The 55,273-nt window shown below is 72.7% G+C and carries 57 protein-coding genes and 1 riboswitch (2 of these 58 cut by a window edge); of the genes, 16 read left to right on the top strand and 41 right to left on the bottom strand.

Annotated elements, in window-relative coordinates; translation table 11 throughout:
- From ACF068_RS28190 to ACF068_RS28155, 8 genes are all read right to left on the bottom strand, one after another.
- Positions 1-807, bottom strand: partial view of a chitinase gene (locus tag ACF068_RS28190; protein ID WP_392277098.1) — the 5' portion only. 1,035 nt of this gene lie to the left of the window's left edge; the window shows 807 of its 1,842 coding nt (coding positions 1-807); its start codon is at positions 805-807; the stop codon falls past the left edge of the window.
- Positions 808-905: 98 nt separating this feature from the next.
- Positions 906-1,364 carry a hypothetical protein gene (locus ACF068_RS28185; protein ID WP_392277097.1) on the bottom strand — a complete coding sequence of 153 codons (459 nt, stop codon included), beginning with the start codon at positions 1,362-1,364 and terminating at the stop codon, positions 906-908.
- 241 nt (positions 1,365-1,605) lie between these two features.
- Positions 1,606-3,024 carry an NAD(P)/FAD-dependent oxidoreductase gene (locus tag ACF068_RS28180; RefSeq protein WP_392277096.1) on the bottom strand — a complete coding sequence of 473 codons (1,419 nt, stop codon included), beginning with the start codon at positions 3,022-3,024 and terminating at the stop codon, positions 1,606-1,608.
- Positions 3,025-3,046: 22 nt separating this feature from the next.
- Entirely contained in the window at positions 3,047-3,841 is a 795-nt protein-coding gene (locus ACF068_RS28175) for an ABC transporter permease (RefSeq protein WP_392277095.1), read from the bottom strand.
- Positions 3,841-4,782, bottom strand: a complete 942-nt coding sequence (locus ACF068_RS28170) for an ABC transporter permease (protein WP_392277094.1) — start codon at positions 4,780-4,782, stop codon at positions 3,841-3,843. The genes ACF068_RS28175 and ACF068_RS28170 overlap by 1 nt, the downstream gene beginning before the upstream one ends.
- On the bottom strand, positions 4,779-5,948 hold the full coding sequence (locus ACF068_RS28165) for an ABC transporter ATP-binding protein (RefSeq protein WP_392277093.1): 1,170 nt from the start codon (positions 5,946-5,948) through the stop codon (positions 4,779-4,781). Before ACF068_RS28165 ends, ACF068_RS28170 begins: the two co-directional genes overlap by 4 nt.
- Before the next feature lie 47 nt (positions 5,949-5,995).
- Positions 5,996-7,243, bottom strand: a complete 1,248-nt coding sequence (locus ACF068_RS28160; RefSeq protein WP_392277092.1) for a spermidine/putrescine ABC transporter substrate-binding protein — start codon at positions 7,241-7,243, stop codon at positions 5,996-5,998.
- Positions 7,244-7,305: 62 nt separating this feature from the next.
- Positions 7,306-8,811: a gamma-aminobutyraldehyde dehydrogenase gene (locus tag ACF068_RS28155; protein ID WP_392277091.1), complete on the bottom strand. Its 1,506-nt coding sequence runs from the start codon at positions 8,809-8,811 to the stop codon at positions 7,306-7,308.
- Between the two features lie 175 nt (positions 8,812-8,986).
- Here ACF068_RS28155 and ACF068_RS28150 point away from each other — a divergent pair, with 175 nt between their 5' ends.
- On the top strand, positions 8,987-9,535 hold the full coding sequence (locus tag ACF068_RS28150; protein WP_392277090.1) for an NADAR family protein: 549 nt from the start codon (positions 8,987-8,989) through the stop codon (positions 9,533-9,535).
- Positions 9,536-9,643: 108 nt separating this feature from the next.
- Here the strand turns inward: ACF068_RS28150 and ACF068_RS28145 are convergent, their stop codons facing one another.
- A complete protein-coding gene (locus tag ACF068_RS28145) occupies positions 9,644-10,231 on the bottom strand; it encodes a DUF4190 domain-containing protein (RefSeq protein WP_392277089.1) in 588 nt (195 codons plus the stop codon).
- 91 nt (positions 10,232-10,322) lie between these two features.
- Here ACF068_RS28145 and ACF068_RS28140 point away from each other — a divergent pair, with 91 nt between their 5' ends.
- Genes ACF068_RS28140 through ACF068_RS28130 form a run of 3 tightly spaced genes read left to right on the top strand, consistent with a single transcriptional unit; the run spans position 10,323 to position 12,822 of the window.
- Positions 10,323-11,348, top strand: a complete 1,026-nt coding sequence (locus ACF068_RS28140) for an adenosine deaminase (protein WP_392277088.1) — start codon at positions 10,323-10,325, stop codon at positions 11,346-11,348.
- Positions 11,348-12,040 carry a glycerophosphodiester phosphodiesterase gene (locus tag ACF068_RS28135; protein WP_392277087.1) on the top strand — a complete coding sequence of 231 codons (693 nt, stop codon included), beginning with the start codon at positions 11,348-11,350 and terminating at the stop codon, positions 12,038-12,040. The genes ACF068_RS28140 and ACF068_RS28135 overlap by 1 nt, the downstream gene beginning before the upstream one ends.
- Positions 12,037-12,822: an SAM-dependent methyltransferase gene (locus tag ACF068_RS28130; RefSeq protein ID WP_392277086.1), complete on the top strand. Its 786-nt coding sequence runs from the start codon at positions 12,037-12,039 to the stop codon at positions 12,820-12,822. The genes ACF068_RS28135 and ACF068_RS28130 overlap by 4 nt, the downstream gene beginning before the upstream one ends.
- A 19-nt stretch (positions 12,823-12,841) precedes the next feature.
- Here ACF068_RS28130 and ACF068_RS28125 read toward each other — a convergent pair whose 3' ends face one another.
- The 3 genes from ACF068_RS28125 to ACF068_RS28115 all read right to left on the bottom strand — a co-directional run bounded on the left by ACF068_RS28125 (position 12,842) and on the right by ACF068_RS28115 (position 15,220).
- Positions 12,842-13,375: a hypothetical protein gene (locus ACF068_RS28125; RefSeq protein ID WP_392277085.1), complete on the bottom strand. Its 534-nt coding sequence runs from the start codon at positions 13,373-13,375 to the stop codon at positions 12,842-12,844.
- Between the two features lie 91 nt (positions 13,376-13,466).
- Positions 13,467-13,673: a hypothetical protein gene (locus ACF068_RS28120; RefSeq protein WP_392277084.1), complete on the bottom strand. Its 207-nt coding sequence runs from the start codon at positions 13,671-13,673 to the stop codon at positions 13,467-13,469.
- A 110-nt stretch (positions 13,674-13,783) separates the two neighbouring features.
- Positions 13,784-15,220 carry a gamma-aminobutyraldehyde dehydrogenase gene (locus ACF068_RS28115; protein WP_392277083.1) on the bottom strand — a complete coding sequence of 479 codons (1,437 nt, stop codon included), beginning with the start codon at positions 15,218-15,220 and terminating at the stop codon, positions 13,784-13,786.
- Positions 15,221-15,407: 187 nt separating this feature from the next.
- On the opposite strand from ACF068_RS28115, the gene ACF068_RS28110 reads away from it, so the two are divergent.
- From ACF068_RS28110 to ACF068_RS28085, 6 genes are all read left to right on the top strand, one after another.
- Entirely contained in the window at positions 15,408-15,914 is a 507-nt protein-coding gene (locus ACF068_RS28110; protein ID WP_392227249.1) for an Lrp/AsnC family transcriptional regulator, read from the top strand.
- Complete coding sequence (locus ACF068_RS28105; protein WP_392277082.1) at positions 15,899-17,278, top strand: aspartate aminotransferase family protein; 1,380 nt, start codon at positions 15,899-15,901, stop codon at positions 17,276-17,278. Before ACF068_RS28110 ends, ACF068_RS28105 begins: the two co-directional genes overlap by 16 nt.
- A 212-nt stretch (positions 17,279-17,490) precedes the next feature.
- The gene (locus ACF068_RS28100; protein ID WP_392277081.1) at positions 17,491-18,219 is read left to right on the top strand and encodes an ABC transporter ATP-binding protein; all 729 of its coding nucleotides are present in this window, start codon (positions 17,491-17,493) and stop codon (positions 18,217-18,219) included.
- Positions 18,201-19,376, top strand: coding sequence for a hypothetical protein (locus tag ACF068_RS28095; protein ID WP_392277080.1), 1,176 nt, complete (start codon positions 18,201-18,203; stop codon positions 19,374-19,376). The genes ACF068_RS28100 and ACF068_RS28095 overlap by 19 nt, the downstream gene beginning before the upstream one ends.
- A 117-nt stretch (positions 19,377-19,493) precedes the next feature.
- Complete coding sequence (locus ACF068_RS28090) at positions 19,494-20,609, top strand: LOG family protein (RefSeq protein WP_392277079.1); 1,116 nt, start codon at positions 19,494-19,496, stop codon at positions 20,607-20,609.
- 125 nt (positions 20,610-20,734) lie between these two features.
- Positions 20,735-21,928, top strand: a complete 1,194-nt coding sequence (locus tag ACF068_RS28085) for a serine hydrolase domain-containing protein (protein ID WP_392277078.1) — start codon at positions 20,735-20,737, stop codon at positions 21,926-21,928.
- Here ACF068_RS28085 and ACF068_RS28080 read toward each other — a convergent pair.
- Together ACF068_RS28080 and ACF068_RS28075 are read right to left on the bottom strand one after the other, a co-directional pair.
- Positions 21,922-23,043 carry a glycosyltransferase family 4 protein gene (locus ACF068_RS28080; RefSeq protein WP_392277077.1) on the bottom strand — a complete coding sequence of 374 codons (1,122 nt, stop codon included), beginning with the start codon at positions 23,041-23,043 and terminating at the stop codon, positions 21,922-21,924. The genes ACF068_RS28085 and ACF068_RS28080 overlap by 7 nt on opposite strands.
- Positions 22,977-24,221: a hypothetical protein gene (locus tag ACF068_RS28075; RefSeq protein WP_392277076.1), complete on the bottom strand. Its 1,245-nt coding sequence runs from the start codon at positions 24,219-24,221 to the stop codon at positions 22,977-22,979. Before ACF068_RS28075 ends, ACF068_RS28080 begins: the two co-directional genes overlap by 67 nt.
- Before the next feature lie 143 nt (positions 24,222-24,364).
- Here ACF068_RS28075 and ACF068_RS28070 point away from each other — a divergent pair, with 143 nt between their 5' ends.
- From ACF068_RS28070 to ACF068_RS28055, 4 genes are all read left to right on the top strand, one after another.
- Positions 24,365-25,549, top strand: a complete 1,185-nt coding sequence (locus tag ACF068_RS28070) for a sensor histidine kinase (RefSeq protein ID WP_392277075.1) — start codon at positions 24,365-24,367, stop codon at positions 25,547-25,549.
- Positions 25,543-26,220, top strand: a complete 678-nt coding sequence (locus tag ACF068_RS28065; RefSeq protein ID WP_392277074.1) for a response regulator — start codon at positions 25,543-25,545, stop codon at positions 26,218-26,220. The genes ACF068_RS28070 and ACF068_RS28065 overlap by 7 nt, the downstream gene beginning before the upstream one ends.
- A gap of 70 nt (positions 26,221-26,290) precedes the next feature.
- Positions 26,291-27,211 (top strand): hypothetical protein, encoded by a 921-nt coding sequence (locus ACF068_RS28060; RefSeq protein ID WP_392277073.1) that lies wholly within the window; start codon positions 26,291-26,293, stop codon positions 27,209-27,211.
- A 39-nt stretch (positions 27,212-27,250) separates the two neighbouring features.
- Entirely contained in the window at positions 27,251-28,507 is a 1,257-nt protein-coding gene (locus tag ACF068_RS28055) for a sensor histidine kinase (protein ID WP_392277072.1), read from the top strand.
- Between the two features lie 27 nt (positions 28,508-28,534).
- Here the strand turns inward: ACF068_RS28055 and ACF068_RS28050 are convergent, their stop codons facing one another.
- From ACF068_RS28050 to rpsB, 9 genes are all read right to left on the bottom strand, one after another.
- On the bottom strand, positions 28,535-29,551 hold the full coding sequence (locus ACF068_RS28050) for an ABC transporter ATP-binding protein (RefSeq protein WP_392277071.1): 1,017 nt from the start codon (positions 29,549-29,551) through the stop codon (positions 28,535-28,537).
- 2 nt (positions 29,552-29,553) lie between these two features.
- The gene (locus ACF068_RS28045) at positions 29,554-31,158 is read right to left on the bottom strand and encodes an ABC transporter permease (protein ID WP_392277114.1); all 1,605 of its coding nucleotides are present in this window, start codon (positions 31,156-31,158) and stop codon (positions 29,554-29,556) included.
- Between the two features lie 35 nt (positions 31,159-31,193).
- Positions 31,194-32,288: a thiamine ABC transporter substrate binding subunit gene (locus ACF068_RS28040; protein WP_392277070.1), complete on the bottom strand. Its 1,095-nt coding sequence runs from the start codon at positions 32,286-32,288 to the stop codon at positions 31,194-31,196.
- 76 nt (positions 32,289-32,364) lie between these two features.
- Positions 32,365-32,476, bottom strand: a riboswitch (TPP riboswitch).
- A 29-nt stretch (positions 32,477-32,505) separates the two neighbouring features.
- Positions 32,506-33,618: a 23S rRNA (adenine(2503)-C(2))-methyltransferase RlmN gene (rlmN, locus tag ACF068_RS28035; protein WP_392277069.1), complete on the bottom strand. Its 1,113-nt coding sequence runs from the start codon at positions 33,616-33,618 to the stop codon at positions 32,506-32,508.
- A 140-nt stretch (positions 33,619-33,758) separates the two neighbouring features.
- Positions 33,759-35,018: a phosphatidate cytidylyltransferase gene (locus ACF068_RS28030; RefSeq protein ID WP_392277068.1), complete on the bottom strand. Its 1,260-nt coding sequence runs from the start codon at positions 35,016-35,018 to the stop codon at positions 33,759-33,761.
- Positions 35,018-35,575, bottom strand: coding sequence for a ribosome recycling factor (gene frr / locus ACF068_RS28025; RefSeq protein ID WP_064070288.1), 558 nt, complete (start codon positions 35,573-35,575; stop codon positions 35,018-35,020). Before frr ends, ACF068_RS28030 begins: the two co-directional genes overlap by 1 nt.
- 146 nt (positions 35,576-35,721) lie before the next feature.
- Positions 35,722-36,486, bottom strand: coding sequence for a UMP kinase (pyrH, locus tag ACF068_RS28020; protein ID WP_392277067.1), 765 nt, complete (start codon positions 36,484-36,486; stop codon positions 35,722-35,724).
- 159 nt (positions 36,487-36,645) lie between these two features.
- Positions 36,646-37,482, bottom strand: coding sequence for a translation elongation factor Ts (gene tsf / locus ACF068_RS28015; protein ID WP_392277066.1), 837 nt, complete (start codon positions 37,480-37,482; stop codon positions 36,646-36,648).
- Positions 37,483-37,581: 99 nt separating this feature from the next.
- The gene (gene rpsB, locus ACF068_RS28010; RefSeq protein ID WP_392277065.1) at positions 37,582-38,505 is read right to left on the bottom strand and encodes a 30S ribosomal protein S2; all 924 of its coding nucleotides are present in this window, start codon (positions 38,503-38,505) and stop codon (positions 37,582-37,584) included.
- A gap of 640 nt (positions 38,506-39,145) precedes the next feature.
- On the opposite strand from rpsB, the gene ACF068_RS28005 reads away from it, so the two are divergent.
- A complete protein-coding gene (locus ACF068_RS28005; protein WP_392277064.1) occupies positions 39,146-39,496 on the top strand; it encodes a peptidoglycan DD-metalloendopeptidase family protein in 351 nt (116 codons plus the stop codon).
- Between the two features lie 78 nt (positions 39,497-39,574).
- Here the strand turns inward: ACF068_RS28005 and ACF068_RS28000 are convergent, their stop codons facing one another.
- From ACF068_RS28000 to ACF068_RS27920, 17 genes are all read right to left on the bottom strand, one after another.
- Positions 39,575-40,135, bottom strand: coding sequence for a TetR/AcrR family transcriptional regulator (locus ACF068_RS28000; RefSeq protein ID WP_392277113.1), 561 nt, complete (start codon positions 40,133-40,135; stop codon positions 39,575-39,577).
- A 53-nt stretch (positions 40,136-40,188) separates the two neighbouring features.
- Positions 40,189-41,025 (bottom strand): RNA polymerase sigma factor WhiG, encoded by an 837-nt coding sequence (whiG, locus tag ACF068_RS27995; RefSeq protein WP_392277063.1) that lies wholly within the window; start codon positions 41,023-41,025, stop codon positions 40,189-40,191.
- 263 nt (positions 41,026-41,288) lie between these two features.
- Positions 41,289-42,458, bottom strand: coding sequence for a DNA-processing protein DprA (gene dprA / locus ACF068_RS27990; protein WP_392277062.1), 1,170 nt, complete (start codon positions 42,456-42,458; stop codon positions 41,289-41,291).
- A 224-nt stretch (positions 42,459-42,682) separates the two neighbouring features.
- Positions 42,683-44,296, bottom strand: coding sequence for a YifB family Mg chelatase-like AAA ATPase (locus tag ACF068_RS27985; RefSeq protein WP_392277061.1), 1,614 nt, complete (start codon positions 44,294-44,296; stop codon positions 42,683-42,685).
- Positions 44,296-44,658: a YraN family protein gene (locus ACF068_RS27980; protein ID WP_392277060.1), complete on the bottom strand. Its 363-nt coding sequence runs from the start codon at positions 44,656-44,658 to the stop codon at positions 44,296-44,298. Before ACF068_RS27980 ends, ACF068_RS27985 begins: the two co-directional genes overlap by 1 nt.
- A 299-nt stretch (positions 44,659-44,957) precedes the next feature.
- Positions 44,958-45,266, bottom strand: coding sequence for a DUF2469 domain-containing protein (locus tag ACF068_RS27975; RefSeq protein ID WP_005311352.1), 309 nt, complete (start codon positions 45,264-45,266; stop codon positions 44,958-44,960).
- A gap of 55 nt (positions 45,267-45,321) precedes the next feature.
- The gene (locus ACF068_RS27970) at positions 45,322-45,837 is read right to left on the bottom strand and encodes an NUDIX hydrolase (RefSeq protein WP_392277059.1); all 516 of its coding nucleotides are present in this window, start codon (positions 45,835-45,837) and stop codon (positions 45,322-45,324) included.
- A complete protein-coding gene (gene lepB / locus ACF068_RS27965) occupies positions 45,830-46,576 on the bottom strand; it encodes a signal peptidase I (RefSeq protein ID WP_392277058.1) in 747 nt (248 codons plus the stop codon). Before lepB (ACF068_RS27965) ends, ACF068_RS27970 begins: the two co-directional genes overlap by 8 nt.
- 178 nt (positions 46,577-46,754) lie before the next feature.
- Positions 46,755-47,663, bottom strand: coding sequence for a signal peptidase I (lepB, locus tag ACF068_RS27960; protein ID WP_392277112.1), 909 nt, complete (start codon positions 47,661-47,663; stop codon positions 46,755-46,757).
- The gene (lepB, locus tag ACF068_RS27955; protein WP_392277057.1) at positions 47,548-48,639 is read right to left on the bottom strand and encodes a signal peptidase I; all 1,092 of its coding nucleotides are present in this window, start codon (positions 48,637-48,639) and stop codon (positions 47,548-47,550) included. The genes lepB (ACF068_RS27960) and lepB (ACF068_RS27955) overlap by 116 nt, the downstream gene beginning before the upstream one ends.
- Positions 48,632-49,369, bottom strand: a complete 738-nt coding sequence (lepB, locus tag ACF068_RS27950; RefSeq protein WP_392277056.1) for a signal peptidase I — start codon at positions 49,367-49,369, stop codon at positions 48,632-48,634. The genes lepB (ACF068_RS27955) and lepB (ACF068_RS27950) overlap by 8 nt, the downstream gene beginning before the upstream one ends.
- A 70-nt stretch (positions 49,370-49,439) precedes the next feature.
- Positions 49,440-49,790 carry a 50S ribosomal protein L19 gene (gene rplS / locus ACF068_RS27945; protein WP_064070301.1) on the bottom strand — a complete coding sequence of 117 codons (351 nt, stop codon included), beginning with the start codon at positions 49,788-49,790 and terminating at the stop codon, positions 49,440-49,442.
- 129 nt (positions 49,791-49,919) lie between these two features.
- Positions 49,920-50,741 carry a tRNA (guanosine(37)-N1)-methyltransferase TrmD gene (trmD, locus tag ACF068_RS27940; protein ID WP_392277055.1) on the bottom strand — a complete coding sequence of 274 codons (822 nt, stop codon included), beginning with the start codon at positions 50,739-50,741 and terminating at the stop codon, positions 49,920-49,922.
- Positions 50,741-51,292, bottom strand: a complete 552-nt coding sequence (rimM, locus tag ACF068_RS27935; protein WP_392277054.1) for a ribosome maturation factor RimM — start codon at positions 51,290-51,292, stop codon at positions 50,741-50,743. Before rimM ends, trmD begins: the two co-directional genes overlap by 1 nt.
- A 92-nt stretch (positions 51,293-51,384) precedes the next feature.
- Positions 51,385-51,624 (bottom strand): RNA-binding protein, encoded by a 240-nt coding sequence (locus ACF068_RS27930; protein WP_018850017.1) that lies wholly within the window; start codon positions 51,622-51,624, stop codon positions 51,385-51,387.
- A gap of 2 nt (positions 51,625-51,626) precedes the next feature.
- Positions 51,627-52,070: a 30S ribosomal protein S16 gene (rpsP, locus tag ACF068_RS27925; RefSeq protein ID WP_392277053.1), complete on the bottom strand. Its 444-nt coding sequence runs from the start codon at positions 52,068-52,070 to the stop codon at positions 51,627-51,629.
- 155 nt (positions 52,071-52,225) lie between these two features.
- On the bottom strand, positions 52,226-52,819 hold the full coding sequence (locus tag ACF068_RS27920; protein ID WP_392277052.1) for a hypothetical protein: 594 nt from the start codon (positions 52,817-52,819) through the stop codon (positions 52,226-52,228).
- Between the two features lie 577 nt (positions 52,820-53,396).
- Between ACF068_RS27920 and ACF068_RS27915 the strand changes: the two genes are divergently transcribed.
- Positions 53,397-54,257, top strand: a complete 861-nt coding sequence (locus ACF068_RS27915) for a methyltransferase domain-containing protein (protein WP_392277051.1) — start codon at positions 53,397-53,399, stop codon at positions 54,255-54,257.
- Positions 54,258-54,332: 75 nt separating this feature from the next.
- On the opposite strand, the gene ftsH is transcribed toward ACF068_RS27915, so the two are convergent.
- Positions 54,333-55,273, bottom strand: partial view of an ATP-dependent zinc metalloprotease FtsH gene (gene ftsH, locus ACF068_RS27910; RefSeq protein ID WP_392277050.1) — the end only. Its footprint extends 943 nt past the window's final position; the window shows 941 of its 1,884 coding nt (coding positions 944-1,884); its start codon lies beyond the right edge, outside the window; its stop codon occupies positions 54,333-54,335.

The raw sequence follows: 55,273 nt of genomic DNA, 5'->3' as shown, positions 1-55,273 counted from the left end.
GGTGCCGCCCGGCGCGGTCGTGGCGGTGACGGTGGCCGAGCGGGCGGACTCGCCCGCGGCGTTGGCGGCCGTCACCTGGAAGGCGTACGGGGTCGCGGGCGTGAGCCCGGTGACGGTGGCCGAGGTGCCGGTCACCGTGAGGGCCCTGACTCCGCCGCGGTAGACGTGGTAGGCGGTCGCGCCGCTGACGGGGGACCAGGTGAGCGGCACGGCGGTCGAGGCCGGGGTGCCGGCGGTCAGGCCCGTGGGCGCGGCCGGGACCTGGAGGGGATCGCCGCCCGGCCCCAGCAGGGAGACGTCGTCCGCGTGGTAGGCGCCGGTCCCGTACCAGCCGTGGGTGTGCACGGTGACCGAGCGGGTGCCCGGGCCGGTGCGGAAGGTGGTGGTCAGACGCTGCCAGTCGGGCGCGGACGCGGTCCAGGTGGAGACGTCGCTCGTGCCGGTGCCGGTGGCGCCCAGGTAGACGTGGCTCCCGCGCACCCAGCCGCTGAGCGTGTACGCGGAGTCCGGCTGGACGGCGATCGTCTGCGAGCACCGGGCGTTGTCGGCGCCGGACGGGGTGGCCCGGAGGGCCCCGGTGCCGCCGTGCACCGGTGAGGCGACGACGGCACCGCTGCCCGCCGTGCAGCTCCAGCCGTCGAGGCCCGCCTCGAAGCCGCCGTTGCGCGCCAGTTCGGTGTCGGCGGCGGCGGCGCGGGCGGGGGCGGGCGCGGCGGTGGCGGGGGGTGCGGTGGCGGTGAGCCCGCCGAGGGCCAGCAGGGCCGCCGCGGCGGACGCGGCGACGGGTCCGAGGGAGGTGCGGTCCACAACTGCCTCCGGGGGTGGGGAATCGGGTGGAGCGCCGCACAACTTGGTATGGACCAATCGGGTTGTCAAGGTCTCCGGCACCGCACCGCCCGTCGGGTTCAGCCTGCCTGACGCCGTACCAGGTGAGCGGCCGCCTCGTGCATCGCCCGCTCCAGCAGCGCGGGGTCGTTGAGGGTGCCGCTGCCGTCGGGCACCACCAGCCAGCGCGCCCCGCCCGTCACCCGGCCCGGGTGCGGGACGGCGATCCAGGTGCCGCGGCCGGCCGCCCGCGTCCCGGTGCCGACCCAGCGCGCGGCGGTGCCCACGGGTACGAAGAAGCCCAGGCGCGCGTCGCCCACGTCGGCCAGCACCGGGCCGGGCCGGCCGACGAGCCGGCTCATCACGTCGAGGGTGGCGAGGCCGAGCTCGGCCGGGGTGATCAGCACGTCCCAGTGCCTGCCGGCGGGCAGGAGCGCCACCCCGAGGATGCTGCGCTCCCAGGCCCACCGGCAGGCGTCGGGGTCCGGCGCCACCGCTGCCAGCCATTGCACCGCGGCCCTGGCCCCCGTACCTGTCATCGCCCGCCGCCTTTCGCGTCCGTTCCGTGCCTGCCCTTCGGACAGAGCGTTCACGTGGAGGGACGCGGGCGGATGCGGATCATTACGCGGGAACGGCCCGCACCAGGGTGGTGAAACCGGGAACGGGGGCGCACACCCGGCGCACAGGGCCGGACGGCGACCGCACGGCCGGCGGCCGGAGCGGTCGGAGCCGCCCGAGCCGTCGGAGCGGCCCGAGCCGTCGACTGTCAGCCGTCGACTGTCAGCTGTCGAAGCCGAGCCCCAGGCGGTCCATCGCCTTCAACCACAGGTTCCGGCGGCCGCCCCGGGCGTCGGCCCGGGCCAGCGACCACTTGGTGAGCCCGATGCCCGCCCAGGCGATCGGCTCCGGCGGGAACGGCAGCGGCTTGGTGCGCACCATCTCCAGCTCGGTGCGCTCGGTCCGCTCGCCCGCCAGCAGGTCGAGCATCACGTCCGCGCCGAACCGGGTCGCGCCCACGCCGAGGCCCGTGAAGCCCGCCGCGTACGCGACCCGCCCCGCGTGGGCGGTGCCGAAGAACGCCGAGAACCGGGAGCAGGTGTCGATGGCGCCGCCCCAGGCGTGGCTGAACCGGAGGCCCTCCAACTGCGGGAAGCAGGTGAAGAAGTGCTCGGCGAGCTTGAGGTACGTCTCGGGACGGTCGTCGCGCTCGGGGCTGACGCGCCCGCCGAACGAATAGATGGCGTCGTAACCGCCCCACAGGATGCGGTTGTCGGCGGAGAGCCGGAAGTAGTGGAACTGGTTGGCGCTGTCGCCGAGCCCCTGGCGGTTCTTCCAGCCGATGGCGTCGAGCTGTCCGTCCGTCAGCGGCTCGGTCATCAGCGCGTAGTCGTAGACCGGCACCGTATAGGCGCGGACCCGCTTGACCAGGGACGGGAAGACGTTGGTGCCGAGGGCGACCCTTCGGGCGAGGACCCGTCCGTAGGGCGTGCGCACCGCCATCCCGGCGCCCGCCCTGGCGAGTTCCAGGCCCCGGGTGTTCTCGTACACGCGCACGCCCAGGTCGACGCAGGCCCGCTTGAGGCCCCACGCCAGCTTGGCCGGGTGGAGCATGGCGACGCCACGCCGGTCCCACAGCCCGCCCAGGAAGGTGGGCGAGTCGACCTGGGCGCGCACGGCGTCCCGGTCGAGGAGCTCCAGGTGGCCGGCGAGACCGAGGCGGCCGGCCTGCTCGTACACCTCGCGCAGCTCCTCCACCTGGTGGGGTTCCGTGGCGACGTCGATCTCGCCGGTGCGCTCGAAGTCGCAGTCGATGCCGTGGGCTGCGATGGCCGCCTCGATGGCGTCGAGGTTCCGGATCCCCATGTCCTCCAGCGTGGCCAGCTCGTCCGGCCAGCGGGCGAGGCCGTTGCCGAAGCCGTGGGTGAGGGAGGCGGCGCAGAAGCCGCCGTTGCGGCCGGAGGCGGCCCAGCCCGCCTCCCGGCCCTCGATGAGCACGACGTCCCGTCCGGGGTCCCGCTCCTTGGCGAGAAGCGCGGTCCACAGTCCGCTGTAGCCGCCGCCGACGACGAGCAGGTCACAGTGCTCGGTGCCGGTGAGGGCGGGCAGCGCGCCGGGCTTGCCGGGGTCTTCCAGCCAGAAGGGGACGGGCTGGGCGTCCGAGAGTGATCGTGCGGCACTACGCATGGCACCTGGGGCCATGGCTTCCAACTCCCTCAATGACTCATGAGACGTGCGTACGCTTGCGCCGGCCGGCCGCGACCTGGCCGACGACGACCACCAGGACCGCGATGACGAACATCGCCGTACCGATGACGTTGATCTGGACGGGCGTGCCGCGCTGCGCCGAACCCCACACGAACATGGGGAAGGTGACGGTCGAGCCCGCGTTGAAGTTGGTGATGATGAAGTCGTCGAACGACAGCGCGAAGGCGAGGAGCGCGCCGGCCGCGATACCGGGGGCGGCGATGGGCAGGGTGACCCTGAGGAAGGTCTGCACGGGCCCCGCGTACAGGTCCCTGGCGGCCTCCTCCAGGCGGGGGTCCATGGACATGACCCGGGCCTTGACCGCCGTCACGACGAAGCTCAGACAGAACATGATGTGCGCGATGAGGACCGTCCAGAAGCCGAGCCGGGCGCCCATGTTCAGGAACAGCGTGAGCAGGGACGCGGCCATGACGACCTCGGGCATGGCCATCGGCAGGAAGATCAGCGAGTTGATCGCGCCGCGCGCCCGGAAGCGGTAGCGGACCAGCGCGAAGGCGATCATGGTGCCGAGGGCGGTGGCGCCGAGCGTCGCCCAGGCGGCGATCTGGAGCGACAGCGCGAGCGAGCCGCACAGGTCGGCCACTCCGCACGGGTCCTGCCAGGCGTCGGTGGAGAACTCCCGCCAGGAGTAGTTGAAGCGTCCCGCCGGCTTGTTGAACGAGAACACCATGACGACGACGTTCGGCAGGAGCATGTAGGCGAGGGTCAGCAGACCCGCGACGACGACGAGGTTCTTGCGGAGCCAGCGCATCAGACGAGGTCCTCCGTTCCGGCCCGGCGGATGTAGACGGTGACCATGATCAGCACGATGGCCATCAGGATGAAGGACAGCGCGGCCGCCGTCGGGTAGTCCAGCACCCGGAGGAACTGCGACTGGATGACGTTGCCGACCATCTTGGTGTCGGTCGAGCCGAGCAGTTCGGCGTTGACGTAGTCGCCGCTCGCCGGGATGAAGGTCAGCAGCGTGCCCGACACGACGCCCGGCATGGACAGCGGGAACGTCACCTTGCGGAAGGTGGTCGCCGGGGAGGCGTACAGGTCCTTGGCCGCCTCGTGCAGCCGTCCGTCGATCCGCTCCAGCGAGGTGTACAGCGGCAGGATCATGAACGGCAGGAAGTTGTACGTGAGGCCGCAGACGACCGCCATGGGCGTGGCCAGGACGCGGTCCCCCTGGGTCCAGCCCAGCCAGCCGGTGACGTCCAGGACGTGCAGGGCGTCCAGCGCGCCGACGACGGCGCCGCCGTCCGCGAGGATCGTCTTCCAGGCCAGCGTACGGATGAGGAAGCTGGTGAAGAACGGCGCGATGACGAGGACCAGCAGCAGGTTGCGCCAGCGGCCCGCCTTGAAGGCGATCAGGTACGCGAGCGGGTAGCCCAGCAGCAGGCACATGACCGTGGCGGTGCCGGCGTACAGCAGGGACCGGACGAACTGCGGCCAGTACTCGGTGAAGGCCTCCCAGTAGGTCTGGAAGTGCCAGGTCACCTGGAAGCCCTGCTCCAGGGAGCCGGTCTGCACCGAGGTGGAGGCCTGGTAGACCATCGGCAGCGCGAAGAAGACCAGCAGCCAGAGGATGCCGGGCAGCAGCAGCCAGTAGGGCACGATCCGCTTGCGCGTGGCCGGCTTGCGCACGGCCGGTGGTGCCTCGGGGGCCTCGGGGGCCTCGGGGGCCCGGGGGGTGTCGGTGATCGTCACGCGGCGTCCTCCACCTTGTCCGCGCCCGCGTCGTCCACGGTCCCCGCGAGCATGGACTGCGCCGCGTCCAGGCCGAAGGTGTGCGCCGGGTTCCAGTGCAGGACGACCTCGGCGCCGGGGGCGAGGCGGGAGTCGCGCTCGACGTTCTGCTCGTACACCTGGAGGGCCGCGCCGGCCGGGCTGTCCACCACGTACTGGGTGGAGACCCCGATGAAGGAGGCGTCGACGATCCGGCCGGTGACCCTGTTGCGCCCGTCGGCGATCGTGCCCGCGTCGTCGGCGTGCGCGAGCGCGATCTTCTCCGGGCGGATGCCCACCAGCAGCTTGCCGCCGCTCGTGGTCGGGGCCGCGCACCGGTCGGCGGGCAGCCGCAGCGTGCCGCCGCCGGCCGTGACGACGACGTCCGAGGCGGCCTCGACGACCTCGGCCTCGATCAGGTTGGACGTGCCGAGGAAGTTGGCGACGAAGGTGGTGCGCGGGTTGTCGTAGAGGTCGGCGGGCGCGCCGAGCTGCTCGACCCGGCCGCCGTTCATCACCGCGACCGTGTCGGCCATGGTCATGGCCTCCTCCTGGTCGTGGGTGACGTGGACGAAGGTGATGCCGACCTCGGTCTGGATGCGCTTGAGCTCGAGCTGCATCTGGCGGCGCAGCTTGAGGTCGAGGGCGCCGAGCGGCTCGTCGAGGAGGAGCACCTGGGGGTGGTTGATCAGCGCGCGGGCGACGGCGACGCGCTGCTGCTGGCCGCCGGAGAGCTGGTGCGGCTTGTGGCGCGCCTTGTCACCGAGCTGCACCAGGTCGAGCATCTCGCCGACCTGCTTCTTCACCGAGGTGACGCCGCGCCGGCGGAGGCCGAAGGCGATGTTCTCGTAGATGTCCAGGTGCGGGAAGAGGGCGTACGACTGGAAGACGGTGTTGACGGGCCTCTTGTACGGGGGCAGGTCCGTGACGTCCCTGTCGCCCAGGAAGACGGTGCCCGTGGAGGGCTCCTCCAGTCCGGCGATCATGCGCAGGGTGGTGGTCTTGCCGCAGCCGGAGGCGCCGAGGAGGGCGAAGAAGGAACCCTGCGGGACGGTCAGGTCGAGGGGGTGGACGGCGGTGAAGGAGCCGTAGGTCTTGCTGATGCCGGAGAGACGGACGTCGCCACCGGTGTTCGTGCTGTCAGTCATGGGTTCGCGATCCCAGGGGGTGTCGAGGGGTGGGCGAGGGCGGTGGCTCAGGCGCCGATGAGCTTGGCGAACTTCTCCTCGTACGCCGTCTCCTCCGCGCTGCTCAGGGAGCGGAAGGCGCGGGACTTCGCGGCCATCGCCTTGTCCGGGAGGATCAGCGTGTTCGACGCCAGGGCGGGGTCGATCGCGGCGAGTTCCTCGCGGACGCCCTCGACGGGGCAGACGTAGTTGATGTACGCGGCGAGCCGGGCGGCGACCGGCAGCTCGTAGTAGTAGTCGATGAGCTTCTCGGCGTTGGCCTTGTGCCGGGCCCTGGCGGGGACCAGGAGGTTGTCGCTGGAGGTGATGTAACCGGCGTTCGGGATCGCGAACTTGATGTCGGGGTTGTCCGCCTGGAGCTGGATGACGTCACCGGCCCAGGCGAGACAGGCGGCGATGTCGCCCTTGTTGAGGTCGCCGGTGTAGTCGTTGCCGGTGAACCGGCGGATCTGCTGGGTGTCGACGCCCTTCTGGAGGCGGCCCACGGCCGCGTCGAAGTCGGCGTCGGTGAACTTGCCCGGGTCCTTGCCCATGTCGATCAGGGTCATGCCGACCGAGTCGCGCATCTCGGACAGGAACGCGACCCGGCCCTTCAGTTTGGGGTCGTCCAGGAGCTGGCTGACGGAGTCGACCTTGCGGCCGCCGGTGGCCTTGCTGTTGTACGCGATGACCGTGGAGATGCCGGTCCAGGGGTACGAGTGGGCGCGGCCGGGGTCCCAGTCGGGGCGGCGGAACTGGGAGGACAGGTTGGCGTACGCGTTGGGGAGGTTCGACTGGTCGAGCTTCTGCGCCCAGCCCAGGCGGATGATCCGGGCGGCCAGCCAGTCCGTGACGCAGATCAGGTCGCGGCCGGTGTCCTGACCCGCGGCGAGCTGCGGCTTGATCTTGCCGAAGAACTCGACGTTGTCGTTGATGTCCTCGGTGTACGTGACCGTGATGCCGGTGCGCTTGGTGAACGCCTCCAGGGACGGACGCCGCTTCTCGTCGTCGCTGATGTCGATGTACTGCGTCCAGTTGGAGAAGCTGAGCCGCTTCTCCCGGGCCGAGAAATCGGTGGAGGCGGGGCCGTCGCCCTCCCGTGCGGCGGGCGGGATCCCACAGGCGCTCAGGCCGGCGAGACCGCCGAGCGTGAGCGCGCCGACGCCCGTGGCGCGCAGCATGGAACGGCGGGTGAGGGCACCCCTGCCGTTCGTGAGGCTGCGCCGCATCGCGGCGAGCTGTGCCGCGGAGAGGCTGTCGGGCTGGTACTGCTCCATGCGCTGTGCCTTTCGGGTGGTGTGGCGGTGGCCGCTGGTCGGGCGGCCCGGCGCTCTCGCTGCTATCGGTCCCCGAAGATCGTGCGGTGCCAGTCCTTCCGGGCGACCGCCGTGTTGTCGTACATCACGTGCTTGACCTGCGTGTACTCCTCGAAGGAGTAGGTTGACATGTCCTTTCCGAAGCCGGACGCCTTGTAGCCGCCGTGCGGCATCTCGCTGATGATCGGGATGTGGTCGTTGATCCACACGCAGCCCGCCTTGATCTCGCGGGTGGCGCGCCCGGCGCGGTACACGTCACGGGTCCAGGCCGAGGCGGCCAGGCCGTAGGGGGTGTCGTTGGCCAGGGCCAGGCCCTCCTCGTCGCTGTCGAACGGCAGCACCACCAGGACCGGTCCGAAGATCTCGGCCTGCACGATCTCGCTGTCCTGGGGGGCGCCGGTGATCAGCGTCGGCCGGTAGTGGGCGCCGGGGCCGCGCGGCGCGCTACCGCCGGTGACGACCGTGGCGTAGGCGCGGGCGCGGTCGACGAAGGCGGCGACCCGGTCGCGCTGGGCGTGGCTGATGAGCGGGCCGAGGTCGGTGCTCTCGTCGAAGGGGTCACCGAGGCGCACGCTCGCCATCAGGTCGGCGACCCGCTCGACGAACGCGTCGTACAGCGGGCGCTGGACGTACGCGCGGGTGGCGGCGGTGCAGTCCTGGCCGGTGTTGATCAGGGCGCCGGCGACCGCGCCGTGCGCGGCGGCCTCCGGGTCGGCGTCGTCGAAGACGACGAACGGGGCCTTGCCGCCGAGCTCCAGGTGCAGTCGCTTGACGGTGGCGGTGGCGATCTCGGCGACGCGCCTGCCGACGGCGGTGGACCCGGTGAACGACGTCATCGCCACGTCGGGGTGGCCGACGAGGTGCTCGCCGGCGTCCTTGCCGGCGCCGGTGACGATATTGACGACGCCGTCGGGGATGCCCGCGTCGGTGGCGGCCCGCGCGAACATCAGGGACGTCAGGGGAGTCAGCTCGGCGGGCTTGAGCACGATGGTGTTGCCCGCGGCGATGGCCGGGAGGACCTTCCAGGCGGCCATCTGGAGGGGGTAGTTCCAGGGGGCGATGGAGCCGATGACGCCGATCGGTTCGCGGCGGACGTACGAGGTGTGGTCACCGCTGTACTCGCCCGCCGACTGGCCCTGGAGGTGGCGGGCGGCCCCCGCGAAGAAGGCGGTGTTGTCGACCGTCCCGGGGACGTCGAACTCCCGCGTCAGCTTGATCGGCTTGCCGCACTGGAGGGACTCGGCGTGGGCGAAGTCCTCCGCCCGCTCGGCCAGCAGGGCGGCGAACCGGTGCATCGCGTCCGACCGCTCGCCCGGGGTCGCGCCCGCCCAGCCGGGCAGCGCCGCCCGGGCGGCTGCCACGGCGGCGTCCACGTCGGCGGCGGAGGCCAGTGCGTACGCCAGGACCTTCTCCCCCGTCGCCGGGTCGACGACCGTGTGCTCACGCCCCGAGGTGCCGGGCCGCGGCCGCCCGTCGATGTACTGCGCCCCGGCCGCGAAGCGGTCGAGTCCCTGGAAGGAGTTGCCCATGACGCTCTCCGTTGTCCCGGCTCGAATTGAGTGCCGATCCTGACAGAGGAGGTGCCGGGCAACAAGGGATTCCGTTGTTGCCTTTTGGTTACGCGACGGAATCGGTCGACCATGTGTCGGGTGGGCGCCGATATCTCCGTACGGAGTGTCCGTGGCGGCTGCCAGACTGGCGTGCATGGAGAAGGTGCACGAGCTGATCGAGCAGGTCAGCAGGGGTGAACGCGTGAAATTCCTGCACTTCTGGGGCCACACCCCGAAGCGGGACGGCACGCTCGGGGCGAGCTGCCTGAGCCAGTGGTGGCCCTCGCCGTTCACGGTCGACGGGGTCACCTACGCGACGGCGGAGCACTGGATGATGGCGTCCAAGGCCCGGCTCTTCGGCGACGCGGACGCCGAGCGTCAGGCCGTCGAGGCGCCGAACCCGGCGCTCGCCAAGAAGGCGGGCCGCCTGGTGCGCGGCTTCGACGAGACGGTGTGGAAGCGGGAGCGGTTCCGCGTGGTGGTCGAGGGCAGCGAGCACAAGTTCGGCGCCGACCCGGAGCTGCGGGCGTTCCTGCTGTCGACGGGCGACCGGGTGCTGGTGGAGGCGAGCCCGGTGGACCGGGTGTGGGGCATCGGCCTGGCCGCCGACGATCCCCGCGCGGAGTCCCCCGCGCACTGGCGGGGCCTGAACCTCCTCGGCTTCGCCCTCATGCGGGCCCGCACGACCCTCCGCCACCCCTGACGGGCCCTGCCCCCCGTTGTGGGCACAACGGAACCGGGGCGGCGCCCCTCCGGGCTCGCTCCTCGCGGCCGGCGGGGCACCCACCCGGCAAGGCGGAGGCGCGGTGGGTCAGGCGCGGGGAAGCACCAGGGACGTGTCGAACGGGTCGTGGCCGTACTCGTCCTCGTAGTTGTCCCGGCCCTGCTCCGTCACCACCGTCCAGATCAGGAACGCCAGGAACGCACCGCTCACCACGATTCCCACCGCGCCCAGGATGATCCCGGCCAGGGCCATGCCGTGGTTGTTCGCCTCGCCCCGCCGGACCTTCCCGCGGCCCACGATGCCGAAGATCAGCGCCAGGATGCCCAGGACGATCCCCAGGCCCCACGCGCAGAACAGGACCACCGAGATGATGCCGAGGACGAGCGCGGCCACGCCCATGCCGTTGGCGGGGGCCTGCTGCCAGCCGGCCTGGCCGTACGTGCCGTAGTAGCCGGGGTAGCCGTACGAGCCGGCGGGGTAGCCGTACGGGCCCGGAGGAGTCGGGGCGGGGCCGCCCGGGGCTATCGGGGGCGGCGGCAGCTCGGCGCCCGGCACGGACGTCATCGTCGGCTGGTCGTGCACCCCCGACGGCGGCCGGTAGGAGTCCACCGGGTCCTGAGGGGCCCTGCTCTCCGGCGGAGCCCACGGATCGTTGTGATCGCTCTTCTCTGACATGGGCCCTCCCCGATCGTGTCCGGTCATGCTAACGGCCGCCCTACGATGATCCCTGACCAGCCCGGCGAGCGAAGCGCACACGGAGGACCCGATGACCGACCTGCACCCCTTCATCGCGGGGCTGCCCAAGGCCGAACTGCATGTCCACCACGTCGGCTCGGCCTCGCCCCGGATCGTCGCCGAACTCGCGGCCCGCCACCCCGACTCGAAGGTCCCCACCGACCCCGAGGCCCTGGTCGACTACTTCACCTTCACCGACTTCGCGCACTTCATCGAGGTGTACCTGTCGGTGGTGGACCTGATCAGGACACCCGAGGACGTCCGGCTGCTGACGTACGAGGTGGCCCGCGACATGGCCCGGCAGAACATCCGGTACGCGGAACTCACCATCACGCCCTACAGCTCCACCCGGCGCGGCATCGACGAGAAGGCGTTCATGGCCGCGATCGAGGACGCCCGCGTGGCCGCCGAGACCGAGCTGGGCGTGATCCTGCGCTGGTGCTTCGACATCCCCGGTGAGGCGGGCCTGGAGGCGGCCGAGGAGACCGCGCGGCTCGCGGTGGACCTGCGGCCCGACGGCCTGGTCTCGTTCGGGCTGGGCGGGCCCGAGATCGGCGTACCGCGCCCGCAGTTCAAGCCGTACTTCGACCGGGCCATCGCCGCCGGGCTGCACTCCGTCCCGCACGCCGGGGAGACGACCGGCCCGCAGACCGTGTGGGACGCCCTGACCGAGCTGCGCGCCGAGCGCATCGGCCACGGCACCAGCGCCGCCGAGGACCCGGAGCTGCTGGCGTACCTCGCCGAGCACCGCATCCCGCTGGAGGTGTGCCCGACCTCCAACATCGCCACCCGCGCGGTCCTGGACCTCGACGAGCACCCGGTGAAGCGGATGGTCGCCGCCGGAGTGCTGGTCACCATCAACTCCGACGACCCGCCGATGTTCGGCACCGACCTGAACACCGAGTACGAGGTCGCCGCCCGGCTGCTGGAGCTGGACGAGCGGGGCGTGGCCCGGCTGGCCAGGAACGCGGTGGAGGCGTCGTTCCTCGACCCGGCCGGCAAGGCGCGGATCATCGCCGAGATCGACTCCTACACCACCGAGTGGCTCCGCCGCTGATGCGCCCCGTCACGGTCGTGGGACACCGGGGCGACCCGTACCGCGTGCGCGAGAACACGCTCGCCTCGCTCCGCTCGGCGCTGGCGCGCGGCGCGGACGCGGTGGAGGTGGACGTACGGCTCACCCGGGACGGCGTCCCGGTACTGCTCCACGACGAGTCGCTGAAGCGGCTGTGGGGCGTCGACCGCCCGCTGGAGCGGGTCACGCTGGCCGAACTGCGCGCGCTCACCGGCCCGGACGGGGTGCCGACGCTGCGCGAGGCGCTCGACGCGGTCGACGGCCACCGGGTGATGATCGACCTGCCGGGCGCGACCGAGCGGTCGGTGCGGGCCGTCGTCGGCGCCGTACGGGAGTGCGGGGCGGGCGACCGTGTCTACTACTGCTCCAGCGCCGCCGCCATGCTGCTGGTGCGGGCCGCCGAGCCCGGCGCCGAGATCGCCCTGACCTGGACCACCCTCGCGCCGCCGCGCCCGGTGCTGCTGGCGGCGGTGGCGCCGCGCTGGCTCAACTACCGCTTCGGACTGGTCGGTCGGGAGCTCACCGAGCGCGTCCACCGGAACGGGCTGCTGGTTTCGGCCTGGACGGCCGATACTCGACGGACCATGCGTAGGCTGATCACCGACGGGGTGGATTCGATCACCACCAACCGCGTGGACGCGCTGAGCGCCGTACTGAAGGGAACCCGCACGTGAGCCCGGACAGCACAGGCAGGATCCGCACCGACATCGCGCACAACGCCCGGGTCTGGAACTACTGGCTCGGCGGCAAGGACAACTACCCGGTGGACCGGGAGGTCGGCGACCAGGTGGTCGCCATGTACCCGAGCATCGGCGAAGTCGCCCGCGCGGACCGGGCGTTCCTCGGCCGCGCGGTGACGTACCTGGCGGGCGAGGCGGGCGTACGGCAGTTCCTGGACATCGGCACGGGCCTGCCGACCGCCGACAACACGCATGAGGTGGCGCAGCGCGTCGCGCCCGACGCGCGGATCGTGTACGTCGACAACGACCCGATCGTCCTGACGCACGCCCGCGCGCTGCTCACCGGTTCGCCGGAGGGCGTCACCGAGTACATCGACGCGGACGCGCACCGGCCGGAGCGGATCCTGGAGGCGGTCCGGCCGGTCCTGGACCTGGACCGGCCGGTCGCGGTGATGATGCTCGGCATCCTCAACTTCGTGCTGGACACCGACGAGGCCCGCTCGATCGTGAAGACGCTCATGGCGGGCGTGCCGTCCGGGAGTTACCTGGTGCTGACGCACCCGACGCTGGAGCTGGGCGGCGAGGGCAACGCCGAGGCGATGGAGTTCTGGAACAAGAACGCCACGCCGCCGATCACCGCGCGCGACCGGGCCGAGTTCGCGTCGTTCCTGGACGGTCTGGAGGTGCTGGAGCCGGGCATCGTGTCGTGCGCGAGCTGGCGGTTCGCGGCGGCGGCCGAGGTGGCCCAGTTCGGCGCGGTGGCCCGCAAGCCGTAGCCGCCGCGCCGCCGGGGCGTCAGGCGACCAGGGCCCGGACGCCGGTGACCGGGGCGGTCAGCGCCTCCAGGCGCTTGATCAGGCGGCGTACGAACAGCAGCGGGACGACTCCGAAGACCCCGAAGGACATGTCGATCACCGACCACCAGAAGGGGATGCCCCGGATCGGTCCGCAGATCAGGGCGAGCGGGATGATCCCGGCGCACGCGATCATGCCGAACTCGATCACCCAGATGTTGCGTACGGGGTCGCGGTAGGGACCGTAGAAGGCGACCGCGATGACGAGGTGCGCGAAGGCGAGCCAGTCCGTGCCGTAGAGGAGGAACGGGTAACGCGCGTCGGCGGTGTCGAGGCCGGCGCGCACGCGCGTGATCCATTCCTGGAGACCGGGGAAGGCGTCGGCCACGGGGGACGCCCAGCCGTTCAGGGCGTCCTGGAGCAGGTGCAGCTCGGTGACGAGCGGGAAGGCCGTCGCCCCGCTCAGCACCAGGCAGACGATGAAAACGACCAACCACACACGTATACGCCGCAGGAGGGCGCGGGTCTCGCTCATTACCGCAGCGTACGACCGTGCCGGTCAGGGGCCGACGCCGGTCCCCCGCCGGTGCGCCGGACGGGGGACCGGCGGGGGACCGGCGGCGGTGCTACCGGCCGGTGGCGTCGTCCTCGTCGGCTTCCACGCCCTTGAGCGGTTCGCCGCCTTCGGTGCCCTCTCCTGGGCGGTAGCCCTCGGCCGCGCTCGCGGTGCCGGGGACGGTGCGGTGGCCGGCCTGGCGCTCGGCGCCCGAGTGGGCTCCGGGCTCTTCCTCGGCGCGCTCGCGGGCGCGGTCCTGTGGCGTCCTGTCGTTCATGTCACCTCCCGGGTCGGCGCTCCGGGTACCCGTGTGCGGGTGGCCCACACGCCGGGGGAACGACCGCGGGCGGGCCGGAGGTCCGGCCCGCCCGCGGGGTGCGGCGGTGATCAGCCGAGCGAGGTCATCACGTGCTTGACGCGCGTGTAGTCCTCGAAGCCGTACGCCGAGAGGTCCTTGCCGTAGCCGGACTTCTTGAAGCCGCCGTGCGGCATCTCCGCGACCAGCGGGATGTGGGTGTTGATCCAGACGCAGCCGAAGTCCAGGGCCTTGGACATGCGCATCGCGCGGGCGTGGTCCTTGGTCCAGACGGAGGAGGCCAGGGCGTACTCGACGCCGTTGGCGTACTCCAGGGCCTGCTCCTCGTCGCGGAACGACTGGACCGTGATGACGGGGCCGAAGACCTCGTTCTGGATGATCTCGTCGTCCTGCTTGAGGCCGGAGACGACGGTCGGGGCGTAGAAGTAGCCCTTGTCGCCGACCCGGTGGCCGCCCGCCTCGACCTTGGCGTGGGCGGGGAGGCGGTCGATGAAGCCGCTGACCTGCACGAGCTGGTTGGCGTTGTTCAGCGGGCCGTAGAGCACGTCCTCGTCGTCCGGCTGCCCGGTCTTCGTCCCGGCGGCGGCCTTGGCGAGGGCGGAGACGAACTCGTCGTGGATGGACTCGTGGACCAGGACGCGGGTGGCGGCCGTGCAGTCCTGGCCGGCGTTGAAGAAGCCGGCCACGGAGATGTCCTCGACGGCCTTGTCGATGTCGGTGTCCTCGAAGACCACGACCGGGGCCTTGCCGCCCAGCTCCAGGTGGACGCGCTTGACGTCCTTGGCGGCGGACTCGGCGACCTGCATGCCGGCGCGTACGGAGCCGGTGATCGACGCCATGGCGGGCGTGGGGTGCTCGACCATGGCACGGCCGGTCTCGCGGTCGCCGCAGATGACGTTGAAGACGCCCTTGGGGACGATCGAGCCGATGATCTCGGCGATCAGCACGGTGGACGCCGGGGTGGTGTCCGACGGCTTGAGGACGACCGTGTTGCCGGCGGCGAGCGCCGGGGCGAACTTCCACACGGCCATCATCATCGGGTAGTTCCAGGGGGCGACCTGCGCGCAGACACCGACCGGCTCGCGGCGGATGATCGAGGTCAGGCCCTCCATGTACTCGCCGGCGGACTTGCCCTCCAGCATCCGGGCGGCGCCCGCGAAGAAGCGGATCTGGTCCACCATCGGGGGGACCTCTTCGGTGCGGGTGAGCTCCAGCGGCTTGCCGGTGTTCTCCGACTCGGCCGCGACGAGGTCCTCGGCCCGCTCCTCGAAGGCGTCGGCGATCTTCAGCAGTACCTTCTGGCGCTCGGCCGGCGTGGTGTCGCGCCAGGCCGGGAAGGCGGCCGCGGCCGCCTCCATGGCGGCGTCCACGTCCGCCTGCCCGGAGAGCGGAGAAGTGGCGTACACCTCGCCGGTGGCCGGGTTGACCACGTCGATGGTCCGTCCGTCGGCGGCGTCCCGGAACTCCCCGTTGATGTAGTTGCGCAGACGACGCAGCTCGGTGGTCACTTGCCACCCCTCCTGTCGGTCTCGTGGTGCTCGGTGACTCAGGTGTCCAAGTACTGGACAGGCCCACCCTAGTCGCTGAGGCGACGATTCCGACAGGGCCGACGCTCCATAACTTCGGATTCAGTGGGATTACAACTCCTGAACGACGGATTTCCTCGATCTGGGGTTGCGCGAGTGACGAGACTCGGTGCAGAGTGAAGGCGTGGCCAGTCGAAGCGCAGACCCCAGGGCCGGGAACGGATCGTCACCGACGATCGACGCCGTATCCCTGGCGATCATCGAACAGCTCCAGGAGGACGGGCGCCGCCCGTACGCCGCCATCGGCAAGGCCGTCGGCCTGTCCGAGGCGGCCGTGCGCCAGCGCGTCCAGAAACTCCTCGACCAGGGCGTCATGCAGATCGTCGCCGTGACCGACCCCCTCACCGTCGGCTTCCGCCGTCAGGCGATGGTCGGCATCAACGTCGAGGGTGACGTGGAGCAGGTGGCGGACGCGGTGACGGCCATGGCCGAGTGCGAGTACGTGGTGATGACCGCGGGCTCCTTCGACCTGATGGTGGAGATCGTCTGCGAGGACGACGACCACCTCCTGGATGTGATCAACAAGCGCATCCGCACACTCCCCGGCGTGCGCTCCACCGAGAGCTTCGTCTACCTCAAGCTCAAGAAGCAGACCTATATGTGGGGAACCCGATAGCCGTGAGCAAGGACCTCTCCAAGACCGCCTACGACCACCTGTGGATGCACTTCACCCGCATGTCGTCGTACGAGAACAGCCCCGTCCCGACCATCGTCCGCGGCGAGGGCACCTACATCTTCGACGACAAGGGCAAGCGCTACCTCGACGGCCTCGCCGGCCTCTTCGTGGTCCAGGCCGGCCACGGCCGGACCGAGCTCGCCGAGACCGCCTACAAGCAGGCCCAGGAGCTCGCCTTCTTCCCGGTGTGGTCCTACGCCCACCCGAAGGCCGTCGAGCTCGCCGAGCGCCTCGCGCACCACGCGCCCGGCGACCTGAACAAGGTCTTCTTCACCACCGGTGGCGGCGAGGCGGTCGAGACCGCCTGGAAGCTGGCCAAGCAGTACTTCAAGCTGGTGGGCAAGCCCACCAAGCACAAGGTCATCTCCCGCGCGGTCGCCTACCACGGCACCCCGCAGGGCGCCCTGTCCATCACCGGCCTGCCGGGCCTGAAGGCCCCCTTCGAGCCGCTGGTCCCCGGCGCGCACAAGGTGGTCAACACCAACATCTACCGCGCCCCGATCTTCGGCGACGACCCCGAGGCCTACGGCCGCTGGTGCGCCGACCAGATCGAGCAGCAGATCCTGATGGAGGGCCCCGACACCGTCGCCGCGGTCTTCCTGGAGCCGGTGCAGAACGCCGGTGGCTGCTTCCCGCCGCCGCCAGGGTACTTCCAGCGCGTGCGCGAGATCTGCGACCGGTACGACGTGCTGCTCGTCTCCGACGAGGTCATCTGCGCCTTCGGCCGCCTCGGCACCATGTTCGCGTGCGACAAGTTCGACTACGTACCGGACATGATCACCTGCGCCAAGGGCATGACCTCGGGCTACTCCCCGATCGGCGCGTGCATCATCTCCGACCGCCTGGCGGAGCCGTTCTACAAGGGTGACAACACCTTCCTGCACGGCTACACCTTCGGCGGCCACCCGGTCTCCGCGGCCGTGGGCCTCGCCAACCTCGACATCTTCGAGCGCGAGAACCTCAACCAGCACGTCCTGGACAACGAGTCCGCCTTCAAGGGCACCCTGGAGAAGCTGCACGACCTGCCGATCGTCGGCGACGTCCGCGGCAACGGGTTCTTCTACGGCATCGAGCTCGTCAAGGACAAGGTCACCAAGGAGTCGTTCAACGACGACGAGACCGAGCGCGTCCTGTACGGGTTCCTCTCCAAGGCGCTGTTCGACAACGGCCTGTACTGCCGGGCCGACGACCGCGGCGACCCGGTCATCCAGCTTGCGCCGCCGCTGGTCTCCGACCAGTCCACGTTCGACGAGATCGAGCAGATCCTCCGGGCCACCCTCACCGAGGCCTGGACGAAGCTGTGACCCTCGGCGTGATCGTCCGATCGTAGGCTGAACGCGGCCCGGGTCCTGCCCCATCCGAGTGAGATGGGCGGACCCGGGCCGTGTGCTGTCCGGACAGCCGCCTCGCCACTCCCTACGGTTCCTGTGACCGATCCGCCCTACCATCGTTCCGCCGTACGGGGGAACAACGTACGGGGGAACGACACATCAGAACCGATACCGAGGTGTACGCCATGGTGGCCCCGCCGGACAACGACGTGCTCTGGGCACGTGCCCTGCACCACTCCCACAACGGATCCCCCGCGCTCCAGGGTGTCTCCCTCGGCGTGCGTGAGGGCGAGATCCTGGCGGTGAGCGGGCCGCGGGGAAGTGGCAAAACGACTCTGCTGCGCTGTCTGTCCGGCCGGCTCGTCCCCCGCGAGGGCGAGGTCTGGTACAACAGCGTGCCCGTCCACACCATGAGCCCCCTCCAGCGCGAACGGCTGCGCCGTGACCGCTTCGGCTGGATCGGACCCGAGCCCGGCCTGGTCCCCGAGCTCACCGCCTGGGAGAACGCCGCCCTGCCCCTGATGCTGCGCGGCACCTCCCGCCGGGCCGCCAAGGCCGCGGCCCTCGACTGGCTGGACCGGCTCGACGCCGGCGACTGCGCGCGCAAGCGGCCCCGCGCCCTGCTCCAGGCCCAGCGCCAGCGCGTCGCCATCGCGCGCGCCCTGGTCACCATGCCGTCCCTGCTGTTCGCCGACGAACCCACCGCACCCCTGCACCGCGCCGACGGCGCCCAGGTGCTGCGCACCCTGACCGCCGCCGCCCGGTCGCACCGCATCACCGTCCTGCTCGCCACGCACGACCCGGAGGTGGCGGCGCTCGCCGACCGCACGGCGCACCTGCTCGACGGCCGGCGCGTCAACTCCGTGCACCTCGACGGAGCGGAGGGCCGCGACGCGTGCTCGCTCTCCGTCTAGCCCGCGGCACCCACCCCCTGGTGCTGCTGCGCCGGCTGCTCGTCGCCGCCGCGTCGGCCGGGGTCGGTTTCCTGCTGCTGTGCGCCCTGGGGTACGCGATCGGGCACCCCGGCGAGTCCCAGGTCTCCCTCACCCGGCTGGCCTGGTGCGCCCTGCCGCTCGCCGCGACCGTGCACTTCGCCGTCGCCGTCGCCCGGACCGACCCCGCCACCCGGCCGCGTCCGGGCCTGTCGGCGATCGGCCTGGGCCCCGCCCGGCTCGCCGCCGTCGCCGCCACGTCCACCGCCGTGGCCTGCACGCTCGGCTCGATGGTCGCGCTGCTGGTCTTCCTGCACCTGCGCGGCGACCTCACCGGCCTGCCCTTCGACGGGGCGTCGGCGGACCTGCTCGGGGCGGGCCGGCCCCTGCCGCTCGCGGCCGCGCTGACCCTGCTCGCGATCGTGCCGGTCGTCGCGTCCTGCTCGGCCGCCCTGGCCCTGCGGCCCCGCCGCAAGGCGGCCTTGGACGACGACCCCGACACCGCCGAGCCGGCCGCCGCGACGACGCCGGCCGGGCTCCCGTGGGGCGTGGCGCTGATGGCGCTGGGCGTGGCGATCGAGACGTACGCCTCCCGGGGCGGCGGGGGCGGTGCGGCGGCCGTGGCGCTGCCGGACGGCTTCGGCGGCGGTCCGGCGGGCGTGCTGGCGGGCTGGGCGCTCACCGCGGTGGGCCTCGCCGTCGCCGGCCCGGGGCTGACGCATCTGACGGGGCGGCTGCTCCAGACGTTCCGGCCCGGTGTGCTCCGGCTGCTGGCGGGACGGGCGCTGATGGACGAGGCGCGGCGCATCGGCCGGCCGCTGGGCGTCTCCTGCGCGGTGGCCTCGGCGACGATCGGGGCGATCACCCTGTACGAGCGGGGCAACTCCTCCCATCCGTTCGGCCCGCTGACCGGGCTGGGCGCGGCCCTGGTGATGACGTGCACCACGGCGACGCTGCTGACCGCGGCGCTGGAGTCCCGGCAGACCCGGGTCACCACCAAGGACGCGCTGCTGCGGCTGGGCGCCTCGGCCTCGACGCTCCGGCTGGCCGTGGGGCTGCGCGCCCTGGCGCTGCTGGCCGTGTTCGTCCCGCTGACCTGGGCCGTCGCGGAGCTGGCCGCGCTGCCGCTGCGCGGGTAGGACCCGCCGGGGGCCCGGCCGCGGTGGTGTCCCCGGGCGGGCCGGGCGGCCGCGCGCCGGGCGCGGGTGGCGGGGCGCGGGCACGGGGCGCCGGGCGCGGGTGGCTATCGTGGCGGCATGGCGCACATACCCGGACCCGGCCACGACCGCGAACTGGAGACCCTCCAGGAGTTCGACGAGGTGGCCGCGCGCGGCAGTCTCGCCGGATTCCGGCTCCAGTCACTCGACCTGACGGACCGTACGGGCGCGCTGCTCGCGCTCCCCTCGGCGGGCGCCGTGTTCCTCGGCTGCCGGATGGACCCGGAGGCGGCCGCCAAGGTGCGGGCCGACGGGGCACTGGTCTTCCCGCCCGTGCCGGACCTGCCGTTCGACCCCTACCGGGGGCTGCTGTACTCCCCCGGCGAACTGTTCGCGGGCCTCGCGGAGCAGGGGTACGAGCGGACGCCGGACGCGCTCTCCTACGCCTGGTTCCAGCGGACGAAGGCGGACGGCGACGTCTTCGGGTCGATGCTGCGGGCGGTACACGACGACGCGGTCTCCGACGCGCTGGACGAGCACCTGGACGGGGCGCGGGTCGTCGGGGTGATGGGCGGCCACGCCATGGCGCGCGGCACCGACGCGTACGCCGGCGCGGCCCGCCTCGGCCGCAGCCTCGCCCGCGCCGGGCTGACCGTCGCCACCGGCGGCGGGCCCGGTGCCATGGAGGCCGCCAACCTGGGCGCCTACGCCGCCCCCCACGACGACGCCATGCTGGAGGAGGCCCTCCTCCTGCTCGGCAAGGAGCCGTCGTTCGTGCCGTCCGTGGGCGACTGGGCACGGGTGGCCTTCGAGGTCCGCTCCCGCTGGCCGGAGGGCGGCGACTCGGTGGGCATCCCGACCTGGTTCTACGGACACGAGCCGCCCAACGCCTTCGCGTCCCACATCGCCAAGTACTTCGCGAACGCCACCCGCGAGGACGGGCTGCTGGCCCGCTGCAACGCGGGTGTCGTCTTCCTCCCCGGCGCGGCCGGCACCGTCCAGGAGGTCTTCGACAACGCGACCCCCAACTACTACGGCTCCCGGGGCGAACCGACCCCCATGGTGCTGGTCAACCGCACCCACTGGACCGAGCACCTGCCCGCCTGGCCCCTGCTGGAGGCCCTGGCCGCCGGCCGCCCCATGGAGGCGCGCATCGCCCTGGTGGACGGTGTGGAGGAGGCCCCGGAGGCGCTGCGGCGGCTCGGCGGGGGGTAGGCCGCGGGCGCCTCCTTGAAGCCGTATGGCCCACCAGGCGGGCGTCGTTGGCGCGGCCGCCGGATGCTGGGCCGTGAGCGCCCCGGCAGGGCCGGGCGCCAGCGACTTCCAGGAGGTACGCAGGTATGCGTGCAGCGCCCACCCGCCGCGGACGCCCCTTCCGCACCCGACTGAGACTGACCGCCGCCCTGGCCGTGACCGGGGCCTGTGCCGCCGGCCTGCTCGCCGGACCGGCACAGGCCGAGGGGCGGCACCCGGACAGCCGCGACCGCGAACTGCGCCGGGCGCTGGAGGAACTGGTGGGGCCCCCGGACGGGCCGCCCGGGGCCATCGCCCTGCTGCAACGGGGCCGGGACGTGAAGGTCTACCGGGCCGGTGTGGCCGACGCGGACTCCGGACGGCCGCCGCACCCCGGTGACCACATGCGCGTGGCCAGCATCGCCAAGGCGTACAGCGGGGCCGTCGCGCTCCAGCTCGTGGACCGCGGGAAGCTGCGGCTCGGCGACACGATCGGCAAGCGGCTGCCGCGGCTGCCCAAGGCGTGGCACAAAGTGACGCTCCGCCACCTGCTCCAGCACACCAGCGGCCTGCCGGACTTCACCGAGGACCCGGACTTCCAGCAGGCGGTGGCGGCCGACCCGCGCCGCGAGGTGGACCCGCACACGCTGCTGGACTTCGTCGCCGACCGGCCCCTCCTCTTCAAACCGGGCTCACGGTACCGGTACGACAACTCCGACAACACCGTGGTGGCCATGATGGCGGAGGCGGCGACGGGCCGTCCGTACGAGGAGTTGCTGCGCGGGCTCGTCATCCGGCCGCTCGGCCTGCGCGACACCAGTCTCCCCCGGGGGCACCTGCTTCCCCGTCCCTACCTCCACGGCTACGACTTCGAGCCGGACGGGCCACTGGAGGACGTCAGTACCGCCTTCAGCGCGTCGCTCTTCTGGGCCTCGGGCGGGGTCGTCTCCACCCCGAACGACCTGAACGCCTTCATGCGCGCCTACGGGAGCGGCCGGCTGCTGTCGAAGGAGACCCGGAAGCAGCAGACGAAGTGGATCAAGGGCTCCTCCGTGAACCCCGGTCCCGGCCGCAACGAGGCGGGCCTCGCGCTGTTCAAGTACACGACCCGCTGCGGTGTGGTCTACGGCCACACGGGCACCATCCCGGGCTACACCCAGCTCGCCGCCACCACACCGGACGGCGGACGCTCCCTGACATTCACCCTCACCTCCCAGGTGAGCCGGCAGCAGACGCCGGAGCTCCTGGCGCGGATGCGCCAGGTGCAGGAGGACTTCGTCTGCGAGTTGCTCCGTCACTGAAGCAGCCGGGCGAGCGTGTCGTACGTACGGTCCCACGTCCATGCGCGACGGATCCGGTCACGGCCCTTGTCCCCCATCACCCGGGCGGCATGACGGTCCGTCAGCAGCTCCGCCAGCCGGGCGGCGACGGCCGTGACGTCCCGCCCGTCGACCACGTGGCCGGTCTCCCCGTCCCGTACGGTGTCGGGCGCGCCGCCCGAGTCGCCCGCGAGGACCGGCAGACCGGCCGCGGCCGCCTCCAGGTACACGATGCCGAGCCCCTCCACCTCCAGTCCGCGCCTGCGGGTGCGGCAGGGCATGGCGAACACGTCGGCGGCGGCGTAGAAGCACGGCAGGTCGGCGTGCGGGTGGCCGCCCGCGAAGACCACCGCGCCGGTGACCCCGTGGGCGGCGGCCAGGCGTCGTAGGCGGCCCTCGTACGGCCCGGCGCCGACCAGCAGCAGGCGGGCGTCCGGCACGCGCGCGTGGATCAGCGGCAGGGCGCGGACCAGGGTGTCCTGGCCCTTGCGGGGGACCAGGCGGGCGGCGCACAGGACGACGGGCGCGTCCCCGAGTCCGTAGTGGCGGCGTACGGGGCCCGCGTCCCCACCCGGCCGGAACACCCCGGCGTCCACCCCCGGGACCAGCCGGGCGAGCCGGGCGCCCGGTCCGAGCGCCGCGCCGATGGGCGCCCGGGTGCTCGCGGCCAGGTAGGTGACGACGTCCACCTCCGCGCCGATGCGCCGCAGCAGGGCGCGGGAGCCGGGCGTACGGGCCCACCACACCTCGTGGCCGTGCGTCGTGGCGACCAGCCGCCGCACCCCGGCCTCGCGCCGCAGCCGGCCGGCCATCAGCCCGAGCGGGGCGGCGGCCCCGAACCAGACGGTGTCGCAGCCGTACGCGCGGGCGAGCGCCACCGTCCGCGCGGTCGCGCCCGGCGTGGGCAGCAGTGTCCGGACGCGGTCGCGGACGACCGGGTACGGCAGGGCGGCGTCGTGCGCGGCGGCACCGGCCTCCGACGACGTGTGGACCACCACCCCGCCGGGTGGGAAACGGTCCGTCATGGCCTTCACGAACGTCTCGATACCGCCCTGCCGGGGCGGGAAGTCATTGGTGACGACGAGCGTACGGTGCACGGGATCTCTCCGAGGCAGGCGAGCAGGACGAACGGGTGGACGAGGTAGCCGAAGCGGGTGGCGGGCATGAACGCGATCGCGAGCGTCAGCCCGAGCGCGAGCCGCCCGGCCGCCGCCCGTACGGTCCTGGGCGGGCGGACGGCCAGCGAGGCGGCGAGGAGCAGGGCGCTCACCACCAGCAGCACCGCCGCGACGACGGTGCCGCCGGGTACGTGCGCGGCCAGAAGCCGCCCCGGGAAGGGGCTGGCGGCGGGCGAGCCCGTCCCGGTCAGCCCCAGCGGGAAGGCCACGACGTGCTCGTGGAAGGCCCCGGGGTTCCCGGCAGCCACCGGCACGCCGACCGCCCCCGCGACCCCGACCGCCACCCCCGCGCACCGCGCCACGGCCCGTCCGGGGGACCCCGGCCCGTCGGGGGCGGTCTTCCGGCGGGGCGCGACGGGCGGCCACGACGGGACGGGGCGGTGCTCTCGCCGCGTGCTCCCGGGGACGGGCTCCTCGGGCGGCGCCGGACGACGGGGCCGGGGCGGGGGCGTGCCGCGGCGTGTCGCCAGCAGCACCAGCGCGACCGGCAGCGCGGGCCACGCCGTCCACTTCAGGGCCGCCGCCGCCCCCAGCGCGAGGCCCGCCCGCCCCGCCCGGCCCCGGCCCGCCTGGGCGAGACCCAGGCACATCAGGCCGACGACCGGCAGATCGACACCTCCCACCGCCAGCGGCAGGGAGACCAGCGGGCAGGCCGCCACCCATGCCACCCGGCGGGGCGCGGCCGCGGCGACCGAGGCCAGGAACACCGCGCCCATCCACCACCGCGGGTCCCCCGGCAGCGCCCCGAGGACGGCCATCCCCGGCAGGTACGGGTTGTAGTCGGCGAGCCCGCCCGGGTCCGGTGCGTAGGGGGTGCCGGTCGCCATCAGCGACGCGCCCGACCGCTCGACGACGGCCACTTCGAGCTGGCCCCGGCCGGTCGTCACGAGCAGCACCAACGGCACCGCCACCGCCCCCAGCAGGGCCGCGCCCACGGCCGTACGACGGTGCCGGGCGAGCAGCGCCGCCGTCGCGTAGCCGAGCGCCGCCGCCACGCCCCATGTCCGGTGCGGGGCCAGGTCCGTCACCGCGGCGAGCGCGCCGACGACGGCGGCGCAGCCTGCCCAGACGGCCCGCGCCGCCCTCAGCTCGATCATGTGGTCGAGGCTAGGAAGACCTCGACTCCCGGACGTCACCCCTGGATCCGGTCTCCCAACTCCACCCGTGGCATGAGCGGCGGCCCGTGGATCAACCCGTGCTCCGACGCGCGCCCCGCCCGCGTCCCGCGAGAATCGGGGTCATGAACGCGCTCGTCCGGACTCTGCGCCGCACCGTGGCCTCGCCCGCGTACCCCTGGGTCACGGGGGCCCTGCTCACCGTGTGCACGGTCGTGGAGCTGGCGCTGGTGCCCGGGTCGCCGTGGGTGGCCGGATCGGTCCTGGTCTCGTCCGCGTCCCTGATGTGGCGCCGCGTACGGCCGGAGACGGCCCTGCTGACGGTCGCGGCCGCGTTCATCGGGTTCGGTGCGGACGTGAGCCTGTACCTGGTCACGGTGATCAGCGGTCTGACGGGGCTCTACACCCTGGGCCGCCACCGGGTGCAGCACCCGGCGGTGCTGGTGGGGGCGGGGGCCGTGGCGTCGCTGGGGGTGAACCTGGTCCACGTCCGGGAGTGGGCCACCCTGTCCCCGGCGGCCGGTCCGTCCCTGCTGGAGGGCCACCGGCTGGACCCGGGCCTGTACGCGGAGACGTTCCTGCTGACCGTCGTCGTCCTGGGCGCGGTGAGCGCCGGGGACGCCGTACGGGCGCGCGAGGAGGCGCGGGACGAACGGGCCGCCGCGCAGGAGAGGTTGCTGGCGATGGAGCGGCGGCAGGCGGCGGAGGCCGAGCGTGCCGCGATAGCCCGGGAGCTCCACGACGTGGTCGCCCACTCGGTGTCGATGATCGCGGTGCAGGCGGAGAGCGCCACGTACACCACTCCGGACCTGTCCCCGCAGGCCCGCGAGGCTCTCCAGCAGATCGCCGGTACGGCCCGCTCGTCGATGACCGAACTGCGCCGTCTGCTGGGCGTGTTGCGCACGGGCCGGGAGGACCGGGCCGCCACCGCGCCGCAGCCGACGCTCGACGGGCTGGACGACCTGGTGGAGCAGCACCGGGCGGTGGGCGGCAGCGCCGACCTCCGGGTGAGCGGCGAGCGGGTCGCGCTGCCGGCCGGGTGGGAGCTGTCCGCGTACCGGATCGTGCAGGAGGCGCTGACCAACGCGCGCAGGCACGCCCCCGGAGCCCATACGGTGGTGGACATCGGGTACGGGCCGGACCGGCTGGCGATCCGCGTGGCGGACGACGGTCCGGGCCCGGCCGGGCACGACGGCACGGGCCACGGGCTGGCCGGGATGCGCGAGCGCGCCGTGCTGCTGGGAGGACACCTCCGCACCGGTCGGGGCGCGGAGGGCGGTTTTGTGGTGGAGGCGGAGCTCCCGTGGTGATCAGGGCGATCGTGGCCGACGACCAGGCGGTCGTACGTACCGGTTTCGTCAACCTCCTGTCGACCCAGGAGGACATCCTGGTGGTCGGCGAGGCGGAGGACGGGGTGCAGGCGGTCCGGGTGGCGGCCGAGCAGCGGCCCGACCTGGCGCTGCTCGACATCCGGATGCCGCACCGGAACGGCGTCGAGGCGGCCCGGGAGATCCTCGCCGCGTCCGGCGGGGCGACGAAGGTGCTGATGCTGACGACCTTCGACCTGGACGAGTACGTGTACGACGCGCTGGCGGCGGGTGCCGGCGGGTTCCTGCTGAAGGACGCGACGTTCCCGGAACTGCTGCACGCCGTCCGGGTGGTGGCGCGTGGTGACGCGCTGCTGGCGCCGTCCGTCACACGGCGGCTGATCGCGGAGTTCGCCCGCCAGCGGGCGGGGGTGCCGCGGCCGCGGCCGGTCGAGGGGCTGACGGCGCGGGAGAGGGAGGTGCTGGTGCTGATCGCCCGGGGCCTGTCGAACGCCGAGATCGCCCAGGCGCTGTCGATCACCGACCACACCGTGAAGACGCACATCAACCGGCTGTTCGCGAAGATGGGCCTCCGGGACCGGGCACAGGCGGTGATCCTGGCGTACGAGCTGGGTCTGGTGCTGCCGGGCCGTGACGTGTCCGCGCCCGGCTGAGGGAGGCAACGTCCGGCGCCGATCTCTCGTCTGGCAGGGGTAACCACCTGACCGATGAACGGAGCCGGACGTGCTCATAGGACTGCTGACGGCCGTCGCGGCCTCGATCTGTTACGGCACGGGCTCCGTGCTCCAGGCCGTCGGGTCCCGCCGGTCGGCCCGTCGGGAGGCGGCGGACGGCCTGACGACCCAGCACGGCGGGCCGTCCCTGGCGTCGACCGCCAAGGCGGCGACGACGTGGGAGTTCGTCGTCGGTACGGTGCTCGACTTCGTCGGATTCGGGCTGGGGGCGCTGGCCGCGCGGATGCTGCCGCTGTTCCTGTCCCAGACGGTGATCAGCGCCAACCTGGTGATCACCGCCGTGCTGAGCGTGCGGCTGCTCGGGCTGCGGCTGAACCGGGCCGAGTGGACGTCGATCGGTGTCGTCTGCTCGGCCCTGGTGCTGCTGGCGACGGCCGCCGGGGCGGAGGGTGACGGGCACACGCCGGTCGCCACGCACTGGTGGCTGCTGGCCGTGTCGCTGCTGCTGATGGCGGGCGGCACGGTCGTGGTGCGGCTGCTGGGCGCGCGGGCGGCGGTCCTGGCCGGTCTGCTGTCCGGGCTGGGCTTCGGCGCCCTCGGGGTCGGCGTGCGCGTGCTGGACGGCGTCGACCCGTTCGACCCGGGCGCGCTGCTGGCGGACCCGGCGCTGTACGCGATCCTCGTCGCGGGGGTGGGCGGGATGTACCTGCACACGGTGGCGCTCCAGATCGGTTCGGTGAACGGGGCGACGGCGGCGCTGGTGGTGGGCGAGACCGTGCTGCCGGGCGCGATCGGTGTGCTGTGGCTGGGGGACGCGTCCCGGCCGGGGCTGGGCTGGCTGGCGGTGGCGGGGTTCGTCCTGGCGGTCGCGGGCGCGGTCGCCGTGGCGTGGTTCGGGGAGCCGGAGGGCGGGGAGCCCGGGGCGGTGCGGGAGCCCCGGGCGCCGGGGGAACTCGCCCGCGTCGGCTGAGCGGCCCCCTCGTAGACTCCCGGTCGGGGGAGATGAGACATGGGGCTACGGCTCACGATAGGTGCCACGATCACCGCGACCGCCGCGCTCGCCGCGCTGGTGACGGGCGTGCAGGTGCCGCGGCTGATGGAGGACCGGGCCCGGGACCAGGCGATGGAGCGGCTCCTGTTCGCCGAGCGGGCCTACCTGGAGGACGGGCGGGTCAGCTTCGGGCTCCGGGTCAACCCGCCCAACCTGCCGGACGAGCTGCGCCGCACCGTCCTGGCGGGCCGCCGCGCCACCTTCGTCCAGCCGTACGGGGAGCGGCGGCGGATCTGGGCGGCCACCGCCGTCGGCGACGACGTCCTGGCGCTGAAGCAGTTCGAGGACCCGCTGTCGGACGAGCTCCAGACGGGCATGCTGCGGGCGGGTGTGGTCGGGACGGCGGTCGCCACCCTGATCGGCCTGCTGCTCGCGACCCGGCTGGGGCGGCGGCTGCGGCTGTCGGCCCGCCGGGCGGAGCAGATCACCGGGGGTGACCTGGACGCCCGGCTCCCGCAGCGGGGCCGGGACGAGATCGCCACCCTCACCCGGGCGGTCAACACCATGGCCGACGCCCTGGCGGAACGTTTGCGCGCGGAGCGCGAGGTGACCGCGAACATCGCGCACGAGCTGCGCACACCGGTGGCCGGGCTGGTCGCCGCGGCCGGGCTGCTCCCGGACGGCCGGGCGGAGTCGATGGTGAAGGAACGGGTGGCGCGGATGCGGGACCTGATGGAGGACGTCCTGGAGGTGGCCCGCCTCGACAACGGCGGCGAGAAGGCGGACGTACGGCTGGTGGAGCTGGGCACACTGGCCCGCCGGGCGGTACGGGCGGCGGAGGACGCGGCGGTCCGCCTTGACATCGTTGCCGACGCGCTGGTGGAGAGCGATGCGCGGCGGGTGGAGCGGGTCCTGACGAACCTGGTGAGCAACGCGCTGCGGCACGGTGCCGCACCGGTCGTGGTGGAGGTCGAGCACGGTGTGGTCCGGGTGCGGGACCGGGGCGCCGGCTTTCCCGAGCACCTGCTGGCGCACGGGCCCCGGCGGTTCCAGACCAGCGCGGTGGGCAAGGGGCTGGGCCTGGGCCTGACCATCGCGGCGGGCCAGGCCCGGGTGCTCGGCGCGCGGCTGGTCTTCACCAACCCGGAGGGCGGCGGGGCCTGCGCCGTACTGGACCTGTCGGCGTCGGTACGCGACGCCGCACCGGACCACCCGCCGGGCCCCGCCCGCGACCGCACGCCGGGCCACCCGCCGGACGCGCCGTCCCGGGGGTGAGCCCCCCGGCGGCCGGGCGGCGGCCCGTCAGTCCAGGACCACCACCTCGTCGGCGGTGAACGTCACGCCCACCACGGCCCCTTCGGCGGGCGCGTCCCGCAACGGGCACTCGGCCTCCAGGACGGGCCCGGTCTCCGGGCGGAGCCGTACCGCCACGTGGTGGCCCCGGAAGGTACGCCCCTCGGCCACGCACCGCAGCCCCTCGGCGGGGTCGCCCATCCGCACGCCCGCGGGCCGCACCAGGACCCGGGCGGTGCCCTGCGGCGACCCGGCCGGCACCGGGACCTTGCCCCACGCCGTGTCGGCCGCCTCGCCGCTCACCGTCGCCGCCACCACGTTGTCGAAGCCCAGGAAGCGGGCGACGAACGCGGAGGCCGGGCGCTGCCACACCTCCAGCGGCGTCCCGCTCTGGGCGATGCGCCCGTCCCGCATGACGACCACCCGGTCGGCGAGCGCGAACGCCTCGCCCTGGTCGTGCGTGACGGCCAGCACGGTGGTGCCGAGCCGCCCGAACAGCCCCCGCAGCTCGACCACGAGCCGTTCGCGCAGCCCCCGGTCGAGCTGGCCGAGCGGTTCGTCCAGCATCAGCAGCCGGGGGCTCGGGGCCAGCGCCCGCGCGAGCGCGACGCGCTGCTGCTCGCCGCCGGACAGGGCGGCGACGGCCCGCCGTTCGGCGCCCGGCAGGCCCACGAGGTCCAGCAGCTCGGTCACCCGGGCGGCCTGTTCCTTCCGCGACGCGCCGCGCATCCGCAGCCCGAACGCCACGTTCCCGCCGACGTCCCGCTGCGGGAAGAGCTGGTGGTCCTGGAACATCAGCCCGACGCCCCGCCGGTGCACGGGCACGCCCGCCTGGTCGGCGCCGTCGAGCAGGACCCGGCCCCCGTCCACCGGCTGGAGCCCCGCGACCACCCGCAGCAGGGTCGACTTGCCGCTGCCGCTCGGGCCGAGCAGGCACACGATCTCGTGGTCGGCGACGTCCAGCGACACCGCGTCCACGGCGACGCGGGATCCGAAGCGTACGGTCACGTCCTGAAGAGCGAGCATGGTCACAGCTCCCCGGACCGGTCGACGCGGATTCGTTCGAGCAGCAGCAGGGCCACCGCGCACACCACCATCAGGATCGTCGAAAGGGCCATGGCCTGGCCGTAGTTGAGGTCGCCGGGCCGCCCCAGCAGGCGGGCCACCGCGACCGGGAGGGTCGGGTTGTCCGGCCGGGCGATGAACACGGTGGCCCCGAACTCCCCCAAGGAGACGGCGAACGCGAAGCCCGCCGCCACCAGCAGCGCCCTGCGCACCAGCGGCAGGTCCACCTCGCGCCACACCCGCCACGGCGAGGCGCCGAGGACCGCCGCCGCCTCGCGCAGCCGCGCGTCCACCGCGCGCAGCACCGGCAGCATGGTCCGGACCACGAAGGGGACGCCGACCAGGGCCTGGGCGAGCGGCACCAGGATCCACGAGGAGCGCAGGTCGAGCGGCGGTTCGTCCAGGGTGATCAGGAACCCGAAGCCGACGGTCACGGCGGACACCCCGAGGGGCAGCATCAGCAGCGCGTCGAAGCCGCGCACCAGCCGTCCCGGGCGCCGGGTGAGCGCGGCGGCGGCGAGCCCGCCGACCAGGAGCGCGATCGTGGTCGCGGCCAGGGCGTACTCCAGGGAGTTGCCGATGGCCTCGACCGGCGGGACGAGGAACGTGCCGCCGCCGGCGTCCGCGTCCTGGAGCGCCCGGTAGTAGCCGAGCCCGCCGGCGAAGGAGCGCTGGACGAGCACCCCGAGCGGCAGCACGAGCAGCAGCGCCACGGTGAGGAGCACGCTGCCGAGCAGGGCCCACTGGCCGGCACCGCGCGGCCGCCGGGCGGTCAGGCCGGCGTCCACCAGCCTCAGCGCGCTCTCCCGCCTCCGTACCGTCCGGGCGTGGACGGCGAGGACGGCGCCGACGGCGGCGAACTGCACCAGCGTGAGCACCGAGGCCGTCGGCAGGTCCAGTAGCTGGGCGGTCTGCCGGTAGATCTCCGCCTCCAGCGTGCGGTACGCGGGCCCGCCGAGGATCTGCACGATGCCGAAGGAGGTGTACGTGAAGAGGAAGACCATCAGCGCGGCGGCGGCCACCGCGGGCCCGAGCGCGGGCAGCGTCACCCGCCGCCAGGCGCCGAAGCGCGAGGCGCCCAGCACCCGCGCGGCCTCCTCCTGGCGCGGGTCGAGCTGCGCCCACAGGCCGCCGACCGTCCGGACGACGACCGCGTAGTTGAAGAAGACGTGGGCGAGGAGGATTGCCCACACGGTCGTGTCGAGCCGGACGCCCCACAGCTCGTCGAGAAGCCCGCCCCGGCCGAGGAGCGCGAGGAAGGCGGTGCCGACGACGACGGTCGGCAGCACGAACGGCACGGTGACGACCGCCCGCACGAGCCCCCTGCCGGGAAAGTCGAAGCGGGCGAGGACGTACGCCCCGGGCAGGGCAATCAGCAGGGTGAGCGCGGTGGAGGCGAGTGCCTGCCAGGTGGTGAACCAGAGCACGTCGAGGATGTCCGGACGGCCCAGCACGTCGCCGAGCCGCCCGAGCTGCCAGACGCCGTCCTCCGTCCTCAGCCCGCGCCCGACGATGGCGACGACGGGGTAGGCGAAGAAGACGGCGAAGAACGCCACGGGCAGGACCATGAGCCCCGCCCGCAGCGCACCGCCCGTGCGGGTGGTTACTTCAGGACGAGCGAGGACCACGACTGGATCCACCCGTCGCGCTTCTGGGCGATCTTCTCGGGGGCGACGGTCCGGGCGTCGGCCACCTTCACCCCGTGCTTGGTGAACAGTGCCGGGAGCACGGCGTCCTTGGCCACCGGGTTCACGAACATCTGGAGCGGCATGTCCTCCTGGAACCGCTTGCCGATCAGGAAGTCGATCAGGGCCTTGCCGCCGTCGGGGTTGCCGGCGCCGTTCAGCAGACCCGCGAACTCGGTCTGCCGGAAGCACGTACCGGTGGAGACGCCGGTCGGCGCCTCGGCCGGCTGCGGCTCGGAGTAGAGCACCTCGACGGGCGGGCTGGAGGCGTACGACACCACGAGCGGCCGGTCGCCCTTGGCCTTCTTGCCGCCGGCCGAGCCGGAGAACTCCTGGTTGTAGGCGAGCTCCCAGCTGTCGACGACCTTCACGCCGTTGGCCTTGAGCTTCTTCCAGTAGTCCTGCCAGCCGTCGTCCCCGTACGCGGCGGCCGTGCCGAGCAGGAAGCCCAGGCCGGGTGAGGAGCGCTCGGGGTTCTCGACGACGAGGAGGTCCTTGTACGCGGGCTTGGCGAGGTCGTCGAAGGTCTGCGGCGGCGCCAGCTTCTTGTCCGCGAAGTACTTCTTGTCGTAGTTGACGCAGATGTCACCGGTGTCGACGGGCGTGACCCGGTGCTTGTCCTTGTCGAGCTGGACGGCGTCGGGGACCCGGTCCAGGCCCTTGGCCTCGTACGGGTCGAAGAGGCCGCTGTCGAGCGCGCGGGACAGCAGGGTGTTGTCGACGCCGAAGAAGACGTCGCCCTGGGGGGCGCCCTTGGTGAGGATCGCCTTGTTGACGGCCTCGCCCGCGTCGCCGCTCTTGAGGACCTTGACGGTGTAGCCGGTCTGGCGGGTGAACTCCTTCAGGACGGCCGGGGAGGCGTTGAAGGAGTCGTGGCTGACGAGCGTCACGGTCTTCGACGTCGTCCCGCCGTCGGCGGCGTCCTTGCCGGACTCGCCGCCGCAGGCGGTGAGCGCGGTGGCGCCCAGCGCGGCGGCGAGGGCGCCGACCGCGATCTTCTTGGTGGTGCTCACTGAGATTCCTCCTGGGGGTGACCAGGAAGAGACGCGGCCCTGCCCACCGCCATCGGCGGTGGGCAGGGCGCAACAGCTCGAGTAACGACCGAACTTCCTACCCAGAATGACCTGGGCGAGGTTCAGAGGGTCTGCGGCCTGGACGGTTGCCGCACTCTCAGCGCTGTGGCGCTCCCCTGTCGGAATATGCAGATGTGTTCGAGGCCAGACTACAAGCTCACCGCTCGGCGGCCGCGAGCTGTCCACAGGCACCGTCGATCTCCTGCCCGCGGGTGTCACGGACGGTGACCGGTACGCCGTGGGAGGCGATGGCCTCGACGAACGCCTTCTCGTCCTCGGGGCGGGACGCGGTCCACTTGGAGCCGGGGGTCGGGTTGAGCGGGATCAGGTTGACGTGGACGCGCTTGCCCTTGAGCAGCCGGCCCAGGAGGTCGCCCCGCCAGGCCTGGTCGTTGATGTCCCGGATGAGGGCGTACTCGATGGAGACGCGGCGGCCGGACTTCTCCGCGTACTCCCAGGCCGCGTCCAGCACCTCCCGGACCTTCCAGCGGGTGTTGACGGGCACGAGGGTGTCGCGCAGCTCGTCGTCGGGGGCGTGCAGCGAGACGGCGAGGCGGCACTTGAAGCCCTCGTCGGCGAACCGGAGCATCGCCGGGACGAGGCCGACGGTGGAGACGGTGATGCCGCGCTGCGACAGTCCGAGCCCGTCGGGCTCGGGGTCGGTCAGCCGCCGGATGGCCCCGACGACCCGCTTGTAGTTGGCGAGCGGCTCGCCCATGCCCATGAAGACGATGTTGGACAGCCGCGCGGGCCCGCCGGGCACCTCGCCGTCGCGCAGGGCGCGCATGCCGTCGACGATCTGGTGCACGATCTCGGCGGTCGACAGGTTCCGGTCGAGCCCCGCCTGGCCGGTGGCGCAGAACGGGCAGTTCATGCCGCAGCCGGCCTGGGAGGAGATGCACATCGTGACGCGGTCGGGGTACCGCATGAGGACGGACTCGACGAGCGTGCCGTCGTGCAGTCGCCACAGGGTCTTCCGGGTGGTGTCGTCGTCGCACGAGATGTGCCGCACGACCGACATCAGGTCCGGCAGCAGCTCCGCGGCCAGCTTCTCCCGCGAGGCGGCGGGGATGTCCGTCCACTCGGCGGGGTCGTGCGCGTACCGCGCGAAGTAGTGCTGGGAGAGCTGCTTGGCGCGGAAGGGCTTCTCGCCGATCGCGGCGACGGCCTCCTTGCGCTCGGCGGGCGTCAGGTCGGCGAGGTGCCGCGGCGGCTTCTTGGCTCCGCGCGGGGCGACGAAGGTGAGCTCTCCCGGTGCGGGGCGTGGCATGACCTGGTACTCCTCAGTGGGGACGAGGCCGCGGTACGTGAGCCGGGAGACCTCACCGGATGATCCCCGCGCGGGCCGCGGGGCCGAAAGGGCCCGCCGCGACCGTGCGACGAGCCCTTCCAGGGTAACCGGACCTCGGTTCAGCCTGTTCCCACGAAGATCACCATGAGCAGCCACACCACGGGCGCGGTCGGCAGGAGCGAGTCCAGCCGGTCCATGATGCCCCCGTGACCGGGCAGGAGCGTGCCCATGTCCTTGATCCCCAGGTCCCGCTTGATCATGGACTCGCCGAGGTCGCCCAGGGTGGCGCTGGCCGCGACGGCCAGGCCCAGCAGCAGGCCCTGCCACCAGGCGCCGCCGTCGATGGCGAACTCCATGCACAGCGCGCCCGCCGCCATGGCGAACGCCACCGCGCCGAGCAGACCCTCCCGGGTCTTGCCGGGACTGATGCGGGGAGCGAGCTTGTGCTTGCCGAAGCGCCAGCCGACGGCGTACGCCCCGGTGTCGCTGACCACGGTGAGCAGCAGGAAGGTGAGCACCCGCCACGGACCGTCGTCGGCGGTGAGCATCATCGCCACGAACGTCGCCAGGAACGGCACGTAGAACGCGGCGAAGACGCCGGCCGTGACGTCCTTCAGATAGCCCTCGGGCGGTTCGGTCATCCGCCAGACGAGCACCGCGAGCGCGGTGAGCGCCATGGCGACCCAGGCGCCCTCGGCGCCGCGCACGTACCCGGCCACCACCATGGCCGCACCGCCGACGGCGAGCGGCACCAGCGGGGCCTTGATGGCCTTGCGCTCCTGGAGGCGGGAGGTCAGCTCCCACAGCCCGACCACGACGGCGACGGCTATCACGCCGACGAACACGGCCTTCCAGATGAACAGCGACGCGACGATCACCGCACCGAGACCGACGCCGACCCCTATGGCGGCCCGCAGGTCGCGGCCGGCCCGCTTCTTCTGCGGACCGGACGGCGAGCCGGGCTGCTCACCGGACGGCGAACCGGAGTGCCGGCCGGAGTGCCGGCCGGGCTGCGGGTCGGGCTGCTCCGGAGGCCGGGGCGCTCCCGACGGCGGGATGGGCATGGGCTCCTGCGGGTTCTCCGGCTGCCGGCGCCGCGGCCGGTGGTGCGGCGGCTGCGGCTGTGGCTGCGGCATCTCGTCGCGGAACGGGGGACCGCTCAGCGGAGCGGTCCCCCGGTCGCGGTCGTCCTGGTCTCCGCCGGTGTCTCCACCGGCGGGAACGTCGGGCACGATGGGCATGGGCCGAGTCTGCTGTGCCTCATGCCCGTCGTGGGCGGGACCCGCCGGGGCTGCCGGAGCGAACCCCGGGTGGTACCCCTGGTCGGGCGGACCCCATGGACCGCCTGCCGGCGGGGCCCCCCAGGAAGAGTCGTTCATCAGACCTCGAGCAGCTCGGCTTCCTTGTGCTTGAGCAGCTCGTCCACCTGCGCGACGTACTTCGCGGTGGTGTCGTCGAGCTCCTTCTCCGCGCGGCGGCCCTCGTCCTCGCCGACCTCGCCGTCCTTGACGAACTTGTCGATCGTCTCCTTGGACTTGCGGCGGACCGAGCGGATCGAGATCTTGGCGTCCTCGGCCTTGCCCTTGGCGACCTTGATGTACTCGCGGCGGCGCTCCTCGGTCAGCTCGGGGAACACCACACGGATGATGTTGCCGTCGTTGCTCGGGTTGACGCCGAGGTCCGAGTCACGGATGGCCTGCTCGATGTTGCGCAGGGCGCTCTTGTCGAACGGGGTCACCACGGCCATGCGGGGCTCCGGCACGGAGAACGACGCCAGCTGGTTGATCGGCGTGGTGGCACCGTAGTAGTCGGCCACGATCTTGTTGAACATGGCCGGGTGCGCGCGCCCGGTACGGATCGCGGCGAAGTCCTCCTTGGCGACCAGGACGGCCTTCTCCATCTTCTCCTCTGCTTCGAGGAGGGTCTCTTCGATCACCACTTGCTCCTGCGTGTCTATGAGTAGGCCCGGCGTACAAAGGGCTGCGGAACCTGCGTCGCGTCTGTTCCCTGCACGGTGTCCGACCGGCAGGGCTTTGTCCATCCCCTCGCGGGGCGCCCCGGGGTTGTCCGGGGGACCCGGGATCAGGTCCTGGTGCCCTGGTCGCTCACGAGAGTGCCGATCTTCTCACCCTTCACGGCCCGCGCGATATTGCCCGCCGCGAGCAGCTCGAAGACGAGGATCGGGAGGTTGTTGTCGCGGCAGAGGGTGATGGCGGTGGCGTCGGCGACCTTGAGGTCGCGGGAGAGCACCTCGCCGTACTCCAGCGCGTCGAACTTCACCGCGTCCGGGTTGGCCTTGGGGTCGGAGTCGTAGACCCCGTCCACCCCGTTCTTGCCCATGAGGAGCGCTTCCGCGTCGATCTCCAGGGCACGCTGGGCGGCGGTGGTGTCGGTGGAGAAGTAGGGCATGCCCATGCCCGCGCCGAAGATCACGACGCGGCCCTTCTCCAGGTGGCGCACGGCCCGCAGCGGGATGTACGGCTCCGCGACCTGGCCCATGGTGATGGCGGTCTGCACCCGGGAGTCGATGCCCTCCTTCTCCAGGAAGTCCTGGAGGGCGAGGCAGTTCATGACCGTGCCGAGCATGCCCATGTAGTCGGAGCGGGCCCGGTCCATGCCGCGTACCTGCAGCTCCGCGCCGCGGAAGAAGTTGCCGCCGCCGATCACGATCGCGATCTCCGCGCCGTCGCGGACGACCGCGGCGATCTCGCGTGCGATGGCGTGTACGACGTCGGGATCGACGCCGAGGCCACCACCGCCTGCGAACGCCTCGCCGGACAGCTTCAGCATGAAGCGGCCGACCTTTTTACCGGTGTTGTCGTCGCCCTTTGCGGCGCCCTGGTTCATGGAGATCTCCTCGTGCACATACGAAGAAGGCCATTGCCGGTGGGTGTTGTGGTCCCTACGGCAATGGCCTCCTCGTCAGATCTGTGGCCGCCGGCGCTCACGCGACCGACCGTCCACTGGGAAAACCCTAGCGGGCTCCCGCGTCGAGCGCGTACCGGCTCAGATGCCGACCTTGATGCGCGTGAAGCGCTTCAGGGTGACACCGGCCTCGTCCAGGACCTTCTGGACGGACTTCTTGTTGTCGAGCGCGTACGGCTGGCCCAGGAGGGTGGCGTCCTTGAAGAAGCCGTTGAGGCGACCCTCGACGATCTTCGGGAGCGCGGCCTCGGGCTTGCCCTCGGCGCGGGTGGTCTCCTCGGCGACGCGGCGCTCGGCCTCGACGACCTCGGCCGGGACGTCGTCCTTGGAGAGGTACTTCGGGGCGAAGGCGGCGATGTGCTGCGCGATGCCCTTGGCGACCTCGGCGTTCTCCTTGTCGAGCTCGACGAGGACACCGATCTGCGGGGGCAGGTCGGGCATGGTGCGGTGCATGTACGCCGCGACGTAACCGCCGGAGAACTGCGCGAAGCGGTCCAGGACGATCTTCTCGCCGAGGTTGGCGTTGGCCTCGTCGACGTACGCCTGGACGGTCTTGCCGGGCTCGATCTCGGACGCGAGCAGCGCCTCGACGTCGGCCGGGGAGGTCTTGGCGACGTGCTCGGCCAGGGCCGTGGCGACGCTCTGGAACTTCTCACCCTTGGCGACGAAGTCCGTCTCGCACTTGAGCTCGACGAGGACACCGGAGGTGTTGTCGCCGGCGATCACGGAGACGACGGCGCCGTTCTCGGCGGAGCGGCCCTCGCGCTTGGCGACGCCCTTCTGGCCCTTGATGCGCAGCGCCTCGACGGCCTTGTCGACGTTGCCCTCGGCCTCGTCCAGCGCCTTCTTGCAGTCCATCATGCCGGCGCCGGTGAGCTCGCGGAGCTTCTTGACGTCAGCGGCGGTGTAGTTCGCCATGATCTGTAAGTCTCTCTCGAAGTCTGGAAGATCTACGAAGATCTACGGGTGGACGGCGGGGGCCTTGTGAGCCCCCGCCGTCGATCCGAACCTGAAAGGTCAGGCCTGCTCGGCGTCCGCGGCCGGAGCCTCGGCGGCGGGCGCCTCGGCGGCCGGGGCCTCGGCGGCCGGGGCCTCGGCGGCCGGGGCCTCGGCAGCGGCCTCGGCCGGCTTCTCGGCGGCCTCGTCGGAGTCCGCCTTCTTCTCGCCGCCCTCGAGCAGGTCGCGCTCCCACTCGGCCAGCGGCTCGCCGGCGGCCTTCTCGCCCGGCTTCTGGTCGCCGGTCGCGGCGCCGGAGCGGGCGATGAGGCCCTCGGCGACGGCGTCGGCGATCACGCGGGTGAGCAGGGTGACGGAGCGGATCGCGTCGTCGTTGCCCGGGATCTTGTAGTCGACCTCGTCGGGGTCGCAGTTGGTGTCGAGGATCGCGACGACCGGGATGTGGAGCTTGCGCGCCTCACCGACGGCGATGTGCTCCTTCTTGGTGTCGACGATCCAGACGGCGCTCGGCACCTTCTGCATCTCGCGGATGCCGCCGAGGGTCTTCTCCAGCTTGGCCTTCTCGCGCGAGAGGACCAGGAGCTCCTTCTTGGTGAGACCCGAGGCCGCGACGTCCTCGAAGTCGATCGCCTCGAGCTCCTTCAGGCGCTGGAGGCGCTTGTAGACGGTCGAGAAGTTGGTGAGCATGCCGCCCAGCCAGCGCTGGTTGACGTAGGGCATGCCGACGCGGGTCGCCTGCTCGGCGATCGCCTCCTGCGCCTGCTTCTTGGTGCCGACGAACATGATGGAGCCGCCGTGCGCGACGGTCTCCTTGACGAACTCGTAGGCGCGGTCGATGTACGACAGCGACTGGAGCAGGTCGATGATGTAGATGCCGTTGCGCTCGGTGAAGATGAAGCGCTTCATCTTCGGGTTCCAGCGACGGGTCTGGTGACCGAAGTGGACGCCGCTCTCCAGCAGCTCCCGCATCGTGACGACGGCCATGGCCGTATCTCCTTGGTTCTCGGTTATGTCCTGACGCCCCGACGCGCCGTGCCACGAGTGGACCGAAGAGCGCTGCCACGACTTGTGAGGGTGGTGGCGGGGCGTGCGAAGTCGACCCGGTGGCCCGGGTCGCCAGAAGAAGTGTACGGGACCCCGGCAGCCCCGGGTGACGGCGCTGTCCACAACCGGCCGGTTGTCCACGGATCGAGTCCATGATCAGCGCGGCCGGGCCCGTCCGCGCCACATTCTGCACATGTACTCGATCGTGGTCGCCCTGCTTCTGTCCGTGATCCCGCCCGTGGTCCCGTCGGGGGGCCCGCCCGTGGTGCCGTCCTTGGTCCCGCCCGTGATCCCGGCGGGGATCCAGCCCGTGGCGCCGTCCGTGGTCCCCTCAGGGGCCCAGCCCGCGGTGCCGTCCGCGGTCCCGGCACGGATCCCGCCCTTCGTCCCGCCGGGGGTCCGGTCGGGGGTCCGGTCGGGGGTCCGGTCGGGGGTCCGGTCGGGGGGCCCGCCCGCTTATCCGTCGGTGCCGGGCGCCGTGCCGGGCGCGGCCGCGGTGTGGCCGGTGGGGCCGCCGCGCCCGGCGGTCGTGCGGGGGTGGGAGCCTCCGGCGTCGGCGTACGGCCCGGGGCACCGTGGCGTGGACCTCGCCGCACCGCCGGGTACGGCGATCCGTGCGGCGGCGGCCGGCCGGATCGCGTTCGCGGGCCCGGTGGGGGGCCGCGGTGTCCTGTCGGTCGTCCATCCGGCCACGGGCGCCCCGCCGCTGCGCACCACCTACGAACCGGTCCGCCCCCTGGTGCGGCCGGGCGCCGAGGTCACGGCGGGCCAGGTGGTGGCCGTGGTGGCGCCGGCACCCCGCTCCCACTGCGGCACCGGCGCGTGCCTGCACTGGGGGCTGCGCCGGGGCGATGCCTACCTCGACCCGCTGTCGCTCCTGCCGCCGGCGCTGCTGACCCGGCCCCCGTCCCGTCTGCTGCCGCTGCTGTGAGGCGGGCCGGACGGGTCACGGGTTCACGGCGTCACGAATGCACGGCGTCACTGGGGGCGGCTTCACGGGCTCGGGGGATCACGCCCCGCGGACGCCCCGGAGAGCCATCGAGACGGCCGTGTCGGCGATGGCCGAGGGGTGCTCCGCCGCGCCCAGCTCGATACGGCGCACCGCGGCGTCGACGACGCCCTGGAGCAGCATCGCGGCCAGCCGCGGCTGCTCCTGGCCCAGCTCCGCCAGCGCCTCCACGACCATGGCGACCAGGCCGCCGTGCGCCGCGCGGATCTTCTCCCGGGCCCCGTCGTCCAGCTCGCTCGCGGAGATCGCGACGACCGCCCGGTGCCGCCGGTCGCCGACGAGGTCGAGCTGGGTGCGGACGTAGGCCTCGACCTTGCCCTCGGGGGTGTCCGCCCGCTCCATCGCCGCCTCGACCTCCGCCGCCCATACGGGGAAGTCGACCGCGCACAGTTCCTCGACGACGGCGGCGCGGGAGCGGAAGTACTCGTACACGGACGACCGGGCCAGGCCGGTGCGCTCGGCGAGGGCGGGGAAGGTCAGCGCCTCCGTCCCGCCTTCGGACAGCAGGGAACGCGCGGCGTCCAGCAGGGCGCCTCGCTGCATGGTCCGGTGCTCGGCCACGGAGGCCGCTCGAATCCTGGGCACGGCTCCACTCTACGACCGGGTGTTCGGCGTCAGCGGCCTACATCGGCCAGCTTCGCCCGCAACTGGAGTACCGACTTGGTGTGGATCTGGCTGACGCGGCTCTCCGTGACGCCCAGCACGTTGCCGATCTCGGCCAGGGTCAGGCCCTCGTAGTAGTAGAGCGTGACGACCGTCTTCTCCCGTTCGGGCAGGGTGTTGATGGCCCGGGCGAGCAGCCGGCGCAGCTCGCGGCCCTCGGCCACCTCGACCGGGTCGTCCGCGGCGGTGTCCTCCAGGGTGTCCATGAGGCTGAGCCGGTCGCCGCCCTCGCCGCCCACGTGCAGCAGCTCCTCCAGGGCCACCACGTTCGCCAGGGACAACTGGCTGAAAACGGCGTGCAGTTCCTCCAGGGCGATGCCCATCTCCCTGGCGACCTCGCCCTCCGAGGGGGTCCGCCGCAACTGGGCCTCCAGGGTGGCGTACGCCCGCTCCACGGCCCGTGCCTTCTGGCGCACGGAGCGGGGGATCCAGTCGAGGGCGCGGAGTTCGTCGATCATCGCGCCGCGGATCCGGGTGATGGCGTACGTCTCGAACTTGATCGACCGCCCGATGTCGAACTTCTCGATCGCGTCGATGAGCCCGAAGACCCCGGACGACACGAAGTCGGCCTGCTCCACGTTGGACGGCAGACCGACGCTCACCCGGCCCGCGACGTATTTCACCAGCGGCGAGTAGTGCAGGATCAGCTGTTCCCGCAGCCGCTCGTCGCCCGTGTCCTTGTACGACCGCCACAGCTCGTCCAGGGACGAGGGTGCGGGCGGGCGCACGGTGCTCCGGGCAGCGGGGGGCACCGCTGCGCGGTCGGACCCGGAGGTGTGCTGGGGCATGCGTCGCCTTGAGCCGTTCTGCTGGGTGTGAGGGGGGACGGGGGAGGGGGACGGGATGCGGAGGGGGTAATTCTGGTGAGCGTAGCGTGACCGTGGAGTCGCAGTGAGCTAAGGCCACCGGATCGTGGACCCGCGGGGGCGTGCCGTCGGCCGCATCTTCGAAAGGAGCCCATGAGGCCGACCGGGCGCGGGTCGGCCCCCCGGGCGTCGCCGGGAAAGCTACGAGGGTCATCGGCATCACCTTTTCACCCGAATGCTCCTGGTCAAGGACCGCCTCGCCGGGCGTTCGGGCGATGTGCGGCGGCGGCCGTCAACTGCCAGGTGTCGCCGTGGCGTTCGACGAACCCCAGGGAGTGGAGTTCGTACAGCCTGCCGAGCGCCTCGTCAACGGTGGTCCCGGCGTCACGCGCGATCTCGTCAACGGTGGCGGTCCTCCCTCGTGCGGGCAGCGCCTCCAGCACGCGCGCGCCGGCCGGGTCGAGGAGGTCCCTCGGCAGGACCGGCCCGCGCCGGGGCGGGGCAAGCTCGCCGATGTGCCCGACCAGTTCGGCGACCTCGGCGGCGTCGGTGACCAGCTCGGCCTCGCCGCGCAGCAGCTCGTGCACACCCGCGGAGAGGCCGCTGGTCGCCGGGCCGGGGACGCCCATGGTGAACCGGCCGAGCCGCTGAGCGGCGCGGGCGGTGACCAGCGAACCGCTGCGGTACTCGGCCTCCACGACGACCGTGCCCCGGGTGAGCGCGGCGATCACTCGGTTGCGCAGGATGAACCGGCTCGGCGTGGGATGGGCGCCCGGCGGCAACTCGCCGACGACGAGGCCCTGTCGCGCGATGCGCCTGATCAGCTCGGTGTGGCCGCGCGGATAGGCGGTGTCCACCCCGCACGCCAGCACGGCGACGGTCGCCCCGCCGGCCGCCAGCGCGCCCCGGTGCGCGGCGCCGTCGACGCCGAAGGCCGCACCCGAGACGACGACCCAGCCGCGCTCGGCGAGTCCGGAGGCGAGGGACGCCGCCATGTGCGCCCCGTACGGAGTGCAGGCCCGCGCCCCGACGACGGCCACGGACCGCAGCGCCCAGTGGCGGAGGTCGGGCCCGCCGCGCACCCACAGGCCGACGGGCCGGCCGTCCCCGAGGTCGTCGAGCTGGCTGGGCCACTCGGCGTCGCCCGGCACGACGAACCGCCCGCCGACCGCCTCGACCGCCGCCAGGTCCCGCTCCGGCTCGGCCCGGGCGGCCCGCGCCCGGAAGCCCTGGATCCGTTGCTCGCTCGCCCCGCCGAGCGCCTCGTCGTCGTACGGCACGGTCGTCAGCCGCCTCAGCAACTCCACGGGCCCCAGCTCGCGCAGCCACCGGCCGCCGTGCTCATCACCCGGTTCGACGACCCGCGTCAACGCCGCTCGCGCCCGTCGCTCCCGCTCGGTCACCTGCTCGGTCATTCCGCTCCCCCGCTCTCCCCGATGTCCGTGGTGCGCGCCCCGTGGTCCCGCGCACCCCCACCCGCCTCGCCGTGCGCCCGCGCTCCGGCCGGGACCGCCCCCTCGGCGGCCGGTGCCCCGCCCGGCGATCCCCGCGTCACCGGCGGACCGCCCCCGCCCACCGCACGGGCCTCCCGCTTCCCGGCGCCCGGTTCCGCGTGCCGCCCCGCCGGGGCGGCCGCCGGTCAGCCCCGCTCCCCCACCGCCACCGGGACGCCCCGGGCGATCCCGGTGCGCAGCTCCAGCGCCAGGTGGACGTCCTCGGGACCGGGGCGGTCACGGCCCGCGAGGTCGGCGACGGTCCACGCGACCCGCAGGACCCGGTCCAGACCGCGCGCGGTGAGCAGGCCCCGCTCGATGTCCCGCTCGGCGGTGGCGAGGGCGCCCGGGCCGACCTGCCAGCGCGTGCGCAGCTCATGGCCCGGCACCTCGCAGTTGACGTTCCAGGGCGTGCCGTCGAGGCGGGCCGCGGCCCGGTCCCGGGCATCCCGCACCCGTGCCGCGACCGCCGCGGTGGACTCGCCCCGCCCGCCGTGGGCCAGCAGGTCCGCCCGGGTGACCGGCTCCACCTCGACCCGCAGGTCGACCCGGTCGAGCAGCGGTCCGGACAGCCGGGCCTGGTAGCGCCGGATCACCGACGCGGGGCATTCGCAGCCCGCCCCGGTCAGGGTGTGCCGCCCGCACGGACAGGGGTTGGCGGCCAGCACCATCAGGAACCGCGCCGGGAGCCGCACCACGCCCGCGCTGCGCGCCACCACCACATGGCCCGACTCCAGCGGCTGCCGCAGCGCGTCCAGCGCCTTGCCGGAGAACTCCGGGGCCTCGTCCAGGAAGAGCACCCCCCGGTGCGCCAGCGAGACGGCACCCGGCCTCGGCAGCCCGTTACCACCGCCGATCAGGGACTGCATGGTCGCGGAGTGGTGCGGGGCGCAGTAGGGCGGCCGGTGCACGAGCGGTTCGCCGGGCGGCAGGAGGCCCGCCACCGAGTGCACGGCGGTGACCTCCAGGGCCTCCTGGCGGGTGAGCGGCGGCAGGACGCTCGGCAGCCGCTCGGCGAGCATGGTCTTGCCCGCGCCCGGCGGGCCGGACAGCAGCAGGTGGTGGCCGCCGGCCGCCGCGACCTCCAGGGCGAGGCGCGCCCGGCGCTGCCCGGCGACGTCCGCCAGGTCGGGCCCGTCGGCGGGATCGGGGCTCAGTCCGGTGCCCACCCCGGCGCCCGGCACCAGCAGCCCGGCCAGCATCGCGTCGGGGCGCCCCGTCTCGTCCGGTTCCTCCTGGGGCACCGGCTCGTCGGCGAGGACGGCGATCAGCTGCCGCAGCGTCCGCACCCCGAGGACGGAGACTCCGGGGACCAGGGCCGCTTCCCCGGCCGTCTGCTCCGGGACGACGACCTGCCGGTAGCCCGCCTCGGCGGCCGCCAGCACCGCCGGCAGGACGCCGCGCACCGGCCGGACCCTGCCGTCCAGCCCCAGCTCGCCGATGAGCACCAGGTCGGCGATGGTCCTGGGGTCCACGCGCTCGGCCGCCCCCAGCACCGCGGCGGCCACGGCCAGGTCGAAGCCGGAACCGCCCTTCGGCACGGAGGCCGGGCTGAGCCCGACGGTCAGCTTCTTCTGCGGCCACTCGGCGTCGGAGTTGACGATCGCCGCCCGCACCCGGTCACGGCTCTCCGTGAGGCTCTTGTCCGGCAGCCCGACCAGGGCGAACGTCGCCACGCCCGGCTCCAGGTCCGCCTGCACCTCCACGACCACGCCCTCGACCCCGACGAGGGCCACCGAACAGGTCCGCGCGAACCCCATCAGGCCACCCCCCGGACGTGCTCGACGAGGGGCGCGCCGCGCCGGGGCAGCAGTACCCCCACCAGATCGATGCGCACCCCGCCCGCCGGTGGTCCGCCGTGGCGCTCCAGCCAGCACGCCGCCAGCCGCCGCAGCCGCTCCGCCTTCGCGGGTGTCACCGCCGCCATCGGGTGCTCGAAACCGCTCCCCCGGCGGGTCTTGACCTCGCAGATGACCACCGTGTCGCCGTCACGGGCGACGATGTCGACCTCCCCGGCCCGCCCGCACCGCCAGTTCCTGGCGAGCGTGGTCATCCCGGCCTCGCCGAGCCGGCGGACCGCCAGCTCCTCGCCGTACCGCCCCAGTGCCCCCGTCGCGTTCATCCCGGCACCACCTCCGGCACCGACTCTGACGCGTCGGTGCCGGACCTGTGGATCTTGGTGGACAACCGGTCCCTTGGGGACAACTCCGTCCCCCACACGGGTGACCACCGATAACCGGCGCACCCCGGCGCACCACGGTGAACGGCCGGTGCGCAGAGGGCCCCGGCGGGCGGTACGGCTCCGGTGCGGCTCCGGGCGGTTCAGGGGGTGTCTTGCCGATCTTGCCGGGCTCACGCCCGGCACCGCGCCTCGCCGCGTTGTCGTCGGTCGCCGATCCGGCCCGATCGGCAAGACACCCGCTAGCTGCCGGGCAGCTCCAGGTCGCTCTTGTTGAGCTCCTCGATGTTCACGTCCTTGAAGGTCAGCACGCGCACCTGCTTCACGAAGCGGGCCGGCCGGTACATGTCCCAGACCCAGGCGTCGGCCATGGACACCTCGAAGAACACCTCGCCCTGCACCGAGTGCACCTGCATCTCGTAGTCGTTGGTGAGGTAGAAGCGCCGCTCGGTCTCGATCACGTATTTGAACAGACCGACGACATCGCGGTACTCCCGGTAGAGCTTCAGCTCCATCTCGGTCTCGTACTTCTCGAGGTCCTCGGCGCTCATGGCATGTTCCCCTTCAGCCGTGCGTGCCCCCATTGTGCGCCAGTGCCCCGGGCCCCTAAACGATGTCGGGGGCCAGGACCACCGGTGTGGCAGGGGGTCCCTCGGCGAGCAGCGTGCGCAGCAGCCCGGCGAGTCGTGTCGGGTACACCGTCTCACGGGCCGCCGACAGTTCGGCGGAGGTCCACCACCTCAGCCCCGCGACGCTCCGGGACTCCAGCTCCGTCAGGGCGCCGAGGACCACCGCCGTCCGGGTCGTACGGGCCAGGTAGTACCACTCGTCCTGGTGCCAGCGCCGTCCGGCGAAGGGGAAGGCGCATTCCCGCTTCCACAGCACCGGACCCAGTTCCACGTCCGTGAGGCCGGTCTCCTCGGCGAGCTCCCGCAGCGCGGCCTCCTCGCGCGTCTCGTCGCCCTCGACCCCACCGCCCGGGGTGAACCACCAGGTGACGGACGGATCGTCCGGTTCGTGGCCGTGCAGCAGCAGGATCCGGTCCTCGGGGTCCAGCAGCACCACACGGGCCACCCGGCGCAGCGGCGTCTCCTCGGGCCCGGGCACGGTCCCCTCAGACACGGACGGCGGTCTTCCGGCCCGCGCGCTTCCGTGACCGCGCCAGCCCGCCGGCGACCGGCCCGTACGCCGCGCCCCCCAGGATCAGTACCGCCCCGGCCACCACCGATCCGGCCGCGAGCTTCACCGGGCCGGGCCGGGACACGCCACCGGGGAGGGCCGCGAAGCCCTCCGGCCGCTCCACCATGGCGGCGGGCGGCCAGGCCACGGCGTCCACCCGTGCGGTCACGGCGCTGCGGGGCACCGAGCCGTGTCCGGGGTCCTGGAGGTGGACGCGGGAGTCCTGGGAGGTCCCGCGCTCGTCGCCGAGCAGGAAGAGCTGGCCCTTGGGGACCCTGGCCGTGAAGGTGGTCATGGAGGCGGGCCCCTGGGCGCGCAGATACGGTTCCTCGACGGCCTTGCCGTTGATCGTGAGCCGGCCGCCGCTGCCGCAGCAGGCCACCTCGTCACCGCCGACGCCGACGACCCGTTTGACCATCGGCAGGTCGCCCCAGGCCGCGTCCTCGAACACCACGACGTCACCGCGGCGCACCTCGGAGCCGTCTATCCGCTGCGCGAGCACCCGGTCCCCGGCGTCGACGGTCGGGGACATCGACTCGGTCGGCACGGTGTACGGCTGGTACTCGACCGCGCCCCAGACGAAACCGCCGAGGAAGAGCACACAGCCGACGGCCACGGCCAGTCCCGACAGCGCGCTGCCGAGACGGCCGCGGCCGTCGTCCGTCGTCACGTTCTTGCCCATCCCAGCGCCCTCCGCCTCGGAGATCGACGATCTGGGACGGCACCCTACCCGCGCACCCCTACTCGGCGGTATGCCCGCCGGAGCCCGGACCGCCGTGGCCGGGACCCGGCCGGAGCCCGGACCGCCGGAGCCCCCGGACCGCCGGAGCCCGGACCGCCGCCCCGCGCGTCGCGGAGGGTCAGCCGTCCCGCCGCTTGCGCCGCCACAGGACGACGGGCAGCGCCACAGCGAGGCCCAGCGCGCCGGGGCCCGCCGTGCGGGCGACGTCCGTCGCCACGGCGGCCGCGTTCAAGCCCGGCTGGTCGAAGGTGTCCGGCACCGGCAGGGTGGACCAGCGGGTGACCGGCCAGGCCACCACGATCGCGCGTCCGACGACCTGGTCGTTGGCGACCGTGCCGCTGCCGGGCAGCTCCTGGTGGTAGCGGGAGTCCAGCGAGTTCTGCCGGTTGTCGCCCATCACCCAGATGCGGCCCTCGGGCACCTTGATCGGCCCGAACGGCTCGTCGTCGCACGGCGTGGAGCCGGGAGCGATGTAGGAGGTCTCGTTCAGCGGCTTGCCGTTGACGACGACCTTGCCGCCCTTCTTGCAGCTCACCGTGTCCCCGCCGACCGCGATGACCCGCTTGATCAGGTCCTTCTCCTCGGCGGACGGCATGAGGCCGATGAAGCTCAGGAACTTCTGCACCGGGTTGGGGTCGGGCGCGGGCTCGTCCAGCCAGCCGCCCGGGTCGTGGAAGACGACGACCTCGCCGCGCTCCGGCTCCGAGCCGAACCAGGGGGTCAGCTTGTCCACCAGCACCCGGTCGCCGCGCTGGAGGGTGTTCATCATCGAGTCCGAGGGAATCGAGAACGCCTGCACCAGGAACGTCTTGATCAGCAGCGCCAGCAGCAGCGCGATGCCGACCAGCAGCGGCAGTTCCTTCCAGAAGGAGCGCGGCCTGCGCGGCTCCTGGGGACCGGCGTCGTCGCCGTCACCCGGACCGGTCGTGGACGGGGGCTCCTCGACGGGACCGGAAGAGGAAGGCTCGCCGAACCGCTCCGGCCTGTCCTCGGGCCCTTCGTGTCCGGATCGCGCGCCGACCGCCAAATCCCCCACATCCACTCCTCACTCCGTGCAACCGCCTGCGCCACAGCAGGGGCAGGCCCACCACTCCCATAACGAGCGGGAGTTCCGCAGGGGTCGGGAGCCCGGTCAATCCGTTCACATTCCAAGAGGACACACTATGCGACGCGCCGAGTGCCGTCGCCGTCCCCGCCCGTGAGTCCGGGACGGACGCGAACGTGTCCTGTTCCTCGAGTCTGCGCCAGTGGGCGAACGGCCAGGCGATGACGACCGCCCGTCCGACGACCTCCTCCTCCGAGACCGTCCCCTGGTACGCCTCGTTGAGGTGGAACCGCGAGTCCGCAGAGTTCGACCGGTGGTCCCCCATCACGAAGATCCGCCCGGCCGGCACCTTCACCTCGAACGGGATCGTGGAGGGCACGTCCCCGGGGTTCAGGTACGGCTCGGTGAGCGGTACGCCGTTGACGGTGAGCCGCCGGTCGGCGTCGCAGCACTTGACGGTGTCCCCGCCGATCGCGACGACCCGCTTGATCAGGTCCTGCTCGTCCTCGGAGGGCAGCAGGCCGATGAACGTCAGCGCCTGCTTGACCTGCGCGACGACCACCGGGTCGTCCTTCTTGGGCGTCTGCTCCTGCCGGAGCCAGCCGCCGGGGTCCTTGAACACGACGACGTCCCCGCGCTGCGGCGTCGAGCCGAACCAGGGGGTGAGCTTGTCGACCAGGACGCGGTCGTCGATCCTGATCGTCTGCTCCATGGAGCCGGACGGGATGACGAAGGCCTGCACCAGGAAGGTCTTCAGGACGAGCGCGATCATCAGGGCCACGGTGATCAGGAGCGGTATTTCCTTGACCGCCGACCGGCGCCGGCGCCGCTTGACCTTGCGGGCCAGTTTGCGCCGTTCCGCGCGCCCGGGCAGCGGCCGGGTGCCGTTGGTGGGCCGAGAGCCGGTGGGCAGCCGGGTGTCCGCCCGGTGGCTGCCCTGCTTGCCGCGGTTACCCATGGCCTACGCCCGCCGCCGGCCCGGGTACGTCCTGGAAGGCGCCCGACCGCGCGAGCCCCGACCAGCGTCCGAACGGCCAGCCGATCCAGTCCGCCCGCCCGATCACCCGCTCCACGGGGACCATGCCGCCGCCCGGGGAGCCGAGGTGGTCCCGGGAGTCACGCGAGTGGCTGCGGTGGTCCCCCATGACCCACAGGGTGCCCGGGGGCACCACGATGTCGAAGGGCACCGCCGAGGGCGGGCCGTCGGGGTGCAGGTAGTCCTCGTCCACGGGTACGCCGTTCACCTGGAGCCTTCCCCCCTCGTCGCAGCACTTCACGCGGTCGCCCCCCACCCCCACGACGCGCTTCACGAAGTCGGTGTCGGCGGGCTCGGCGAGGCCGAGTGCCGCGGCGGCCCCGTGCAGCAGAGCGGCGACGGGATTGCGCTCCGGCACCTCCTGGACGAAGGACCCGGTGCCGTCGAAGACGATCACGTCCCCCCGTACCGGCTCGGAACCGAAACGGTACGCCAACTTGTTCACCAGCACCCGGTCCCCGATCCGGAGCGTGGGCTCCATGGACCCGCTGGGGATCTGGAAGGGCTGCACCACGAAGTGGCTGAACAGCAGCAGGAAGACGGCGCAGGCGAGGCCGGTCAGCCCCGCACGCCGCCGGAAAAGCACGGAGCGCGACCGCTCCTCCGGATCGGAGGAACGGTCGCGCTCTGTGTGCTGTGCTTCGGTGTCCATCGGAGCCAGATGGTATCCGGCCCTCCTGTGCTCAGTCCGGAGCCGAGGCGCGACGGGGGTGAGCCGGAGCTCAGTTGTCGCGCTTCTCCTTGATCTTCGCGGCCTTGCCGCGCAGCTCACGGAGGTAGTAGAGCTTGGCGCGACGGACGTCACCGCGGGTCACGAGCTCGATCTTCTCGAAGATCGGGCTGTGCACCGGGAAGGTGCGCTCGACGCCGACGGAGAAGGAGACCTTGCGGACGGTGAACGTCTCGCTGACGCCCGCGCCCTGGCGGCGGATGACGACACCCTTGAACTGCTGGATACGCGAGCGGTTGCCCTCGATGACGCGAACGTGGACGTTCACGGTGTCGCCGGGACGGAACGCCGGGACGTCGGTCCGCAGGGACGCGGAGTTGACGGCGTCGAGCACGTGAGCCATGTGTGTCTGCTTCCTCGCTGATGCCACAGGTCATCAACGGAATTCGTAACGAGAATGGGGTGCTGATCGCGTCGGACGGGCGTCGTGTCCCCCTGTGGCAGGGGCGCACGCCGGACGTACAGCAGCGGCCTATTCTTCCACGGCCGGGGGCCTGCGCCAAAATCGGCCGTCCGGCTCCGGGGCCCAGCCCAGCATCGAGAGGGTTTCGCGGTCCTTCTTGTCGAAGGCCGAGGCGTCGCAGCGCTCGATCAGGTCGGGCCTGTTGCGGGCGGTGCGCCGCAGTGCCTCGTCCCTCCGCCAGCGGGCGATCTTCCCGTGGTGACCGCTGAGCAGCACGTCGGGGATGCCGCGCCCGCGCCACTCGGGCGGCTTGGTATAGACGGGGCCCTCCAGCAGGTTCGCCATCGCGCCGGGCGCGAAGGAGTCGTCGCGGTGGGACTCGGCGTTGCCGAGGACGCCGGGCAGCAGGCGCGCCACGGCCTCGGTGACCACCAGGACGGCGGCCTCCCCGCCGGCGAGCACGTAGTCGCCGATGGACACCTCGTGGACGGGCATCCGGGTGGCGTACTCGTCCATGACGCGGCGGTCGATGCCCTCGTACCGGGCGGGGGTGAAGACCAGCCAGGGGCGCCGGGACAGCTCCACGGCGACCTCCTGGGTGAAGGGCCGCCCGCTGGGGGTGGGGACGACCAGCACCGGTCCGTGCGCGCCGGCCTCGTAGCCGGAGGCGAGGACGTCGTCCAGGGCGTCGCCCCAGGGGTCGGTCTTCATGACCATGCCCGGGCCGCCGCCGTACGGGGTGTCGTCGACCGTGTTGTGCCGGTCGTAGGTCCACTCGCGGAGGTCGTGCACATGGACGTCGAGCCGGCCGCGCGCGCGTGCCTTGCCGACGAGGGAGACGTTCAGCGGTTCCAGGTACTCGGGGAAGATGGTGACGACGTCGAGCCGCATCAGCCCTCGTCCTCCGCGTCCCTGGTCGAGGCGATCTCGGCGCGGTCGTCGATGAGGCCCGGCGGCGGGGTGATGACGGCCTTCTGCGCGTCCAGGTCGATCTCGGCGACGATCTCCTCGACGAAGGGGATCATGACCTCGCTGCCGTCGGGCCGTTCCACCACGAAGAGGTCCTGCGAGGGCAGGTGCGAGATCTCGGTGATCCGGCCGACCTCGGTGCCGTCGGCGAGGACGACGTCCAGATCCATCAACTGGTGGTCGTAGTACTCGTCGGGCTCCTCCGGACGCTCGTCCGGGTCGACGTCGGCGATGAGCAGGGTGTTGCGCAGCGCCTCGGCGGCGTTGCGGTCCCGTACGCCCTCGAAGCGCAGCAGCAGCCGGCCGCTGTGGACCCGGCCGGTCTCGATGGTCAGCGGCCCGGCGGAGGCGGGGTCCGTGGCCAGCACGGCACCGGGCCCGAGCCGCAGCTCGGGCTCGTCGGTTCGCACCTCGACGGTGACCTCGCCCTTGATGCCGTGGGCGCGGCCGATCCGTGCGACTACCAGCTGCACGTCTTCATCTCTCCTGTCCTACGACGACGGGCCGGGGTGGGCCGTAGCCCTCCCCGGCCCGGGCCGGATTCACGGTAAAACTGCCGACTTGCTCAGTGGACCTGGTCCACGTCGACGAGGTCGACGCGGATGCCACGGCCGCCGATGGCGCCCACGACGGTGCGAAGGGCGCGGGCGGTGCGGCCGTTGCGGCCGATCACCTTGCCGAGGTCGTCCGGGTGGACCCGGACCTCCAGCACGCGCCCCCTGCGCAGGTTGCGCGAGGCGACCTGCACGTCGTCGGGGTTGTCGACGATGCCCTTCACGAGGTGCTCGAGAGCCTCCTCGAGCATGCTCAGGCCTCGGTCGACTCGGTGGACGCGACCTCGGCCTCGTCCGCCTTCTTGTCGGCCTTCTTCGCCTTCGGGGTGATGGCCTCACCCTTGGCGTCGTCGCCCTCGAGCGCCTTGGCGAAGGCGTCGAAGGAGGCGCGCTTGTCTTCCTTGGCCGCCGGGGCGAGCAGCGGCTTCTCCGGGGCCGGGAGGCCCTTCACCTTCTGCCAGTCGCCGGTGAGCTTCAGGATCGCGAGGACCGGCTCGGTCGGCTGGGCGCCGACGGACAGCCAGTACTGCGCACGCTCCGAGTCGACCTCGATGCGCGAGGGGTTCTGCACCGGGTGGTACAGGCCGATCTCCTCGATGGCCCGGCCGTCACGGCGGGTACGGGAGTCGGCGACGACGATGCGGTAGTGAGGCGAACGGATCTTGCCCAGACGCTTCAGCTTGATCTTGACTGCCACGGGTGTGGTGTCTCCTGGTCTTGACGTGGTTGGGCACAACGGGATGCCGCGTGGGGTTGCGGTACTCGAGTGCCCGATGGACGCGTCAGCCGGAGGAGAGAGGGGTCCTGTTCGACTGTCGAGTACAGCTAGCCATTGTGCCACACCACGCCGGGTCAGCCTGCCGCGCCCACGGCTTCCGGGATGCGGAAGGGCTTCCCGCAGCCGCCGCACACGATGGGCGCCTGCGCGAGGACCGAGGGCACGACCCGTACATTGCGGCCGCAGTCGCACACGGCCTTGACCCGTACGCCGCCTCCGGAGGAGCCGTGCCGGGCGGCCGGCCCGCGGAAGGAGCGCTTGGTGTCGGCCGCCGTGGCGACCGTGTGGGCCTTGAGGGCGCGCTGGAGCCGCTCGATGGTCGGGCGGTACCTGCGCTTGGCCTCGGGGCTGAGCGTGACCAGCGAGAAGCCGCTGCTGGGGTGCGGCTCCTCGGAGTGGTCCAGGCCCATCTCCTCGGCGATCGCCAGGAATCTGCGGTTGTGGTAGCGGCCGGCGCGCGAGGTGTCCCGGACGCCTCGCGCGGCGGCGATGCCGTGGACTGCCTCGTGGAGCAGTCGCTCGAAGGAGAGCTCGGCGCCACACGCGGACGACGACTCTCCGATCAGGGATTCGGGCGCGGCGAGATCGGGCAGTTCGGGGTGGTGCCGCTGAATGTCGGCCCACGCCTGTGCCAGCTCTGCGGCGAGAACAGGTGGTGTCGTGCTCACGTCGTGAACAACGAGCCGGAGGGCCCCCGGGTTCCATTCCGGGGCATCCCAAATAATTTGCACGTACCCGTCAGTTGCCGTTGATGCGTCCGGACGAGGGCCAGTGCGCTGATCTGCGGAGAAGCCGCGCAGGTCCCAACAAGGTGGTACGTAGCGGCGTGTACGCCCCGGCGTGCGAACAGGCCGTGCGCGCCGGTCGCCGACCGGGGCGGGGGGCGCTCGGAACGAGAGGCCCGCCAGTGTCCAGGGCGACAGTACCGGGACCGTCCGCGCCGGGCTGCACCGCCCCCGCGCCGGACCCGACACTCGGGATGTCGCCGCAGGTCAGCGGGGGTGGACGGGCCGGGGGCGCGGTTCTGGCATGGCGGGAATCACCGACCGCCTCCACTATGGGAGATGGCTCGCGCCGCACTCGGGGGCGCACGACCGGGGCACGCAAGCATTGCGCCCCCACCCCTGGACTTGGGGGCGGATGCGGAGTTCCCTGGCTACGGGGAGTGCGAGCGCATGCACACGGGGGCTGTCAATCAGGGCACAGACGCACAGAAGGACCTCTCGGCGGATTGGGGCGCTTTCGATGACACCTATGCTCGTCCAGCACCACCCCCACCCGGCCTCGGCCCCTCCGGCTTCGGACGCGCCCGGCCGTGCCCGCGACTGGGCGGAGATCCAGGAACGGATGCTGGTTCCGCTCTACGAAGCGGTGTACGAGCATCTGGAGGTCGGTACCGGCACGCGGCTGCTCGGTCTCGGATGCGGTTCCGGCCTGGCCCTGCTGATGGCCGCGGCGCGCGGCGCGCAGGTCACGGGCGTCGACTCGGACCACGCACGCGTGGACCTGGCACGTGAGCGGCTGCTCCCCGAGGGGAGCGCGCGGGGCTCGTCCCGGCTCGGCGGGACGCGGCTCCTGTACGGCGGGCCCTCGGACGCCGCGGACCCGGCCCGTCCGGCGTACAACCTCATCACCGCCTTCCAGCCGATCGGCTGCGCCGAGGGTGATTCCGACGGGCTGGCACCCGCGCTCGCGGAGGCCGTGCCGCTGGCGGAGCGGGGCAGCGCGGTGGTGCTGGCGGGCTGGGGCCCGCCGGAGCGGTGCGCCACGTCGGCGGTGCTCCGGGTGGCGAGCCGGCTGACCGAACGGCTGCGCACGGGCGCGACCTGGCGCCCGGCCCTCCGGGACGACCTGGAGGAAGTGGCCGCGCGGGCGGGCCTGCGGCCGGACGGCTCGGGACGGGTGGCGTGCCCCTTCGGGTACGCGGACCTGGACAGCGCCGTGCGCGGGTTGTTCTCGACCGGACTGTTCGACCCGGCGGTGGCCGCCTCGGACCAGGCGACGGTGGAGAAGGAGGTCACCGAGGCCCTCCACCCGCACGTGCGCCACGACGGCACCGTGTGGATGCCCAACGTGTTCCGCTACCTGGTCGCCCGGACACGCTGACGTCCGGACGGGCGGCGGCACCGGCGGGCGGCCGGGCGTGGTGTCCGGGCAGGTGACGTCCGGGCGGGCCGGGGTTCATTCCTTGGCGAGCCGGGAGATGCCCGCCGCCCGGTAGGCCGCCTCCTCCTCCAGCGTCTCGTTCTCCAGGAGCGCCGCCGCCAGCGCGTCCAGCCGGGGGCGGTGCTCCTCCAGTTGCCGGCAGGCGCTCTCGTAGCACTCGTCCACGATGCGGCGCATCTCGTGGGCGACCTGGTCCAGCGTCGCGGGCGCCGCCGACAGTCCGTACGCCTGCTGCGCGTCGCCGGGGATGGCGCTGAGCCGGCCGACCCGCTCGCTCATGCCCCAGCGGCCCGCCATGCCGCGCGCGATGTTGGAGACCTGCTCCAGGTCGCTCTCCGAGCCGGTGGTGACGACGCCGAAGACGATGTGCTCGGCCGCCATGCCGCCGAGCGCCCCGATGATCCGGCCGCGCAGGTACTCCTCCGTGTAGGCGTACTTGTCGGCGTCCGGGGTCGAAAGGGTCACGCCGAGGGCCCGCCCGCGCGGCACGATGGTCACCTTGCGGACCGGGTCGGCGCCGGGCTGGAGCATGCCGAGCAGCGCGTGGCCGCTCTCGTGGTACGCGGTGCGGCGGCGTTCCTCCAGGGGCATGACCAGGGAGCGTTCGGCGCCGAGCTGGATCTTCTCCAAGGCGTGCGAGAAGTCCGGAGCGGTGACCTCGTGCTGCCGGCGCTTGACCGCGAGGAGCGCGGCCTCGTTGGCGAGGTTGGCCAGCTCGGCGCCGGTCATGCCCGGGGTGGTGCGGGCCACCTGGGCGAGGTCCACGTCGCCGGAGAGCGGAATGTCCCGGGTGTGGATACGGAGGATGGCCTCGCGGCCGCCCCGGTCGGGCGGGCTGACGTGCACGATCCGGTCGAAGCGGCCGGGCCGGGTCAGCGCCGGGTCCAGGACGTCGGCGCGGTTGGTGGCCGCGATGACGATGACGCCCTCGGAGCCGGAGAAGCCGTCCATCTCGG

Source organism: Streptomyces sp. NPDC016309, from assembly GCF_043077235.1.
Classification (GTDB): Bacteria; Actinomycetota; Actinomycetes; order Streptomycetales; family Streptomycetaceae; genus Streptomyces.
Note: the sequence above shows the minus strand (reverse complement) of the source record. Positions and strands in the feature narration are given on the sequence as shown.

Excerpts from the sequence above, each read along its gene's own strand:
- ACF068_RS28185 (WP_392277097.1), bottom strand. The coding sequence starts at position 1,364 with ATGACAGGTACGGGGGCCAGGGCCGCGGTGCAATGGCTGGCAGCGGTG.
- ACF068_RS28180 (WP_392277096.1), bottom strand. The coding sequence starts at position 3,024 with ATGGCCCCAGGTGCCATGCGTAGTGCCGCACGATCACTCTCGGACGCC.
- ACF068_RS28175 (WP_392277095.1), bottom strand. The coding sequence starts at position 3,841 with ATGCGCTGGCTCCGCAAGAACCTCGTCGTCGTCGCGGGTCTGCTGACC.
- ACF068_RS28165 (WP_392277093.1), bottom strand. The coding sequence starts at position 5,948 with ATGACTGACAGCACGAACACCGGTGGCGACGTCCGTCTCTCCGGCATC.
- ACF068_RS28160 (WP_392277092.1), bottom strand. The coding sequence starts at position 7,243 with ATGGAGCAGTACCAGCCCGACAGCCTCTCCGCGGCACAGCTCGCCGCG.
- ACF068_RS28155 (WP_392277091.1), bottom strand. The coding sequence starts at position 8,811 with ATGGGCAACTCCTTCCAGGGACTCGACCGCTTCGCGGCCGGGGCGCAG.
- ACF068_RS28150 (WP_392277090.1), top strand. The coding sequence starts at position 8,987 with ATGGAGAAGGTGCACGAGCTGATCGAGCAGGTCAGCAGGGGTGAACGC.
- ACF068_RS28145 (WP_392277089.1), bottom strand. The coding sequence starts at position 10,231 with ATGTCAGAGAAGAGCGATCACAACGATCCGTGGGCTCCGCCGGAGAGC.
- ACF068_RS28140 (WP_392277088.1), top strand. The coding sequence starts at position 10,323 with ATGACCGACCTGCACCCCTTCATCGCGGGGCTGCCCAAGGCCGAACTG.
- ACF068_RS28135 (WP_392277087.1), top strand. The coding sequence starts at position 11,348 with ATGCGCCCCGTCACGGTCGTGGGACACCGGGGCGACCCGTACCGCGTG.
- ACF068_RS28125 (WP_392277085.1), bottom strand. The coding sequence starts at position 13,375 with ATGAGCGAGACCCGCGCCCTCCTGCGGCGTATACGTGTGTGGTTGGTC.
- ACF068_RS28120 (WP_392277084.1), bottom strand. The coding sequence starts at position 13,673 with ATGAACGACAGGACGCCACAGGACCGCGCCCGCGAGCGCGCCGAGGAA.
- ACF068_RS28100 (WP_392277081.1), top strand. The coding sequence starts at position 17,491 with ATGGTGGCCCCGCCGGACAACGACGTGCTCTGGGCACGTGCCCTGCAC.
- ACF068_RS28090 (WP_392277079.1), top strand. The coding sequence starts at position 19,494 with ATGGCGCACATACCCGGACCCGGCCACGACCGCGAACTGGAGACCCTC.
- ACF068_RS28085 (WP_392277078.1), top strand. The coding sequence starts at position 20,735 with ATGCGTGCAGCGCCCACCCGCCGCGGACGCCCCTTCCGCACCCGACTG.
- ACF068_RS28075 (WP_392277076.1), bottom strand. The coding sequence starts at position 24,221 with ATGATCGAGCTGAGGGCGGCGCGGGCCGTCTGGGCAGGCTGCGCCGCC.
- ACF068_RS28070 (WP_392277075.1), top strand. The coding sequence starts at position 24,365 with ATGAACGCGCTCGTCCGGACTCTGCGCCGCACCGTGGCCTCGCCCGCG.
- ACF068_RS28055 (WP_392277072.1), top strand. The coding sequence starts at position 27,251 with ATGGGGCTACGGCTCACGATAGGTGCCACGATCACCGCGACCGCCGCG.
- ACF068_RS28050 (WP_392277071.1), bottom strand. The coding sequence starts at position 29,551 with ATGCTCGCTCTTCAGGACGTGACCGTACGCTTCGGATCCCGCGTCGCC.
- ACF068_RS28045 (WP_392277114.1), bottom strand. The coding sequence starts at position 31,158 with ATGGTCCTGCCCGTGGCGTTCTTCGCCGTCTTCTTCGCCTACCCCGTC.
- rlmN (WP_392277069.1), bottom strand. The coding sequence starts at position 33,618 with ATGCCACGCCCCGCACCGGGAGAGCTCACCTTCGTCGCCCCGCGCGGA.
- ACF068_RS28030 (WP_392277068.1), bottom strand. The coding sequence starts at position 35,018 with ATGAACGACTCTTCCTGGGGGGCCCCGCCGGCAGGCGGTCCATGGGGT.
- pyrH (WP_392277067.1), bottom strand. The coding sequence starts at position 36,486 with ATGAACCAGGGCGCCGCAAAGGGCGACGACAACACCGGTAAAAAGGTC.
- tsf (WP_392277066.1), bottom strand. The coding sequence starts at position 37,482 with ATGGCGAACTACACCGCCGCTGACGTCAAGAAGCTCCGCGAGCTCACC.
- rpsB (WP_392277065.1), bottom strand. The coding sequence starts at position 38,505 with ATGGCCGTCGTCACGATGCGGGAGCTGCTGGAGAGCGGCGTCCACTTC.
- whiG (WP_392277063.1), bottom strand. The coding sequence starts at position 41,025 with ATGCCCCAGCACACCTCCGGGTCCGACCGCGCAGCGGTGCCCCCCGCT.
- dprA (WP_392277062.1), bottom strand. The coding sequence starts at position 42,458 with ATGACCGAGCAGGTGACCGAGCGGGAGCGACGGGCGCGAGCGGCGTTG.
- ACF068_RS27985 (WP_392277061.1), bottom strand. The coding sequence starts at position 44,296 with ATGGGGTTCGCGCGGACCTGTTCGGTGGCCCTCGTCGGGGTCGAGGGC.
- ACF068_RS27980 (WP_392277060.1), bottom strand. The coding sequence starts at position 44,658 with ATGAACGCGACGGGGGCACTGGGGCGGTACGGCGAGGAGCTGGCGGTC.
- ACF068_RS27975 (WP_005311352.1), bottom strand. The coding sequence starts at position 45,266 with ATGAGCGCCGAGGACCTCGAGAAGTACGAGACCGAGATGGAGCTGAAG.
- lepB (WP_392277058.1), bottom strand. The coding sequence starts at position 46,576 with ATGGGCAAGAACGTGACGACGGACGACGGCCGCGGCCGTCTCGGCAGC.
- lepB (WP_392277057.1), bottom strand. The coding sequence starts at position 48,639 with ATGGGTAACCGCGGCAAGCAGGGCAGCCACCGGGCGGACACCCGGCTG.
- lepB (WP_392277056.1), bottom strand. The coding sequence starts at position 49,369 with ATGGACACCGAAGCACAGCACACAGAGCGCGACCGTTCCTCCGATCCG.
- rplS (WP_064070301.1), bottom strand. The coding sequence starts at position 49,790 with ATGGCTCACGTGCTCGACGCCGTCAACTCCGCGTCCCTGCGGACCGAC.
- trmD (WP_392277055.1), bottom strand. The coding sequence starts at position 50,741 with ATGCGGCTCGACGTCGTCACCATCTTCCCCGAGTACCTGGAACCGCTG.
- ACF068_RS27930 (WP_018850017.1), bottom strand. The coding sequence starts at position 51,624 with ATGCTCGAGGAGGCTCTCGAGCACCTCGTGAAGGGCATCGTCGACAAC.
- ACF068_RS27915 (WP_392277051.1), top strand. The coding sequence starts at position 53,397 with ATGACACCTATGCTCGTCCAGCACCACCCCCACCCGGCCTCGGCCCCT.